Origin of the sequence: Aureimonas sp. Leaf324 (assembly GCF_001423245.1) — a bacterium.
In the GTDB taxonomy this organism is placed as follows: domain Bacteria; phylum Pseudomonadota; class Alphaproteobacteria; order Rhizobiales; family Rhizobiaceae; genus Aureimonas.
Genome location: NZ_LMOH01000009.1, coordinates 1 through 47,133 on the forward strand (window position 1 = coordinate 1; position 47,133 = coordinate 47,133).

Here is a 47,133-nt window from a genome sequence, read left to right on the forward strand (position 1 = left end):
AAGCTCGCGGTGGCCGGCGTTCTCGTCTCGGTGCTCCGGGACGAAGCTCGCGGTGGCCGGCGTTCTCGTCTCGGTGCTCCGGGACGAGCGCGATGCCAGGAGGTTCGTCTGGAAGGCGATCTCGTCGATGACCCCGATGATGTTGCCGATGCGCGCCGAGGACTGCTCGATCTCGGCCATCGCCGACACCGCSCGGCCGACGATCTCGCCGCCCCGCTCGGCCTCGCGGCAGGCGGTGGACGCCGACTGGCGGGCGGCATCGGCGCGCTGCGCCGTCTCGCCGACGCCGCGCGTCACCTGGCCGAGCGCTGCCACGGTCTCCTCCAGATTGGCCGCCTGCTGCTCGGTGCGCTGGGAGAGATCGCCCGCCGCGACCGTGATCTCCGACAGGCCCGAGCGCATCGCGCCGACCGCCGAGACCACCTGGCCGATCGTCGTCTCCAGCTGCACGACGGCGCGGTTGAACTCGGCGCGGATCGGCTCGAACTCCGGCGCCACCGCCTCACCCATGCGCACCGTCAGGTCGCCCGCCGACAGACGCGCGAAGCTCGTCTCGACGAGGCCGACAAAGGCGCGAAGGTCCTCGGCTTTGGCGTTATCCAGCGCCGACTGGCGATGGAGGCTCTCGCGCTCGTGCCGCTGCCGCGTCTCGGCTTCGGTCGCCTCGCGGCGGGCCTGGTCGCCGAGGAAGCTCTGGAAATCGCCGACGGCGCGCGCGATCTCGCCGACCTCGTCGCGGCGGTCGGCACCCTGCAGGCGCTCGTCGAGATCACCCTTGGCCAGCGCCCGCATGGTGATGGACAGGAGCCGGATCGGCCGCGAGATCGCCAGCGCCACGAAGGCCGCGAGCCCCGCCGAGAAGACGACGCCGACCCCCATCAGCGCGAGGAGGATGCGCTGGCTGAAGGACTGGACGCCGTCGGCCCGCTGGTTCTCGCGCGCCACCATCGCGTCGATCGCCGTCGACGCCGTTTCCATGCGTCCGGCGAGGACATCGAAGCGCTTGAGGAAATCGTCCAGCGCCGGCTGCGCGATCGTCTCGCCGCGGCCGATGCGCTCGACGATCGCGCTGGCGGCGGAGCTGTAGTCCTGAAGCGGCTGGACGAGGTCGCCGAGGACGGCCTGCATGTCGGGCGCCGTGGCGAGCTGGCGGTTGCGCTCGATCGCGGCGCGGAACTCGGCGGCGTGTTCGGCGGTCTCCGACCGCACCGTGGCCTGGTCGATCGCGTATTGCCCGCTCTGGCCGACGATCGCGGACAGGACGTCGGCGCGCAGCGCATCGTGGATCATGTCGGCCTGCATGTGGTTCTGCAGGATGTCGCCCGCCTGGTCCGACGCATCGAGCGCCGTGCCGAGCCGCTCCATCGACCAGACCCCCATGCCCGTGCCGCCGACGACGAGCACGAGGACGGCCGCGCTGGCGGCGAGGAGCTTCTGTCGAATGGTGTGCAGCATGACGGTCCCCGACAAGACTGGAAGCTCTTGAGAGGGTGGAGTCTGCACGACGAATTTAAAAATTTAGGTAACTGAGGGTTGTCGCCGGAGACGTTTCGGACCGTGGGCGGCTGAGATTAGGCTCCCGGCGATCTTGTCGAGCGCCTGGGGCCCCGGCGAAGGGAGCGGTCGCGCCTCGTGCGCCGAAGCGGTTTCCGACACCACGTGGGGTGACCCTCGCTCCAACCCTATGATGGACGGCTCGTTCGGCGTTTGGCCCGAAGTTCGTCAGGCGACGGGGGACCTCTCCGTCTCGTGCAGCCACTCCTGCGCGCGGACGGCGGCCCCGAGCAGTCCGGCGTCGTCGCGGAGGCGCGAGGCGGCGATGTCCGGCACCTCGTGGCCGGGCAGAAGGCGGCGGCGCATGGCGGCGCGGATGTCCCCCAGCATCAGGTCGAGGGCGTTCGAGACGCCCCCGCCCAGAACCACGCGTTCCGGCGCAAAGGCATGCTGCACGTTGACGAGACCCGCCGCGAGCCAGGCTGCCTCCTCGCCGAGAAGCGACAGCGCGACGGGGCATCCCTCGCGCGCGGCGCGCGTGACGATCTCGCCGGTCGCCGGCGCACCGGCCGCGCTTGCGGCCAGTTGCGACGCCGGGTGCCGCTCGACGGCTGTGCGCGCCGCGCGCGCCAGCGCCGTGCCGGAGGCGACAGCCTCCCAGCAACCTTCGTGGCCGCAGGAACACGTCGCACTCCGGTCGGTGATGCGGGTGTGGCCGACCTCGCCCGCCAGCCCCCGGTATCCCCGGACCAGCCGGTTGCCGACGACGAACGCGCCGCCGATTCCGGTGCTGATCGTGAGATAGGCGAAATCGGCGATGCCCCGGCCGGCCCCGAAGCGCCATTCGCCGAGCGCGGCGACCTTGGCGTCGTTCTCGAGGACGGCGGGAAGACCGGTGCGCACCTCGATCTCGGCGGCGAGCGGGATCGCGGTCCAGCCGGCCAAGGCGGGAATGTCGAGGACGAGCCCCCGCCCCGGATCGAAGGCGCCGGGAACGCCGATCCCGACGACCGCCGTATCCGGGCGGCGCACGGCGGCGATCAGCGCCTCCATCTGCCCGATCACCGCCCGAACGCCCCCGGCCCGATCGACGGGCGCCGCGCGGCGGTCGAGGATGCGGCCGGCCGCATCGATCGCCGCGACGCGAAGCTGCGTGCCGCCGAGGTCGATCCCGATCGTGCTCCCGTCCGCCACCGCCTCGCCCCCGTCCGTCAGGCCGTGACCTTGGTGGTGCGCTGGGGGGTGCCGATGCCCTCCGCGATCGTGCGCCGGGCGACGGCGATGTTGAGGTGCTGGAGCGCGAGGATCATGCTGGCGGCGGCCGCCAGCCCATCGCCGCGTCTCAGCGGCACGTGCACCGTGCCTTCGATCGGCGCGTCGCCGGACGCATCGAAGACGACGGTGGCGCATCCCGCCGCGACGCAGGCCTGCGCCAGCTGAGCGACGCCGGCGCGGTCGGGCCCGAGGCTGCGGAACAGGACCACGCCGAGCCCAGGGCGCAGCACCTCGAACGGCCCGTGGCGGAACTGGCCGCCCTCGAAGCCGATCGTCGGAACGCGGGCAAGCTCCATCATCGACAGCGCCGCGCTGTCCGCAACGCCCGCCATCGCATGGCGTCCGGCGAAGATCATGGCGTCGACCCCGGCGAGCGCGGCATCGGCGGCGTCGATCGCGGCCGGATCGGCGGCTTCGGCCAGGCTCGCCCGCAGCGCGTCCTGCGGCGCGCCCAGCGCCTCCAGCACGGCGCCGTGCATCGCGAGCGTCAGGACGATCGAGCGCGAGGCGGCAAACGCCCGCTCGGTGCCGCCGGCCGCGACGATCGAGGCGCGCGCGCTGCGCGCAAGCGTGCTGTCGCCCTCGAGCGTCAGCCCGAAGCGCTCCTCGCGTCCGGGCCCACGCTTCAGGAGGTCGCGGATCTCGCCGGACTCGCCGGACTGCGAGACGACGAGCGCGGCGCGCGCCGCGTCGGGCAGCGGCGAGAGCAGCGCTTCCGAGGCGTTCATCGCGCGCGCGTCCCAGCCGAGGTCGCGGTAGAGCGGCTCGGCGATGCGGTTGACGTGGTGGGAGCCGCCCATCGCATAGAGCACGATGCGGCCGGTACGGCGCACGGCGTCGGCAATCCCAGCGGCGACCAGCGCGCCGGTCTCGATCGTCGCCAGCGCGTCGGGCCCCTGGCGGCGCATTTCGTCATACATGAGGTCGAGGCCGGGATGCTCGGTCATCGGTGTTCCTGATTGGGTCGGGGGGAAGAACGAGACGGCCGGAGCGCGTCGTGTTGCGCGCGAGCGCCCGTCGGCGCATGGAAGAGGGCGGGCGCGAGCCCGATCCGCCGGGGCGATCCTTGACCGAACCCAGAGACGACAAGACCGGACGGCCGACGCTGGCCGACGTGGCCGCGCTGGCCAAGGTCTCGCGCGCGGTGGTCTCGCGCGCGCTGTCGTCCTCGCCGCGCCCCGTCTCGGCCGACAAGCGCGAGCGCGTGCTGCGGGCCGCCGAGGCGCTCGGCTACCGGCCGAACCCGCTGGCGCAGAGCCTGACGACGAAGCGCGTCAACCTCGTGGCCGTGGTGGTGAACCACATCCACGACCTGTCCGACCTCGATCTCTTCGACCGGCTGCTCGGCGAGATCCAGGCGATCGGCAAGCAGGTCCTGCTTCTCAAGGTCGGCTCGGTCGACCGCGTCGAGGCGTTCCTGCGCGAGGGCGTCGCGCATCATGTCGACGCGGCGCTGGTCTGGTCGGACTTCGCCGATGCCGCGACCGTGCGACGGATGTTCCGCTCCGACCTCGTGGTGATGATGAACGGGCGGCACGACGCGCTGTCGCCCGCCGTGGTGCCGGACGAGGCCGTCGGCATCCGCGAGGCGGTCGCCCATGCCCGGCGCCACGGCGTGCGCCGCGCCGCGCTGGTCACAGGCCGCGCCTCCTCGCACATCGAGGACGAGCGCATCGCCTCCTATCGCGCGGCGCTCTCGGCGGAGGGCATCGTGCTGGAGTCCGTTCTCCAGGGCGACTATTCCTATGCGAGCGGGCGCGCGGCAGCCGCCGCGTTCCAGGGCGGACCGACGCCGGATGCGGTGTTCTGCACCTCGGACGCCATGGCCATGGGCGTCCTCGACGCCTGCCGCGCGTTCTTTGCCGGCGACCACCCGAGCCGCTTCCGGCTCTTCGGTTTCGACAATCTCAGCATCACCGACCACGACGCCTATCCGATCAGCTCGATCGGCTTCGACAAGGCCCGCTTCGTCGAGCACATCGTGCGCTTCGTGGTGCATCCGGAAACCTTCGTGCCCGGCTCGCCGCCGGTCGGCGTTCCCACGCGCTTCTTCCCGCGCGCGACCGGGTGAGACCCGGCCGCGCTGGGCGAGTGGCGTGGCCTTACCAGAGCGGGTTCAGCTTCGGCGGGTTGGCGTTCTCGCCCCACCACTTCTTGTAGTTCGCCTCGTAGGCGCCCGACTGGACGTAGTCGGAGACGAACATGTCGAGCCAGCGCACGAACTCCGGATCGCCCTTGGCGACGGCGATGCCGATCGGGTCGTTGGAGTAGAGGTCGGGGAGGGTCACGAGCTGATCGTTCTGCGTGGCGAGATAGTCGACCAGCGAGGAATCCTCGACCGCGGCCTGGACGCGGCCCTGCTGCAGCTGGAGGACGCCGTCGGGGGCGAAGTTGTCGACATAGGCGATCGTGGCGCCCGGCGCCTCGCGCTTGATGAAGGCTTCGCCCGTCGTACCGCGGCCGACCACGACGCTCTTGCCGGCGAGCTCGGCCAGCGAGGCGATGCCGGCGTCCTTGCGCACGATCACCCGCAGGCCCGCGCGGTTGTAGGGGATCGAGAAATCCACCGTCTTGGCGCGCTCCAGCGTCGCCGAGGTGTTGGCGACGACGATGTCGAGCTGGCCCGAGACGAGCATGGAGATGCGCGCGTCGCCCGAGACGTCGGTCAGCTCGACCGGAACGCCGAGCTTCTCGGCGAGGCGGTTGGCGACGTCGACATCGTAGCCGACGGGGTTGCTTTGCGGGTCGCGGAAGCCGATCGGCTCGCCGCCGAGCGAGACGCCGATGCGGACCTTTCCGGCCGAGCGGATGTCGTCGATCTTGCCGGCCGCGGCGGGCAGGGCCGCGCCGGCGACGAGCGCGAGCGCGGCGATGGCAGTCAGGATGCGCTTCATGGACTTCTCCCCTTCTCGTTAAAACACCGTTGCCGGCCGAAGTTCGGGTTCGGCCATCCCGTCGGTCCAGAACCAGTAGCGGATCTCGCCCTCGCACCGGAAATTCACCACCTCGTGCCCGCCCCGCGCATCCACCGCGTGGATCACGACGCCGGCGAGGAAGCCCTCGCGAAGCTCGGCAAGGTCCTCGACGGCCAACCGCACGGCATCGTGGAGCGAGTGCCCGAGCCGCATGGCGAGCACGATCGAGCGCGCGGTGCCGCAGCGCATGGTCATCTCGCCGGTATGGGTGCACGCGGCGGCGCCATAGCGGCTGTCGGCATAGAAGCCGGCACCCGGAACGGGCGAGTCGCCGAGCCGGCCGGGATATTTCCAGGCCCAGCCGGAGGTCGAGGTCGCGGCGTGGATGCCGGCCGCCGGGTCGGCGCTGAGGAACACGGTCGTGTCGCGCACGCGCTCCGGGTCGGTGATGGTCCGGCATAGCGGCGCAAGGGGCAGATCGGGGAAGCGGGCGAGTTCGTCCGGCGAGAGTTCGCGCTCGAGACGCTCCCACCAGACGCGGCGGCTGTCCTCCAGAAGTGTCGCATCCATCGGCATGCCGATCTCAGTGGCGAAGCGCCGGGCGCCCTCGCCTGTCAGCATCACGTGCGGCAGCCGGCGCATGACCTCCAGCGCGAGCCTTGCCACGGGCACCGTGTCCGGCACGGCGCCGACCGATCCGACCTCGCGCGTCGTCCCGTCCATCACGGCCGCGTCGAACTCCATGACCCCCAGCATGTTCGGCCAGCCGCCGTAGCCGACGCTGCGCACCGTTTCCTCGCGCTCCACGAGGCCGATCCCCTCCACCATGGCGTCGAGGCTGTTCCGCCCCGCGCGCAGGCGATCGACGGTGGTGGAGAAGCCCGGCCAGGCCTCGGCATTGGCGACGAGCAGCATGTCGGCGTCAGTCCCTGTGCATCTTGGAGAGGAATTGCGCGATGCGCGGGTTGGCGAGCCCGCCGGCCGGGCTGAAGAACTCGGCCGTTGGTAGGTCGACGAGGAGGCGCCCGGCGTCGAGGAAGACGATGCGGTCCGAGATGCGCCGCGCGAACTCGATCTCGTGCGTGACGAAGAGCATCGTGGTGCCGCCGCGCGCGAGCTCCCCGAGGATCGCCAGCACCTCGGCGGTCATCTCGGGGTCGAGCGCGCTCGTCACCTCGTCGAGGAGGAGATAGCGCGGCTCCATGGCGAGCGCGCGGGCGAGCCCAACGCGCTGGCGCTGGCCGCCGGACAGCTGAGCGGGATAGGCGTCGGCGCGCGGGCTGAGGCCGACCGAGGCGAGGATCGCGCGCGCCTGCGCTTCCGCCTCGCGGCGAGGGCGTTTCAGCACCTCGACCGGCGCTAGCATGACGTTCTCGACCGCGGTCATGTGCGGGTAGAGGTTGAAGAGCTGGAACACGGTGCCGGAGCGCTTGCGCGCCTCCGCAAGCTCGCGCGGCTTGGAGACGTCGAACTCGTCCACCGTGATGCGCCCGCCGTCGAGCCGCTCCAGCCCGTTGATGCAGCGGATGAGGGTCGACTTCCCCGAGCCGGAACTGCCGAGGACGGACACCACCTCGCCCGGCCGGATCGCGAGATCCACCCCGTCGAGCACGGTGGTCGCGCCGAAGACCTTGCGAACCTTGTCCACCGTCAGCATGTCAGAGCCCCCGCCAGGCGTTGTGGGCGCGCAGGCGCCCCTCGAGGCGCGCGCCGAGATGGGCGACCAGCTTCGCCGCGACGTAGTAGAGGAGCCCGACCACGGTCCAGACCACGAAGGGCTTCAGCGTGCGCAGGTTGAGGATGTTGCCGACCTTGGTGAGATCGGTGATGCCGATCACCGAGATCAGCGAGGTGACCTGCAACTGGTTGACGAGAAGCGCCACCAGCGGCCCGATCGCGAAGGCGACCGCCTGCGGGGCGATGACGCGTCGCAGCACCTGCCAGCGCGTCAGCCCGAAGACGCGCGCCGCCTCGATCTGGTCGCGCCCCACCGCCTCGACGCCCGCCACCGCGATCACGAAGACGAAGGCCGCGGTGTTGGCCGACAGGGTGATGATCGCCGCCTCGACCGGCGTGACGTTGATCTTGAGGAAGGCGGGCAGGCCGAAGAAGACGAGGAACAGCTGGACGAGGACCGGCGAGTTCTTGAGGAGTTCGGCAAGGAGCGTCAGCGCCTGCGAGAGGACCGGCACGCGGTAGAAGCGCACCACGGCCCAGGCGACACCGAGCACCAGCCCGATCGCCGAGGTCGCGAGGAACACCGCGAGGCTGGTGCCGAGCCCCTGCGCCAGCAGCACCGCGTCATAGGGCGTGAAGCTCGTGTAGCGCATCAGGCGACGTCCTGCGCAAGGCCGCGGTTCATGCGCCGGTGCAGGAGTTCGACCGCCACCGAGACGGCCCAGGTCATCGCGGCATAGGCGACGAGCAGCACGGCATAGACCTCGAAGGGCCGGAACGTATCGGAGGCGACGATGCGCCCGGTTCCCGTCAGCTCGTTCAGGGTGATGGCCGAGAGGATCGAGGATGTCAGGATGAGATTGACCAGCACCGAGCCGAGCGGGCGGATCGCGGTGCGCAAGGCGATCGGCAGGACGATGCGGGTGAAGATCACCCGGCGTGGCAGGCCCGACACCTCGGCCGCCTCCAGGATGCCGGGCTCGATCGCGAGGATGCCGGAGCGGATCGCATCGGAAGCGAAGGCGCCGCCGGAGATCGACAGGGCGAGGACGCCGGTGGTGAAAGCGTCGATGAAGACGCCGATCTCCGGCAGGCCGTAGTAGAGGAAGAAGAGCTGGACCAGGAACGGCACGTTCCGGAACAGGTCGACATAGACGTAGGCCGCGCCGCGCAGCCAGCGCGAGGACGAGGTGCGCGCGATGGCGACGATCATGCCGAGGATCGTGCTGCCGAGGATCGCGAGCGCGCAGACCTCGGCGGACAGGATCGCCCCCTGGCCGAGCGCCCCGAGATACGGCGTCAGAACCGACAGATCCAAAGACACGTCCCGCCCGCATGAGTGAAACCGATTTCAATGTGGAAGCGGGCGCGGGATCTTGTCAAGCGGCCGGGGTTCGGACCTGAGCGCACCACCCCGCAGGCGCTTCGGCTGCGGGGTGGTCGCGCGGGGTGGTCAAAGCCGTGCGACGTTACGGGATCACCCGATCGGCGCGCAGCTGCGCGAAGAGGTCGAAGAAGGCGTCGTCGGTCGGCTGGTAGTCGAGGAAGCCGAGGCGGCGCGACTTGCCCATGTCGGTCATCACCTCGAACGGACGGCCGAGGTCGGCATCCGTGTGCCAGGGCGAGGCGAGACGATCGAGGTCCGCTTCGGCCAGCCCCTCACGCTCGGCAATGCGACGCCACACCGGCGCGTCGTCGCGCATCTGATCCTCCAGCGGGATGACCGTCCCGTCGAACGGGGCCGCCTCCAGCCCGAACCAGTCCGCGATGCGCGCCCACATCCACTTCCAGCGGAAGACGTCGCCGTTGACGATGTTGAACGCCTCGTCGGCGGCTGCCGGCGTCGTCGCCGCCCACAGGAGATGGCGCGCCAATTGGCTGGCGCTCGTCATGTCGGTCAGCCCGTTCCACTGCGCCGCCGAGCCGGGGAAGCGGAACGGGCGGCCGGTCTCGCGGCAGAGCGTGGCGTAGACCGCGAGCGTCGTGCCCATGTTCATCGCGTTGCCGACCGCCTTGCCGATCACCGTGTGCGGGCGGTGGACGCTCCAGCTGAAGCCGTCGCGCCGGGCGGCGGCGAAGACCTCGTCCTCCTGCGCGTAGTAGAAGTTGGCGACGTCGAGCCGGCCCTGGCTTTCGCGGAACGGGGTCTCGGGCAGCTCGCCCTTTCCGTAGGCCTCGAAGGGTCCGAGGTAGTGCTTGAGGCCGGTGACGAGCGCGACGTGGCGCACCCCGCCGCCTGAGGCGCGCAGGCCGTCGAGGAGGTTGCGCACCATGCCGGCGTTGACGCGGATGTTCTCGGCCTCGGTCGGCTGGCGCAACCAGGTCGTGATGAAGACGCTGTCGGGACGGACGTCCGTCAGCGCCTCTGCCGTTCCATCCGCATCCTGCAGGTCGGCGGCCACGGGCCGGACGCCCGGCTGCTCCACCGGCCGGCGGGCCAGACCGTGCACCGTCCACCCCTCCGACAGGAGACGCGAGGCCGTCGCGCTGCCCACGATCCCGCTCGCACCCACCACCAGCGCTGTCTTCTTCATCATGCAACTCCTTGATGCGAAGAGACCAAGGTGGGGCAGGACACGGCAAAAGCCCGCCGGGCGTCGCGGCTTTCGGCGCGCGCCGACGTGGTAGGGGCAGAAGAGGCGACGCCGCCGCAGACGGCAAGCCGGCCAAGGGCGGCAGCGAAGGGCGCATGCGGCCGGCTCCCGGCCGCCCGCACGCCGGTCGTCAGGCCGAGCGCTTCACGCCCCGGCACTGAGCCTCGGAGGCTGCCTGGTCGAAGCCGTCCATCCAGCAGTTCCAGGCTTCGGTGTTGATGTCGTAGGGGTTCTCGTGCCGGGCCTTCCCCTCGTCGTGAGCCTTGCGGCCTTCCGCGTGCTGCGCAGTCATGCGAACGTCTCCAATGCGTCCCCTGCGACGTTTTGGCAGACAATTGAGATCGTTTGAAGGCTAAAGACCGCGCGTCGTCTAAACGAGCGCGGGCATCGCCCGGCGTTCGGTCCCTTCGAAGCGCTCGCGCTCCTCCCCGCCCCCGGCAAAGAGCGCGCTCGCCCGCTCGATGTCCAGCGGCCTGGAATAGAGGTAGCCCTGCCCCTCGCCACAACCGAGCTCGCGCAGGATGTCGGCCTGATTCGGCGTCTCGACGCCCTCGGCGATGGTACGGATGCCGAGCCCGTCGGCCAGCACCACGACCGAACGCAGGACCGCCATCGAATGCCGACTGCCGGGAATGTCGGTCACGAAGCTGCGGTCGATCTTGATCTTGGCGATGGGAAAGCGGTGGAGGTAGCCGAGCGAGGAATAGCCGGTGCCGAAATCGTCGAGCGCGAAGGTGACGCCGAGCGCCAGAAGATCCTCGAAGATCCCCGCGAGGCGATGGTTCTCGCCGACGAAGGCGGACTCCGTGATCTCGAGTTCGAGACGCCTCGGATCGAGCCCCGACGCCGCAAGAGCCGAGCGCACGGTGCCGACGATGTCGCCGGTGAGGAACTGCAGCGGCGACACGTTGACGGCGACCTTGATCGTCTCCGGCCAGCGGAGGGCGTCCCGGCAGGCGGCGTGGAGAACCAGGGCCCCGAGCCTGTGGATCAGGCCGGTCTCCTCGGCGACCGGAATGAACTCCGCCGGCGAGACGAGGCCGCGCTCGGGATGGCGCCAGCGCACCAGCGCTTCCGCGCCGGTCCAGGCGCCGCTGCGAAGGCCGATCTGCGGCTGGTAGGCGAGTTCGAAGGCGCCGGCCTCGATGGCGTCTGTGAGATCGCGCTCCAGCGCTAGCCGTTCGAGGCGCGCGGCGTCCATCGACAGGTCGAACTCGACCACCGGCCCCGCCGCCGTCCGCTTCGCCTGGTAGAGGGCGACGTCGGCCCGGCGGCGCAGCACCGACGCGTCGCGGCAGCCGTCGACCTCGGCGGCGATGCCGACGGAGGTGCCGATCGAGATGCGATGCCCGTTCACCTCGTACGGGCGCCCGACCTCGGCGACGACGCGCTCGGCCAGACGCCGGGCGCGTTCGCGGTCGGCCGAACGCAGGAGCACCAGGAACTCGTCGCCGCCGATGCGGAACACGGTGGCCTCGGGCGGCAGCGCGGTCGCGGCGCGGCGCGCCGTCTCGGTGAGGACAGCGTCGCCCGTCGCGTGGCCGAGCGCGTCGTTGACCCCCTTGAAGCGGTCGAGGTCGAAGGCGAGAAGCGCCACGGGCGCCCCGTCCGCAGCCAGCGTGTCGAGTTGCTCCTCCAGCGCCCGGCGGTTGGGAAGACCGGTCAGGCTGTCGTGGAAGGCGGCAAAGCGCAGCCGCTCCTGCGCCCGCTCGCGGTCGGTGACGTCGTGGAGCACGAGACTGGCGTAGCGCAACCGATGACCCTCGCCCCCGGCGCGCCGGCGATCCTCCAGCCAGAACGGCGAGACCGCGTATTCGAGGATGCGTGCGTCGTCGGCATCGCCCTGCCGCGCGATGCGGCGGACCGGCGTTCCGCGCGAGCCGGTCTCCGGCGTCGAAGCCATGGCCTCGCGGACGGGTTCGACGAAGGCCGGCGGCAAGTCGGCGAGGCTTCCCGGCGCTCCGTCCGGCGGCAGATCGAGGAGGCGCCGCGCCACGTCGTTGATGCGCATGATGCGCCCCACTTCGTCGACGATGACGATCGCGTCGAACCCGTCGTCGACCACCCGCTCGAGAAGGCGCGCCGTGTTGCGCGTCTCGACCCGCGAGACCCAGAGCCGGAACTGGCGCAGATCGAACTCGCGCACGAGGCTCCAGAGCGCCACCGCCGCGACCGAGAGCTGCAGCGCGGCCGTCTCGATCATCACCGCGCGATCGAGGTAGAACCAGGCCGCCACCGCCTCGAACGCGAGGGCGGCGAGCGCTGCGGCCAGGAGGCTGCGGCGAAGGCCCTGCCGCACGGCGAACCACACGCCGAGCGCGAGCACGAGCGGCACGAGGGCGAGCGGCGGCTGCCAGGGGACCAGCGCGCGGCCCTGCTTGAGCGTCTCGGCCGCCAGGGCGATCACGGTCGACCCGGAGACGATGCCGGCGCCCGGCACGGGAAACAGGTCGTGAAGCTCGATCGCGCTCGCCCCGACGATCAGGGTCTTTCCCGCCAGCGCGCCGTGCGCGATCCGGCCGTGGAGGAGGTCGACGAAGGACACGCGCGGTATCGAGGCGGCATCGATCCCGTGGTCGATGCCGAAGTCGTCGGTTCCCGCCTCGCGGCCTGCGAGCACCGCCGGCATCGAGCCGATCGTCTCGCCGTCGACGTCGATACTCAAGGGAAAGCGCCTCACGCGCCCGTCGTCGTCCACCGGCACGTTGATCGAGACCGGCCAGGAGGCCGACAGGAGCGTTGCGATCGGCATCGACGCCAGCATCGCGCCGGAAGCCGGGTCATGCTGGACGAAGGCGGCGAGGAAGGTCTCGGGGCCGGCGGAAGCGAGCGCCTCGGCGAAGGCGGCGTCGTCCTCGGGGCCCGTGCGCGCGGAGAAGTCGACGTCGAAGGCGACGCGCGCGGCGCCCGCCTCGGCCGCCGCATGGAGGAGATCGGCGTGAAGCCGGCGCGGCCAGGGCCAGACCCCGACCTCGCCGAGGCTCCGGGCGTCGATGTCGACAAGGACGATCTCGCCGGAGGCGGCCTGCGATCCCAGCATGAACCGGGCATCGGACAGGGCTTTGTCCAGCGCCGCGGGAACGCCGGACAGGAGGGCTGCGGCGAGGCAGGCGGCGACGACGAGGAGCGTCGCCAGCGACCGGATGTCCGCCACCGTCAGACGGGCGGCGCGGCGGCGGATCGTGCGGATCGTCGGGCTCGGCATCCTCGTCACACTCCTGTCCCGCGATCCGCCGGGGTGGCGGGCGTCAGCTACTTGGTTGTGCCGCCGAAGCCGCTCGGCCCGTTGCCGTTGTTGCCCTTGCCGCTGCCATTGGCGAGGGCGCTCTTCGGACCACCGTTGCCGAGGCCGTTGCCATTGTTGCCCTTCCCGTTGCCGGGAGCGCCGTCACCGTTCGGTCCGCCGTTCCCCTTGCCGTTGCCGTTGTTGCCGCCGCCGTTGCCGTTGTTCCCCTTCGGACCATCCTTGCCGGGGTCGCCCTTGTCCTCGCCACCGACCGGGCCGGCGGCTCCGGGTCCGCCCTTGTCGGAACCGTCGTGGTCTTTGCCGTCCTTGCCCGGACCACCGGCGGCCGGTCCACCCTTCTCCGGGCCATCCTTGTCGGGTCCGCCCTTATCCGGGCCGCCCTTGCCGGATCCGTCGTGGCCGGGGCCGCCCTTGCCCGGACCCGCCTTATCGGGTCCGCCCTTGTCGTTGCCGTCGGCACCCGGCCGGCCGGCGGGGCCGCCGTTCTGCGGGCCGCCCTGGCCGGGCTTGCCCGCGCCCGCCTCGTTCCCGCCGGGGCGGCCGTCGCCGGTTCCGGTTCCCGTCGTGCCGCCGAACCCGTTGCCGCCGGTGCCCGCACCGGTACTGCCGGCCGGGCCTGCGCCGGTGCCGACGCTCTCGCTGTTGCTCGCCGCCTGGCTGCGCGCCTCGCCGCTCGGCGCATTGGTCTCGGCGACGCTGCTGCCGATCGACTGGCGGTCGCGACCGTTGGAATCGGCGCCGCCGAAGCCGCCGGAACTTGCCGCATCCGACGAACGCGAGGCGCTCGGGCCGTTCGCGGTACCATGGGTGGAGGCGGCCGCGTCGCGGCTTGCCGACGTGGCGGCGGATTGGGCCGCTTCCGGCGCCTGCGCCGCGCGGAAGCTCTGGAGCGCCTGGCCGACCGGGGCGACGCTCGGCGCGGCCGGCTGGCCCGGCGTCACGCCCGGCGCATTCACGCCCGCCGTGTGAAGGCCGGACGTCGCGGCCGACACGCTGGCGCGCTGCCCGGCGGCGATCCCGGCCGTCTCGCCCGTCTTCAGGTCGCTCACCTGCACGAGCCCGCGGTCGACGCCGATCTTGGTGTCCGTCTTGGTGACGCTGATCGTGAAGGCCGTTCCCTTGACGACCGCCGCCATGAACGGGGTCTTCACGGTGAAATGGGGGGCCGAGCGCTTCTCGATGTCGAAGGCGATGCTGCCGGTCTGCTGCAGCACCTCGGTCTTGGAGCTGAAGAAGCCCTTGGGCTGCACCATCGCGACGCTGCCGGGCCCGAGGGTCATGACGTTGTTCTCGCTCGACAGACGCACGCGGCCCGACTTCGCGGTCGCGATCGTCAGACCCTCGGGGATCATCATGCCGGCGGTCAGGACGTTGCGCTTCTCGTTGCTTTCCATCGCCCAGGCCGTGCCGCTGACGCGGTCGACCCGCCACTCGCGCGCCCATCCGACATCCGCCTGGAAAAGCACCACGAGCAGGAGGAGAAGGGCGGACAGACGTGCGGACATCGGGTTCGAACCTTGGCTTCGATCCCGATCACCCTGACGGACGAACACGAGGACGGGCCTAAGCGAATCCGTCAAATTCGCCCGATCCCCGCGGCAAATCGCGCAAACCCCCTCAAACTTGCGGTCGCGGGCACCAAACGGGCCGGGCGGCCGGGTCGTGGACGCGCGGCGTGAAGGCGACCCCGTCAGCCCTCGATCGCGTGCGGCACGAAGCGCGACAGGTTGCGGGTGATGCGCGAGCGGTCCTCGCGGATGCCGAGTCCCGCCGCCCCGTTGCCGACGATCCAGGCGCCGAGGACGGCGAACTGCCCGTCGACCTCGAAGAGCGGCGTCAGTTCCTGGACGATGCGGCGTCCCGCGCCGTAGTCGCCGCCCGTCGCCTCCGCCTCCTGCCCGCCTTCGAGGATCGCGATGTTCTCGCCCTCGCGCGAGAAGAACGGCTTGCGCACGGAGCGCTCGAGCGAGCCGGCGCGCGGGTCGTCGTCGAAGAAGGCGGGCAGGAGGTTGGGGTGGCCGGGATGGCGTTCCCAGAGGAGCGGCAGGATGCCCTTGTTCGACAGGATCGCCTTCCACGGCGGCTCGACCCACTGCGTTCCCGAGCCCTCGAGATGGCGCGCGAAGGGCTCGCGCATCATGTCCTCCCACGGATAAAGCTTGAAGCAGCGGTCGATGACGCGCTCGTTCGGATCGGTGAAGCGGCCGAGCGCGTCGACCCCGATCGAGCCCATGTCGATGAGGGCCGTGTGGTGCCCGGCCTGCACGGCGCAGTCCATGAGATAGGCGGCCGTCCCGCGGTCCTCGTCGCTCGCCGTCACCGCCGCGAAATGGAAGATGCGGTCCGCCGGAAACGCGGCGAAGGCCGCGACGAGGCTCTCCTGCAGGAGGTTAAACTGGTCGGCGTCGCCGGGCAGGCGCCCGAGCGCAATCTGGTCGGTCAGCCAGTTGTGCTGGAAGTAGGCCGCCTCGAAGATGCCGGTCGGCGTGTCGGCGTTGTATTCGAGAAGCTTGGCGGGCCCATGCCCGTCATAGGCGAGGTCGAAGCGGCCGTAGAGCGAGGGCTCCCGCTCGCGGAACGACCGGCGCACGAACTCGAACTGCTCCGGCGGGATGTCGAGGCGCGCCATCAGCGCGTCGGACGCGGCGACCTCCGCCGCAAGGTCGAGGCAGAGCGCGTGCAGCGCCTGCGTCGGGGCCTCGATCTCCGCCTCGATCTCGGCGAGGCTGAAGCGGTAGTAGGTGTCGTCCAGCCAGTAGGGCTCGCCGTACATTTCGTGGAAGCCGAAGCCGACGGCCTCGGCTTCCCGCTGCCAGCCCTCGCGCGGCGCGATGCGTCGACGCTCCACCCTCAGCCGCCGGAGGAGAAGCCGCCGCGGCTCGACGACAGGCCGCCGAAGCCGCTGCGCGAGACGGTGCGGGTGTTGACGTTGGCGGGCCGCGGCGTCGCGGTCTGCGTGCCGATCACCGGGTCGGAGCGGTAGGCCGTGCCGTTCCGGCCGGTGAAGATCGGCGTCGGTCGTGTGTAGGAGCCGCCGCCGACATAGCGGCCGTAGGAGTTGTAGTCGGTCATCCGCTGCACGGCGGAGGAGATGAGATAGCCGGTCATGAAGGGCAGGAAGAAGCTGCCGCCGCCGGTGCCGCCGGCCTGCTCGCGCGGCACCTCCATGCAGCGCCCGGCGCCGTATTCGGTCTCGCAGGCGGCCTTGCCGTCGAATTTCGGCGCGTCGCGCAGGTGCTGGCTGAGCGCCGTCTGGTACTCGGCGTTGCAGATGCCTTGGTCGAAGCCGGCTTCTATGCACTGCGCCGGCGAGGTGAAGAGCGTGTTGTCGGAGGGCTCGTCGCCGCAGCCCGACAGCGCCAGACCGCCGGCGGCGATGGTGCCGAGCGCCAGGAGCGGCGGCCGTTGGGAGAGGAAGCGTCGGGTCATGGCCGCATCCCTCAGTAGGTCATGCAGGCGGCGTTGAGCATGCCGATCGCCAGCGAGATGCCGGCCGACCACAGGCCGCCCGCCATTTCGCCATTCGTGATCCGCCGGGGAAGCCCGCGCATCGTCAGGCAGGCGACGGCAAAGGCGATCGCCTGGAACACGGCGCCGATGAACGCCCAGATCACGAAGTCGGCGAGCGAGACGGAGTTCGCCGCGGCCGAGGCGAGCGGCAGCGAGAAGCCGAGGATCGCGCCGAGAAAGGCGACGACGGCCGTCGCGTTGCCGGTGCGGATCAGCGTCAACTCGTGCTGCGGCGTCAGGGCGGAGTAGACGACCGAAAAGGCGGCGAGCGAGCCGAGCCCGGTGGCGAAGTAGGCGAGAAAGGCCGGCAGGCCTGCGACGTAGCCGAACATGCTGCGGGAGGTCCTTGTGTCAGAAGAAGGGGCGCGCGGGGATCACAGGCGGCGCACGTCGGCCGCCATCAGGCCGTAGCCGAGGATGAACTCGATCGACGCCCCTTGCGAGGCCCCGGTGCCGAGATCACGCTCGATGTTGATCAGCAGCATCTCGCGCGCCTGGCCGAGCGGGCGGGCGTAGAGCATGCAGGACTGGTGGATCTCGCGCCGGCTCTGGCCGTCGTTCACGGTCTCAACGAACTCCACGAGGTCGGCGCGCCCCGCCCCATCGCCCCAGAAGCGCTCGAAGACGATGCCGTCCGCGTCGTAGCGCGGCTGGCCGATGAGGCCCGAGGGCCCGCGCCAGCGCGCCCAGTCCGCCGCGCCCGCCGGCACCACCGAGTCCCACGGCTGGTAGAGGCTGACGTCGAGAAGTTCGTCGCCGGGCGCCGCGGACGTCGAGAGGACCTGGAGCATCGTGTTGTCGTCGGCGTAATAGCGCGAGAGGACCGTCTGCGGGTCGAGCCGCGCCTCGCCGTAGGCCGCGACCAGCATCACCCCGCCGGCCGGCAGCGGCATGGCGGGCTGCGCCCCCGCCGTCATCGCCTGGAGGCTGAGCGTGTCGATCTCGATCCCGCCACCGAGGGCGACGCCGAGCGGCCCGTGTTCCGCGGGCAGCGCCGCCGGGCTCTCGCCCGATCCCCAGCCGAAGAAGCGTCCGATCATCCGCGTCCCACCTTGTGCCGTTCGCTGCAACCCTTATGACATGCCGGCCGCCCGACGGAAGGGCGACGACGGTTCGAGACGGGAGTTTGAGAGACATGGCGAACTGGAATCTCGCATCCCTGACGGAGCTTTTCGCCTCCGATCCTCCGGCGCTGGGAGACGTCGACGTCTCGATTGAGGGCGACGTCCTGCGGGTCACCCTGAAGGAAAAGGGCCATCTCGACGTCTTCGTCGTCGCGGGCGGCGAGCAGATCCTCGCCAGCGTCATGCTGGCGCCCGCCGACAGCGTGCCCGAGCGCAGCGCCTTCGAGCGCCTCGCGCTCAAGACGCACAAGCTCGTGCCGCTTTCCACCTTCGGCATCTCGATCGTGAACGGGCAGGAGTGGTACGAACTCTTCGGCTCGCTCTCGGCCCGCTCGTCGGCCGAGGTCGTGGTCGAGGAGGTCGCGGTGCTCGCCGGCAACGCCGAGGACGCGGCCCGCCTCATCGAGGAATGGCGCAACGGGGAGATCGCGGAATGAGCGTCTGGGGCAAACTCTTCTCGGCCGTGCGCGGCGGCATCAACGAGGCGGCCGAAGGCGCCGCCGACACGCAGGCGCTGCGCATCCTCGACCAGGAGATCCGCGACGCCGACAACGCGCTGCGCAAAGCGCGCTCGGACCTCGCCGGCATCATGGCGACGGCCAAGGCGCTCGGCCGCCGGGTCGACGAGGCCCGCGCCAAGGACCAGAAGGACCTCGAATCGGCGCGCGCGGCGATGGCTGCCGGCCGCGAGGACCTTGCCCGGCAGCTCGCCGACCGCATGTCGCGCAACCGCGCCGACATGGCCCGCGACGAGGCCGAGCTGCAGCGCCTCCAGGGCGCGCAGTCGCAGATGCTGCGGGCCGTGCAGGACACCGAGACGCGCATCCAGACGATGCGCCGCGAGGTGGAGGGCGTGAAGGCGAACGAGTCGCTCCTGCAGGCGCAGTCGGCGATCGCCTCCAGCCATGCCGGCGTCAACTCGCGCCTCGGCAGCGCGATGGAATCGCTCGAGCGCGTCAAGAAGCGGCAGGAAGTCATGGCGGGGCGGCTCGAGGCCGGAGCCGAGCTCCAGGCGCTGCAGAGCGGCTCGTCGCTCGATCAGGCGCTTCTGGAAGCCGGGATCGGCGGCAACCGCTCCTCGTCCGACGACATCTTCGCCGAGATCACGCGCGGCGACCAGCCCCAGTCGATCGGCGTCGAGCGCCCCAGCGCCACGATCACCTACGATCCCAAGCGGTAAGGATTGCGGGCGGCCTCGACGGCCGCCCTGTAAACTCGACGCCGGACGAGATCGCCCGGCGTCGATCGGTCAGGCCAGAACTCGCGCCTTACTGCGCCGTCTGCCTGTTGAGCTGCATCGGCGCCTGATTGGCGGGAATGTCGATCGCGCGGCCCTGGTTCAGGATCTCGCCGTTGCGCTGGTCGGTCGGCGTCGACTGGACGTAGGCGCGCATCATCCACTGGTACTTGTCGAGGCTGCCCTCGACCTCCTGCAGGATGTTGGAGGTCTCGGGGTCGTTCTCCTCGGACGCGAGGATGCCGCCGCGCACCTCCTCGCCGACCTGCTTGTAGGCCAGCGTGAACCAGCGCACGATCTCGGCGTCGTCGACGAAGCCGCCCGGAAACTCGGGGAGCGACGAGGTCTGGACGATCGTCGTCGCGCGCCCGTCCGACGAGACGCCGATCGCGAGCAGGCGCTCGGCCACCGTGTCGGCGAGCTTGCCCCAGGCCTCGTGCTGCTCGTCGAGCTGCTCGTGCAGGGGGTAGAAGAACGGGCCGCTGACGTTCCAGTGCGCCTGCTTCGTCTGGAGCTGCAGCGTCTGGAGCTCGGTAAGCGTGTTCTGGAGCGCGCGCACCGACGCCTTCAGCCCCTCCTCGCCGCCGTTCGGCGAGACGAAGGGGGCGGAGCTCACCTGGTTGTTGGGGAACGGCGCTTGATCCTGCGGCAGCGCGAGCGAGGCCGAGGAGGAGGTCGACCCTTCAGAGCCCAGCCGGCGGAGGGCCGGGGCGAGGTCCTTGCCCTCGGCGGACGCCGCCGTGGACGACGGCGTCGCTTGCGTTCCGCCGGACGAGGCGGCCGATGACATCGGGGTGGAGGACTGGGTCTGGGCCGGGGCCTGCGTCCCGCTCTCGGCCTGCGCCAGCGCAGGCAGCGCCGTGCCGGACAGGCCGGCGAGAAGGAGGGATGCGGAGAGAAGCGTCGTGCGCATGAGGTCGCCTTGCTTTGGAGGATGCCTCCACAAGGCCGCGGGAATCCAAGCGGTTGCAGCTATACGAAAGCGTATAGAGGCGGACGCGCCCGCCCCGCCCCCGTCACCAGATCCGCATGCGGTTCAGGAGACCGTCGCGCCGGATGAACTGGTGGTTGAGCGCACCCGCGACATGCAGCGCGGTGAGCGCCAGGATCGCCCAACCGATCGTTCCGTGGAGCTCGAAGAGCTGGTCGCTCCGGTCCTCGTTCATCGCCACGAGATCCGGTAGCGCCAAGCCGAAGAACCGGATCGTGTCGCCCGACAAGGCCGAAGCGTACCAGCCGACGAGCGGCATGGCGACGAGGAGCGCGTAGAGCAACGCCTGCACCAGCGTCGCCAGACGCGTCTCCCAGCGCGGCGTGTCGCCGGGCAGCGGCTCGATCGGATGGGTCACGCGCCAGGCGATGCGCGCGGCGACGACGACGAGGATCAGGAGACCGAGGGACTGGTGCAGGGAGACGAGCGACGCGGCCGTGTCGCTCGGCCCCAGCGCATCGAAGGTCCAGGCGAGAGCGAACATGATGGCGAGCAGACCGGCCGTCAGCCAGTGCAGGGACCGCGTGGCGAGAGGGAGCGGGCGCGGGCGGCGCGTTGCCGCACCATCGGGCCGGGAGATTACGAACATGTATAGTTCTCGCCATTCGACAGAAATATTGTCTCCCTATTTATGACCGAAGGCAGGTTGCCGTCAAATATCGCAGTCCGTCATAACTGGAGAAATACAATGAACTTCTCTCGTCTTGCTCTTGCCTCCGGCCTTCTCGCGGTGCTTCTCCCCGCCTCGGCCTTCGCCGCCGAGACGGTCTCGGTCCAGCTCGTGGGCGAGCGCGGCGGGCAGATGGCGATCAAGCTCGACAAGACCGAGGTGCCCGCCGGCGAGGTGACGTTCGAGGTCGCCAACGTCGCGGCCAACACGCCGCACGAGATGGTGGTGATCAAGCTCGACAAGCCGGGCGAGACGCTGAAGGTCGATCCCGCCAAGAACCGCGTCGACGAGAAGACGCTGATGAGCATGGGCGAGGTGTCCGACCTCAAGGCGGGCCAGTCCGGCAAGCTTACCGTCAACCTCAAGCCCGGCGCCTACGAGCTGATCTGCAACATCAAGGGCCACGTCGCGGCCGGCATGGTCGCCATGTTTACCGTCAAGGGCTGACGCCCGGACCGCCGCCTCGGGGACGGGGTCGACGCTCACCGGGAGCGTGGCCCCTTCCCGTCCGCAGAAGCCACGGCGCAGCGGCGCCAGAGAGCCGGGACCCCGGCGGGTCCAGGCCACGCCCTCGTGGACGACGCCGCACCGCGATCCCGCCGGCGCCCTCCTCCGCCGAGCCCTGCCGCCATCCCGAGACACGACCGTTCGGCCGCCTTTCGGGCGCGTCGAGCCGTCGCCATCGATTGGCGCGACGGGCGGCGCGTGCTACATCCCCCTTGTTTAGAATAATTCCAGACTGGAAACTGCGATGCTCTGGTTCGCCGATGGCCGCAAGCGATTTGCCGATCTGTCGGAGCGCGAGATCCTGGCGCTCGCCATCTCCGCCGAAGAGGACGACGCCCGCATCTATGCGGGCTTCGCCGAACGGCTGGCGGGCGACTATCCCGAAACCGCCGCCGTGTTCCGCGCGATGGAAGCGGAGGAGGACGGCCACCGCCGCGCCCTCATCGACGAGCACGAGCGACGGTTCGGCGGCACCATCCCCCTGATCCGGCGCGAGCACGTCGCGGACTATGTCAGCCGCCGTCCGGTCTGGCTGGTGGCGCAGCTCGGGATCGAGCGCATGCGCGCCGAGGCCGACCGGATGGAGGACGCGGCCTGCCGGTTCTACGAGGAGGCGGTCAAGCGCGTCGGCGACCCCTCGACGCGGCGGCTCCTCGGCGATCTCGCCGAGGCCGAGCGCCGCCACAAGGGCAAGGCGAACGCGCTGGAGGAGGCGCACCTGACGCCGGACGCCCGCGCCGAGGAGGACAGGACGGCGCGCAAGCAGCTGATCCTGACGCTCGTCCAGCCGGGACTGGCGGGTCTGATGGACGGGTCGGTGTCGACGCTCGCACCGATCTTCGCCACGGCCTTCGCCACCGAGAATTCGCATACCACGCTTCTCGTCGGCTTGGCCGCCGCCGTCGGCGCCGGCATCTCCATGGGCTTCACCGAGGCCGCGCACGACGACGGCGTCCTGTCGGGGCGCGGCTCGCCGGTCAAGCGCGGGCTCGCGTCCGGCATCATGACGGCGGTCGGCGGGCTCGGCCATGCCCTGCCCTACCTGATCCCCGATTTCTGGACCGCCACCGCGATCGCCCTCGTCGTGGTCTTCGTCGAGCTCTGGGCGATCGTCTGGATCCAGCACCGCTTCATGGAAACGCCGATCCTGCGCGCCGCCGTCCAGATCCTCGTCGGCGGCGCGCTGGTGCTGGCGGCGGGCATCCTGATCGGCGGCGGCTGAGGGCGCCGGGCGGGCCTTTTTCCCCCTTCCCCCCAAGCCTTAGCCAAGGGAGACGCCGAGCCCGACGCCTCCCTGCCGAGGCTCGGGGTCCGGCGGCAGATATCGTCCGCCTATTTCATCATCGGCGCGATCGTGTCGGCCATGGCCGCGGACGCCGCGTCCGGCGTCATCGCGCCGTTGCCGACCGCCGTCATGTCGTCGAGCACGGCCTGGCTGATCCTGACGCCGTTCTGGCCGGGCCAGGCGAACCAGGGCAGCGCGCGGTCGATCTGCCGGGCGCTCGTCGCAAAGCTCGGGTTGGCCGCGTAGAAGGGCTTGAGCGTCTCGATCGCCTTCTCGTTGGAGGGCATGTAGCCGGTCTGCTCCACCACATAGGCCTGGCTTTCCGGGCTGGTGCCGAAGAGGAGGTAGTCGAAAGCCGCCGCGCGCCTGGCGGGATCGTCGGTCAGGATCACCGCCGCCATGCCGCCCGACGCAACGCCCCCGCCGGCCTTCAGGACCGGCATCTCGGCCGTGCTCCAGGCGAAGCGGTCGCCAATCTCGCGCGAGAAGGAGCGCACGGCCGCGGTCGAGTTGAAGTAGATGCCGAGCTTGCCGGCGAACATCTCCTGGCGTGCCGCCTTGTCGGCGATCGGCTGCTGGCCGCCCTCGTCGAAGAAGCGGCGATAGGTGCGCACCGCCTCGCGCCCGCCCTCGGTGGCGAAGGCGATTTCGCTGCCGTCCCCGCCGACCGGGGCAAGGCCGTTGGTGGCCAGGAGATTCTGCGTCATCCAGTCGTCGTCGCCGAGCGAATAGTACATGCCGGTCACGCCGCCGCCGAGCGCCTGAATCTTGCCCGCCAGCGCGATCGTCTCGTCCCAGGTCTTGGGCATCGCATCCGGGTTGCCACCGGCCTTCGTGACGAGGTCCTTGTTGTAGAACATCACCGGCGTCGAGCTCGTCCAGGGCAGGCCGTACTGCACGCCGTCGACCTGCGTCAGCTTCAGGATCGCGTCGGTGTAGCCGAGCGCGGCCATGTCGCGGCCGGCCGCCACGTCGTCGAGCGGCTTTACCATGCCGCGCGCGACGAGGTTCTGCAGGAGGTGCGAGCCGACCATGAAGACGTCGGGCGCCTCCCCCGCCATCTCCTGCCGGATCACCGAGACGAGGCCCTCGGCGTAGTCGGTGGACGGCGCCTGGAACGTGATCTTCACGTCCGGATGGGCCTCCATGTAGCGGCGCGCGATCTCGCCCTGCCACGTGGCGTGATGCGGCCACGCATGGAGGACGGTGAGGGTCGTGTCGGCCGCGACGGCGGGCGCGGCGGCCAGCGCCGCACCGAGTGCGAGGCCGAGGATCAGGGACTTCATGGCGGGCTCCTTCGCGAGGGCGGAGATCAGTTGCGGGCGCGCACGGACAGGCCGCGCACGAGATGGCGTTGGAAGAACAGGAAGCCGAGGACGAGCGGCGCGGTGACGATCACCCCGCCGGCCATCAGCGCCCCGACATTACCGGTGGTCTCGCCCGAGGCGCGGAAGGCGAGGAGCCCGAGCGGCGGGGTCATCATCTCGGTGCGGGTGACGACGACGAGCGGCCAGTAGAGGTCGTTCCAGTGCGCGATCACGCTGATCGTCGAGAAGGCCGCGACCGCAGGCCAGGCCGCCGGCAGCATCAGGCGCCAGACGATGCCAAGCTCGGAGAAGCCGTCGAGGCGGGCGGCATCCAGCACCTCGTCGGGATAGGACAGGAAGAACTGGCGGAACAGGAAGATCGCGAAGGCCGACACTGCGAAGGGCAGGACGAGCGCGGCATAGGTGTTGAGGAGGCCGGCTTCAGCGATCGCGAGATAGAGCGGGATCGCGGGGACCTGGATCGGGATCAGGAGGGAGACGACCACCGCGCCGAAGAGAAGCGGGCGGCCGCGGAACGGCAGCTTGGCGAGCGCGTAGCCGGCGGGCGCGGCGACAAGGATCTGGAGAACGAGGATCGCCCCGCAGACCACGACGCCGTTCAGCATGAAGCGCAGGAGCGGCTGGCTGGAGAAGGCCAGCGCGTAGTTGGCAAGCGCGCCCGACCAGCTCGGCGCCGGCAGGAGCGATCCGTCGTAGACCGTGCCGGGGGCGGCGAGGCTCACCGCCACCATCACCACGAAGGGCAGGAGCGTCAGCCCGGCGGCGAGCACGAGCACGAGGACCGACAGCGCCTGCCGGAGCCGCGAGGCGCCTTCGAGCCGCACCTCATCCATGTGCGCCTCCCCGGTCGAAGAGGCGCACCTGCAGGATCGAGAGCACGCCGACGAGAAGGAGGAAGACGACTGCGAGCGCGGCCGCCGCGCCGACGTCGAAGTAGCGGAAGGCCTGCTGGTAGAGCGTGTAGAGCAGCATCTCCGTCGCCCCGCTCGGGCCCCCTTGCGTCAGGACGGCGACGGTCTCGAACTCCGACATGCTGCGGATCAGCGTGATCACGGTGACGAACAGGGTGACGGGCGCCAGCGTCGGCAGGGTCACCAGCGTGAACCGGCTCCAGCCGCGGTTGGCACCGTCGAGCGCGGCCGCCTCGTAGAGCTGGCGGTCGATCGTCGCGAGCCCGGCGAGAAACAGGAGGATGTTGTAGCCGAGCATCTTCCAGACGCCGATCGCGGCGAGCGTGCCGAGCGCCGTCGAAGGGTCGGTCAGGAAGCGCACGCGCTCGAAGCCGAGCGACGACAGCGCCGTGTTGGCGATGCCGAAGGACGGGTGGAGCACCACCTCCCAGGCGGTCGCCATGGCGACCAGCGTCGCCGTCACCGGCAGGAAGAACACGGTCTGGAACAGGGGCCGCAGGCGGCCCTGCCCCTGGAGGAGCACCGCCAGCCACAGCGCGCCGCCGATCGAGACGGGCGCGACGATCGCCACGTAGAGCGCGGTGTTGACGAGGCTGTTGCGCAGCCCGGCGTCGCTGCCGAGCGCCGCGTACTGCCGCCAGCCGACGAAGGCGGCGCCCGGCATGCCGAACTGGTAGTCGGTGAAGGACAGGGCGAGCACGGCGATCGACGGCAGGATGAGGAGGGCAAGGAGCAACGCGGCGCCCGGCAGCGCGAGGAGCGCGCCGACCCGTCGCCGGTGGCGAAGATCCGCGCTCAAGCGACGGCCCTTGCCGGCGGCGTGGTCGGCTTGGGTTCGGCCTCCCCTTGCGGGAAGACGTGGACGGCGCCGGTCTGGAACTGCAGCACGCCCTCGCTGCCCGGCGGCCATTGCCCGATCGCCTCGGAGGGGATGCGCACCACGCAGGGCTCCCCGCCCCCCGTCGTGCGCACGAAGAGATGCGCCTCGACGCCGGCGTGTTCGGCGTGGTCCACCACAACGTGCAGGCCGGGCAGCCCCGGCTCGTGGCGGCGACGGATGCCGGCATGCTCGGGCCGGAAGGCGACGACGCCGTCGATCGCGGCCAGAGGCCGCCCGCCGAGGACGATGTCGCCGTGCGCCGTCCGCTCGCCGATCGCCGCACGCAGCGTCGCCGCGTCGATGACGTTGAGGTGCGGCTGCGACAGGAAGCGGGCGACGTCGAGGTCGGCGGGATGGCGGTAGAGTTCGTCCGGCGTGCCGATCTGGCGCACGCGCCCCTCGAACATGACGATGACGCGGTCGGAAATCGCCATCGCCTCGGACTGGTCGTGGGTGACGAACAGCGTCGTCGCGCCGATCCGGCGCTGCAGCGCGCGAAGGTCCGAGCGCGTGCGGTTGCGTAGCGCCGCGTCGAGATTGGCGAGCGGTTCGTCGAGAAGGAACAGCCGGGGCTCGCGGATCAGGGCGCGCCCAAGCGCGACGCGCTGGCGCTGGCCGCCCGACAGGGCCGACGGGCGGCGGTCGAGAAGGTGGGAGATGCCGAGCATTTCGGCGGTCGCCGCGACGCGCGCCGCGATCGACCGGTGCTTGTCCCGCACGCGCGGCGAGAGGAGCCGGGCGAGCGCCGGCCGCTCGACGGCGGAGAGCTCGCGCATGACGAGCGGGGCGGCGAGATTGTTGCGGCAGCTCATGTGCGGATAGAGCGCATAGGACTGGAAGACGAAGGCGACCTCGCGGTCCTTCGGCGCCAGCCCTTCGACCGAGCGGTCGCCGATCCGGATCTCGCCCCCGGCGACCGGCTCGAGGCCCGCGATGGCGCGCAGGAGGGTCGACTTGCCGCAGCCGGACGGGCCGAGGATCGAGACGAACTCGCCCGGCTCGACGTCGAAGCCCACGCCGTCGAGCGCGACCGTCGCGCCGTAGCGGCAGGTGAGATCGGTGAGGGCCAGCCGGCTGGCCGCCGCGCTCATCCGATCGCCCGCTTGCGATGTCCCGGCGCAGGGCGAAGAGGCATCGGCGGACGATCCCGGACCTTGTGCATCGTTTACGTCCCTCACGCCGTTACGCCCCGTTGTCGTCCGTTCCGACGACATCCCCGCACTGAAACTAGCGTCTGCGGGGCCGATCCCTACGGCTTGCGACGGTTGGCCACGCCGAGAGGCCGCGGCGCGGCGGCATGGACAGGCCCGGCGCTTTCGTCCACGAGGACGGGGCCGCCGATCCCGATCATGTCAGAGCCCCGCATGCAGCCTCCCGCCAGCTATCCCATCGCCATGCTGCCGGCCCTCACCGGCCGATCCCTGGCGCGCTGCCTCGCGATCGTCGAAGCGGGGCTGGTCCGCCGCATGGAGGTGCCGTTCGGCGACAAGGCGAAGGACGATGGCGGGCGCCGCAAGGCGATCCTCGTTCCGGCCGGCCGCGTCCGGTCGATCACGCACGTTCCCGACGCGGAAATCCCGCGCGAGGGCGAGGAGGACGAGGCCGATCGCATCGCGCGCCTTGCAACCGTCGAGGCCGGCGAGGTCGTGCGCGCCCGGCGCACGACCGACAGCGCGTTTGCCGCCTTCGAGGTCGAGGTACCCGTCTTCGCGGCGATCTTCCCCGTGGAGCGCGAGACGCTCCTCATGGCGTTCGCCCGCGTGCGCGCGCCGGGCGGCATCGGCCGGCGCCTCGCCGACGACGAGATCATCGGCGAGGACGAGATCGAGGCGGCGGCCGAGGCTGTCGCCGCGGAGGCGCGCGCGACGGCCGCGCGAATGCGCGAAACGCTGGAGGCGGTCGGCGCGGACTATGCGCGCCGCTTCACGGACGAGACCCGCGATCTCGGCGACCCGGCCGCGTTCCTGAAGGCGGCGACGCAGGCCGATCTCGAGCGCTTCGTCTTCGCGGCGCAGACGACCGGCGAGGACGAGGTGCGCGCGACCTGCGACCGGTGGTTCGACAAGATCGCCGCCTCGGTGCGCTCGTACCGCCGCCAGAGCCGTCGCCGCGCGAGCTTTGCCGAGGCGTCCGGCTACGACCGCTATCCCAGCCTCTTCCCGCTCGCGCGCGCGATCGGCCGCCGGCTCCTGTTCCTCGCCGGCCCGACGAACTCCGGCAAGACCTATGAGGCGATGCGGCTGGCGATCGAGGCGCCGACGGCCGAGGTCCTGTCGCCGCTGCGCCTTCTGGCCCACGAGCACCGCGAGACCTTGAGCGCCGGGGGCGTGCGCGCCGGCCTCGTCACCGGCGAGGAACGCGACACGGGCGAGGACGTCACGCACTACGCCCGCACCATCGAGACGATCGACGTCGGCCGCCGCGTCGACGTCGCGGTGATCGACGAGATCCAGATGCTGGCCGACGAGCAGCGCGGCTGGGCGTGGACGCAGGCGCTGTTCGGCGTGCCGGCCGATCTCGTGGTGATGACCGGCTCGCCCGACGCGGTGCCGATGGTGGAGCGCCTCGCCAAGGTGCTGGGGGAGCCGCTCGAGGTGCGCGTGCTCGCGCGCAAGAACGAGCTCGCGGCCTGGCCGCAGCCGATCGGTCTCCATGATCTCAGGCGCGGCGATGCGGTCGTCGCCTTCTCGCGCGCGGCGGTGCACGAGCTGCGCGAGGCGATCGTGCCGCTCGGCCTGTCGGTCGCCACCGTCTACGGCGCGCTGAGCCCGGAGGTGCGCCGCGCCGAGGCCGCGCGCTTCCGCCGCGGCGAGGCCGACGTGGTGGTCGCGACCGACGCGATCGGCATGGGCCTCAACCTTCCCGTCTCGCGCGTCTTCTTCTCGGCGCTCGACAAGTTCGACGGCACCAGGCGCCGTGCGCTCCTCCACTCCGAGATCCGCCAGATCGGCGGGCGGGCCGGCCGCTTCGGCATGTTCGAGGAGGGCTTCGTCGGCGTGATCGGCGGCGGCGCCTACGGCGTCGAGAAGATCCGCGCCGCCCTGTCGTCGCCGCCGAAGGAACTGACCGGGCGCGCCTTCGTGCGCCCCAACCGCGAGAGCGTCGCGCTGGCCGCCGAGTTCCTCGAAACCGACGCGCTCGACCAGATCCTCGCCTACCTGCGCTCGCGTCTCGTGCTCGACCATCCCGACCTCAAGATCGGCGACATGGACGAGGAGATCGAAAAGGCGCGGCGGCTGTCCGGCGTCGGCCTGCCGCTTCTCGACCGCCTCGCCTATGCCGTGGTGCCGGTGTCGCTGCGCCATCCCTGGTTCATGGACACGGTGCTCACCTGGGCCCGCGCGCATGCGGCGGGCAAGCCGGCGCCGCTGCCGCCGCTGCGCTCGGGCGATCTCCAGCGCCTCGAGGACGGCGTCAATCTCGCCACCGCCTGGCTCTGGCTCTCGCAGCGATTTCCCGAGGTCTATCGGGGCGAGGACGTGGTGCGCGAGGGTGTTGCCGGCCTCAACGCGCAGATCGAGCGCAACCTGACCAAGCTCTCCACCGGCCTCGCCGCCAAGTCGCACCCGGCCAGGGACAAGGCCCGTCGAGGCCGGAAGCCGCGCCGGGCGGATGGGGCCGGGCGCTGACGGTCGGTCGGTCGCCTCGCTAAGCGTCGAGGCCGGCAAAGCGCCCGGCCGCGACCGCCTCCACCAGAGCCTGGTGGTCGCGCGCGTTCTGGTCGGCGTAGCTCTCCGCCCATTCGTCGAGCGCCTGGTCGAAGCCGTGGTTCTCCGCCCCGCCGCAGTAGCCGGCGATGGCAGCGGCATCGCCGGTGCGCGCGTGCGCCCGCGCCAGAAGCGCGCCGTAGCCGAAGGCGAAGAACTCGAGCGAGCGCCCGCCGAGCAGCGAATGCGGGATCTCGCCCTTCATGTTCTTCATCTGGCGGACGTAGAACGGCCGATCGCCGATCGTCGTCCAGCCGAGCAGCGGGTCGCCCACCGCCTGCAGGAGGCGCTGGCCATAGACGACGCGCGCGCCGTCATGCGAGCCGTAGGGCTCGGGCAACGGCGGCACGTAAGGGGCGTGCGACGGCGTGATCGCTTCCTTGACCTGCAGGAACAGGGCGTCCTGATCGGAATTGCCGAACAGGAGGGCGAGATAGGCCCGCGTGCCGACGCTGCCGACGCCGACCACGCGGTGGACGACGTCCACGACATGGTAGCGGCTCAGCATGAAGCGGCGCTCGCGCGGCAGGGACTCGGCGTAGTGCTCGAGCCCCGAGATCACCGCCTCGCGCGTCGCCTCGCCGACGGCGGTCAGGATCGGCGGGTCGAGCCGGAAGCGCCAGCCGCCGTCGACCTGACGCTCGCCGACCTTTTCCAGGAGCGAGGCGTTGTCGCGGCGGCGCGCCTTCTCCACCGCCTTGCGCAGCGCGGCCTGCGAATCCGCGTCGATCTCGATGCCGTTGAAGTCGAGCCGGTCGGCGCGCGCGGCGCGGTGCCAGACGTCGATCGGCCCGCGCGGCGCGAGATCCAGCATCGAGCGGCGGTAGCCCTCGACGCAGCTCGTGACGATCCGCTGGCGCTCGCCGCGCCCGATGTCCTGCTGGCGCGCGACGACGTTGAGGCTCGCGACCAGCCGCTTGAGGTCCCATTCCCACGGCCCGATCGTCACCTCGTCGAAGTCGTTGAGGTCGAGAACGACGTCGCGCTGAGGCGTGCCGAAGAGGCCGAAGTTCGAGATGTGGGCGTCGCCGTTCATCACCACGTCGATGCCGCTGCGGGGCGTGCGCGAGAGGTCGAAGGCCATCACGCTGGCGGCTCCACGCAGGAAGGCGAAGGGCGATTCCGCCATGCGCGCGATGCGCAGCGGCACGAGGCGGGCCTGCCGGCCGGCGTTCGAGCGCTCCACGAGATCGACGGGATCGGGCCGCCCGTCGGCGGCGATCGCCTCGGCATGGACGGCGTGCGGCACCTCGCGGCGGAGCTGCTTGCCGGCGGCGCGGCGCCGCTCCCACGGCTCGCCCGCGGCGCGCAGGTCGATGCGGGGAAAGGCCTCCGCCGGCGCCAGCACGACGTCGGACGGGCTGTCGTCCTCCGGCACAGGGTCAAAGTCGGACGCATCCGGGCCCGGCGTCATTTGCGGCGCGCTCACGTCCATGGCTCGGCTTCCTGAGGAGACTGCACTGTTGCCGTCGAAGAGAGCGTCGTTCACGGAAATGTCAAGAAAGGGTCGCGGCCACCGATTTGAAGGCCGCGACGCCTGTCCGATCCGGTCTCAGGCGACCCGGGCGAGCGATACCTTGCGCCGGGCGATCTGGCCGGGCTCGCGGTCGAAGGCAGCCCGGTCATGGCATTGCTCGGACAGGGCGGTGCCAACGCGGCCGCCGACCTCCCAGAGCGCCTGTTCGGTACATCGCGCGGCGACCGTCAACGCGATCCGGCGAAGATGCGTGCGCGCGACGCAGTGAATGGCGAGTTGCGCCCGTTCGCGCAGCGGCATCGCGTCCGCGATCTCCGCCACGCGCTCGTCGGGCGAGCGGATCAGCAAGGCGAGGAGTTCCAGGGAAATCGGGCAGGTCGGCTCGTTCGGTCGATAGCGTCCGCTCATGGTTCGGCCTCCGCGTCATTGGGGTTCGAGAGAGGACGTAGCGCCGACGGTGCGCGAAGAACTCCTCAAATTTGGGGATCGCCGGCAAGGTTCGCTTAACCCTTGCCGGCGCGCATCTGCGATTCGCACGCCGGAGGGCGGACGCCGCGGGCTTTCGCGCAGCGACGACGGATCGGAGGCCGCCGGCCCTTTCTCTTCGCCGGCAAAGGAAAGGGAGTACGGCCCACGCGGTCGCCACCGGCCTTCGAGCGGGCGGCCAAGCCGTATCGCCGGAAGGGCTGGCCGATCCGGCCGGTGCGTCGTAACCAGCAAGGGTGGGTCTCGCCCATCGCCGGATCCCGCCCCCCGCAAGCAGGCCGGCGCGGGCGACGACGGCCGGTCCGCCAGAGGAGATACGGATGCCCGAGAAGACGTTGTTCCTCGTCCAGCAGTTCGAACGCATCGGCAAGCGGCTGGTGGCCGGGCGACAGATGGAGTTCAAGACGGCGGGGGAAGCGGCGGGACGGGCCGAACGGGACGCGACCCGCACCGTGGGGGTCGTCGCCCTGCAACAGACGATCGACACCGATACCGGCGAGGTCGTCGAGGATCCCCTGGTGCTGGCGCGCTACGGCGAGTTGCCGGCGGATTTCGGAGACGGGTGACCGCCGCGGACCAGACGCGGGGTGTCGTCACTAATGATCGAGCCCGGCGCCGAGCGCCTGCGATCCCGAGGTCGACCCGACCACGCGTGGCGATCCATCATCCTGACGGATGCGCGCATTCCATCGGGCGCTTCAGTGCCTGCGGCCGTCCTTCTCGCGCATTTGGACCACGCGATCGAGTTCGTCGAGTTTGCGCTGCAGTTCGTCGGGCAGGCGCTCCGACGGCTTGAACGGTTCGGCATGCTGCATGCTCTGGCGCACGCGCTTTTGCAGCGAGTGATCGGCCAGCAGTTTCGCCAGATCTCGCATGGGAATGCCTCTATCCGTCCGCCAAGGATATCGAGCATAGAACGCAACTCTGACCTCAACGTTGCGTCGGGCCGCTTTTAGTTTTCAACCCTGGAGTGACGGGCACCAACCCCGACGTGCGACGGCACGAGGGGGCGAAGGATCCGGACGGATGGGAAGAGACGCGCGCAGCGGCGGGAGGCGCGGCCGGACAAGAAAAAACGCCTGCCGGGGGAGGACCGGCAGGCGTCGGAGAGTACCCTTCGGCTGGGAGGAGGATGCCGTCGGGCGGATCCGCAGGAGCCCGATTGGGAGGAGAAGGCTCGTGCGAAACTCGTGAGAAGAAACTAGTCGATCGGTGTGCAGTGCGGTAGTGCATCGGCTGCATGGCTGGCCTGCGCGCCCGGCAAGGCTCGGCGCGCAAGTGAGCAGCGAGGCCATGGATGGCAGGCAGTTCGCGTGCTGATTGGGCATTTGTCGTCGGCGTGGGCAAACTGTCGTGAAGCTTGCCGATTGTCTCCCGGCCGTAATCTGCTACACCGCAACCCGTGGCTGCGTCGCGCTGGCTAGCTGCACCAGCTCGAAGCCCGTCAGCTCTGGGAGGCGCTGGCGGGCTTCCTCGTTTCCGGGGGGCCGCTGCGCCCCCTTCTCAGGGGTCCGAGACGGTGAGCGCGGCTGCGACCCCATCCGTCTTGCCGCTGAGACCCGGCACCTCGTCGAGTTGCCGCAGCGAGGTGAAGCGCCCGCGCTCCTCGCGGTATCGCACGATCTCGAAACCGTGCCCCTTGAGCGCATCGATCCCGTCGAGGTCCGCGGCCGTCGCCGTGTTGAGGTCGAGCATCGTACACCCCTTCCCGTATTGCCGGCCTGCCGGCTTGGAATGAACCGGCCGAGGCCGCCCGTCGCTGGGCAGCCCCGGCCTCGCCCTCAGCGCAGGAACGCGATCAGGTCTTCGTTGAGGCGATCGGGCACGGTGGCGAACAGGCCGTGCGGCTCGTCCTCGTATTCGATGAGGCGCGCGCCCGAGATCGCCTTGGCGGCCGCGCGGCCGGTCGGGTCGATCGGTACCGTGGCGTCGCCCGTGCCGTGGATCACGAGGGTCGGCACCGTGAAGCTCTTGAAGTCGGGGCGGAAGTCCGTCTTGCCGAAGGCGTCGACACAGCGGATCGTCGCCAGGGGGCTTGCCATCACGCCGAGCACGAAGCTCCAGTCGAGAATGCCCTGGCTGACCGGCTTCGACAGAAGGCCGACGCCGTAGAAGGTCTTGGCGAAGCTCTGGAGAAAGGCGAAGCGGTCCTTGCGGATCTGGGCCTTCATGTCCTCGAACACGTCGCCGTCGACCCCTTGCGGATTGCTGTCGTCCTTGAGGAGGTAGCCCGCGACCGAGGCGACGAGGACGGTCTTGGCGATGCGCGAGGCGCCGTGGCGCGTCAGGTAGCGCGCGATCTCGCCGCCGCCCATCGAGAAGCCGACGAGCGACACGCCGTTGAGGTCGAGCCCCTCGAGCACGGCGGCGAGATCGTCGGCGAACGTGTCGTAGTCGTAGCCGGTCGCCGGGTGGCCCGACTGGCCGAACCCACGTCGGTCGTAGGTGATGACCCGGAAGCCCGCCTCGAGGAGGGCCACGGTCTGATACTCGAACATGTCGCCGGTGAGCGGCCAGCCGTGGATCAGGACCACCGGGCGGCCCTGCCCCATGTCCTTGACGTGAATCTGGGTGCCGTCCTTCGCTTCGATATAGGCCATGCGGGATTTCCTTGAGCTGAGATGGCCGACAAACCCTCGAGCCGCCCCGCATGTTCCCGCCGCCATCCGCCGCAGCGTCGGCCGCGCGGGGGTCAGTCGGGTTTTGCAGGCCGAACGCCCTCGCCGCCGAACCAAAGTCGGTGCCCGTCGGGGTCGGCGATGACGCCCGCCTCTCGCCCGGGCGCCTCGCAGACGAGGACCGTGGCGTAGGGTGAGCCGTCGCGTGCGGGACGGGCCACCGGCGCGGGCCGCTGGTAGCAGAGGAGTTCGAGATGGGGCCGCGATCCGCCCCGGCAGGCGAGCGTGACGACCTCCACCACCGTATCGGGTCCCAGCCCGTCGAGGCGCCCCTGTTCGGCGCCCCGATTGATCTGGCGGGACGCGAGGCGAAAGCCGAGCCGCCGGTAGAAGTCGATCGACCGCTCGGCCTCCGCGACCGCGATCGCGCTGTGGTCGATCCCGAGACACGGACCTCCGCGCGCACCGGCCCAGGCATCCGGCACGCGATCGGCCGGGAACTCCAGGAACTCCAGCGGGTGCCCCTCCGGATCGCGGAACTTGAAGGCCGTCACGCCGCCCGAGGCCTCCGGCAGGCGCTCGGGGCCGGCCTTCGAGATCGGCGACCAGCCCGTCATGGCGGCAAGGCGGGCCATCGCCTCGCCCATGTCCGAGACCACGATCGCGCAGTGCTGGAAGCCGGTCTCGTTCGACAGCGGCGGCGCGCCGCCGGCCTCTGTCGCCGCGACGAGGTCCAGCCGCTGTGGACCAAGATGCAGCCCCTCGCCGTCCGCGACCGCTCCGAACGCCGTCACCCAGAATGTCCGGACCGCCGCGACGTCGCGGCAGGCAAGGCGCACCGCCAGGATCGCGGCGCCCGTCACGGCCAGCGCGCCCCGCGTCGGTTGAGGAACACCGCGTAGAGCGAGTGGCTGACGCCGATGAACAGGCGATTGAGATGCGGCGAGCCGCCGAAGCAGAGGTTCGACACGGTCGCCGGCAGGCGGATGCGCCCGAGAAGCTGGCCGTCCGGCGACAGGCAGTGCACCCCGTCGCCGGCACTCGACCATATGTTGCCGTCCTCGTCGATCGCCATGCCGTCGGTGTAGCCCGGCGAAACCTCCGCGAAGTCGCTGATGCCCTGGAGCGTCCGCCCGTCGGGCGCCACGTCGAAGACACGCAGAACCTGCGTTGGGTCGGGCTTCGTCTGGTCGCCCGTCTCGGCGACATAGAGCCGCCGCTCGTCCGGCGAGAAGGCGATGCCGTTCGGCCCGTCGAAGGCATCCGACACGAGGTCGAGCGCGCCCGTGTCCGGATCGAGACGGTAGACGCCGGGCCGGGTTTCCGACGCCTGACGCTCTCCCTCGTAGTCGTTGGAGATGCCGTAGAGGGGATCGGTGAACCAGATCGAGCCGTCGCTTTTGACGACGAGGTCGTTCGGCGAGTTGAGACGCCGCCCCTCGAACCGGTTGGCGAGCACCGAAATGCGGCCGTCGTGCTCGACGCGGCACACCGCCCGCTCGCGGTTGGAGCAGAACACGACGCGGCCTTTGCGGTCGCGCGTCTGCCCGTTGGCCTGCCCGCTCGGAAAGCGCCAGACCGACAGGCCCGCCGTCTCGCTCCACATCATCGTGCGGTCGCGCGGCAGGTCCTGGAACAGGAGGCAGTTCCAGTCGCCCATCCAGACGAGGCCCTCGATCCAGCGCAGGCCCGTCGCCAGAAGCTCGATCGGCGCGTTGCCGAGGACGTAGCGATCGAACCGCGGATCGCAGCTTTCGAACCCGATCTCGCTCATGCCGCAGCCCTCACCGGAAACGACATGGGCTCGTCTCGTCGCGCTGAGTGTCGAACTGCACCACCATCAGGACGGCGGGCTCGTCGCCCACCGTGCCCGACATGTGGCCCTTTCGCCCGTCGCGCTCGCGCGTGCCCTGGTCCTCGCCGAACGAGATCTCGCCCGGCCCCATCTCGACGCGCATCCCGTCCATCGATTCGACATACCAGCGGCCGGACAGGGGGATGATCCACTGCGGCGCGGGGTTCTCGTGCCACGCTCCCTCCCAGCCGGCGGGCTGCACGGTGACCATCACCGTCATCCCGTCGTGATGCTTCCGGCCCTGCCATTGCGGGGCGGCCGGCGGTTGCATGCTTTTGAGCTCGAACTCGGTCATCCGGCATTGCCGCTGCCGGCTGACGCCGTCCTCGTCGGTGTAGAGATGCCAGTAGGGAACGGTCGGCTTGTCCTGGCTCAAGGCTCGGCTCCGGTTGAATAGGGATGGGTGGAGGACAGGGGATCGGCGAAGAAGGCCCGGACATCGCCGGCCGTGGTGCCGAACGCGATGAGGAGGAAGCCGCCGGCGACCGCGAAGTTCTTGAGGAAGTCCCACATCGTCTCGCGGCCCTTGGAGGGACCGCGCAGGCGAAAGTCGGACGCGCGCCAGAACCGCTTGAAGAGGATCGCGGTGACGGCGCAGTAGCCCGCCAGGACGAAGGCCGCCAGGCGATCGGCGATGCCGGTGAGGACCCCGAGCGACATCACGACCTCGACCGCGAGGCCGACGAGGATGAGAGCCTTCGCCAGCGAGCGGTTGCTCGTCGCCTCGCCCGCCTGCCCGGTCGCCGCCTCGAAGTTCAGCACCTTGTCGAGCGCGCTGAACGGCAGGAACAGGAGCACCAGCGACAGGCGCGTGAGGAAGGCGACGAGGATCTCGAACGTCATGGCGGCGGTTGGCCCGGGCAGCGTCTGTCGGGAGGGGCAAGCGCGAAGACGCGCCAAGCGTTCCCGCGCCTTGCCGCGAATTCATGCGGCCGGGCGCGAAACGAGGGGAACGATCGGCCGCGAGACCCGTCTTGTGACGCGACATCACAGGGCTTTCGGAGGCGCAGCATGATCGAGGACCGCTACGACGTCGTGATCGTCGGCTCGGGGCCGGGCGGCGGCACGATGGCCTGGAAGCTCGCCCAGACCGGCAAGCGCATCCTCCTGATCGAGCGCGGCGACTACCTGAAGCGCGAGCGAGAGAACTGGGACACGCGCGAGGTCTTCGCCCGGGGGCGCTACCAGGCCGAGGAGACCTGGACCTCGTCGTCCGGCGACACGTTCCGGCCGGGCCTGCATTATTTCGTCGGCGGCAATTCCAAGGTCTATGGCGGCGTCCTCCTGCGCCTGCGCCTCGAGGACTTCGACGCCGTGCGCCATCCCGACGGCACGGCGCCGGAATGGCCGGTGAAGTACGACACGTTCGAGCCCTACTACCAGGCCGCCGAAGAGCTCTTCGAGGTGCGCGGGCAGCGGGGCGAGGACCCGACCGAGCCGCCCTCGCACAAGCCCTACAAGCACCCTGCGATCCGCCACGAGCAGCGCATCGAGGCGCTGGCGGAGGCGTGGACGCGCGAGGGCCTCAACCCCTTCCACCTACCGATGGGCGCGCTTCTCGAACAGGACGAGACCGGGGCGGCGACGCCCCGCTCGCCGCTCCTGCGCTGCGATCCGTTCGACGGCTATCCGAGCCTTACCAACGGCAAGGCCGACGCGCAGGTGATCTGCGTCGACCCGGCGCTGGAGGCGCATCCGAACCTGACGCTTCTGAAGAACGCCTGTGTGGAACGCCTGCTGACCGATGCCGGCGGCGGCACGGTCACGGGCGTCGAGTCCATCGTCGAGGGGCGCTCCCACACGATCCGCGGCGACATCGTGGTGGTCGCCTGCGGCGCCCTGTCGTCGGCGCTCCTGTTCCTGCGCTCGGGCAACGACCGCCACCCGGACGGGCTCGCCAACGGGTCGGGGCAGGTCGGGCGCAACTACATGCGCCACAACAACGCGACGGTGCTCGCGATCTCGAAGGTGCCCAACCCGACCGAGTTCCAGAAGACGCTCGGTCTCAACGACTTCTACCACGCCCACGCCAAGTCGCCGATGAACCCACACGAGTTCCCGCTCGGCCACATCCAGATGGTGGGCAAGTCGGACGGCATGCAGATCGAGGCGGAAGGGCTGCCCGGCTTCCTGCACTGGCTGCCCGAGAAGCCGTTCGACTGGATCGCCCGGCACTCGATCGACTTCTGGCTGACCTCCGAGGATCTCCCGCGACCGGAAAACCGCATCTTCTACCGCAACGGGCAGGTGCATCTCGATCTCACCGAAACCAACATGGACGGACACCGAGCGCTGCGCGAAATGCTGCGCCGGATCTGCGACAAGGCCGAGATCCACCCGCACCTCGTCGACCGCACGCTGTATCTCGGCAAGGACACCCCGATCGGCGGCACGGCGCATCAGGCGGGCACGCTGCGCTTCGGCGAGGACCCGGCATCGAGCGTCCTCGATCTCGACTGTCGCGCGCACGGGATCGACAATCTCTATGTCACGGACGCGAGCTTCTTTCCCTCGATCGGCGCGGTGAACCCGACGCTGACGATCATCGCCAACGCGCTGCGCGTCGCCGACACGATCGCCGGGCGCCTCGGCGCACCGGCGGGCTGAGCGAACGGGCGCCCGCCGTCAGCGCAGGAAGCCTTCGGCGTCGAACGCGTCCCACTCGCGAAGGCGCGGCTTCGGGTCGCGGCTGCGCGAAGCCTTCGCCGCCTTCGCCGGCTTCGGCTCGACCTTCCCGCCGCGCGTGAGCGCCGCCTTGCCGGCGGCGCGCGAGCGCTTCTCCCGCAGGGCTTCCGCGTCCTCGATCCGCCAGACGGCCGGGAGATCGCGGTCGAGCACATCCTCGATCTGGCGGGGGTCGAAGACGTGGAAGGTCACGGCCTTGGCGCGGCCGCGCAGCTTCACGGTGCGCGTGCCCGCGCTCTGCAGCCGTCCGTCCTTCAGCCATTTCAGCCGCTCGCGCGGCAGGATGGTAAGGATGTCGTCGACCTCGCGCGGCAGGACGGCAAGCGCGTCGACGCCGGCGAGAACCGTCTCGACGACCCGCGACGCCGCCTCCAGCCGCTCCTCCTGACCCGCCTCGAAGCGCAGGACGATCCGTCCGTCCTCGACGGCGAGATGCTTGCGATCGGTAAACGCGAGGCGGGCGCGCAGCTCGCGCTCGATCCCTTGCGCGCGCACCCGCGAGCCGAGCGCGGCCGCCACAGGAAACGGCCACTCGGCCGTGAGATCCTTCGAGGTTTCGCTGTCGCGCGTCGCTGTCATCCGCCCGCAACGCGGCAGGACGCGGTTTCTTTCCCGCGCGCGCGAGTTCCGAGATCATGGAGCCGGCCGGCCCTCTTGACCAATCGCCGCCGCGGCCAAGCTCCTGTCCGACCTGACGGGGGCGAACCCATGCCTCCCGCAGCCGACCACCATGGCGGGGAGTGACACCATGATCGACGCGACCGACCGCGCGCATCTCGAACGCTGCGTCGCGCTCGCGGCCGAAGCGCTGGAGGCGGGCCACGAGCCCTTCGGCTCGATCCTCGTCGGCGCGGACGGCACGACGCGTCTGGAAGCGAAGAACGAGGTCGGCGGTGGCGACGCCACGCAGCACCCCGAGTTCGCCATCGCGCGCTGGGCGGCCGCGAACCTCTCACCGGCCGAGCGCCGGGCGGCCACGGTCTACACGTCTGGCGAGCACTGCCCGATGTGCTCGGCCGCCCATGCCTGGGTCGGGCTCGGGCGGATCGTCTACGCCTCCTCGGCCGCGCAGCTGACGGCGTGGCAGGGCGATCTCGGGCTGGCCCCCTCCCCGGTGCGCCCGCTCGCCATCAACGAGGTCGCCCCCGGCGTGCCCGTCGACGGACCGGACGCGGACCTCGCCGAGGCCGTGCGCGCGCTTCACGCGCGCACGGCCCGGCGCTGAGGCGCCGACGCTACTTGCGCTTGAACGCCGCCGACAGGGCCGCACCGAACGCGCCCTGCGAGGCCGCGGGCGCCTTGGCGGCGGCAGGCTTTTCCGGCGCGCGCGCGGCCGGGCGCTCGCCGCCCTTGCGCTCCGCCGCATCGGGCATCTCGCGGCGCATCGTCAGCGAGATCCGCTTGCGCTTCACGTCGACCTCGACGACGCGCACCTGCACCACCTGCCCCGCCTTCACGACCTCAGCCGGGTCCTTCACGAAGCGGTCGGCGAGCTGCGAGACGTGGACGAGCCCGTCCTGGTGGACGCCGATGTCGACAAAGGCGCCGAAGGCCGCGACGTTGGTGACGGTGCCTTCGAGGCTCATGCCGGGTTGCAAGTCGGTGATGGCGTTGACGCCCTCCGCGAAGGCCGCCGTGCGGAAGGCCGGGCGCGGGTCGCGGCCGGGCTTTTCCAGTTCCGCGATGATGTCCTTCACCGTCGGCAGGCCGAAGCCGTCGCCGACGAATTTTTGAGGGTCGAGTGACTTCAAGGCCGCCGGATCGCGCATCACGGCCGGCACGTCCTTGCCCACCGCCGCCACGATCCGGCGTGCCACCGGATAGGCCTCCGGGTGGACGGCCGAGGCGTCGAGCGGCTCGGTGCCGCCCGAGATGCGCAGGAAGCCGGCGCACTGCTCGAAGGCCTTCGGCCCGAGGCGCGGCACGTCGAGGAGCTTGCGGCGCGTCTTGAACGGCCCCTCGGCATCGCGATGGGCGACGATCGCCTCGGCGAGCGATGGCCCGAGGCCGGCGACGCGCGACAGGAGCGCGGCGGAGGCCATGTTGAGATCGACGCCGACCGCGTTCACGGCGTCCTCGACGACGGCATCCAGCGCCCTGGACAGGCGGCCCTGGTCGACGTCGTGCTGATACTGGCCGACGCCGATCGCCTTGGGGTCCACCTTGATGAGTTCGGACAGGGGGTCCTGCAGCCGCCGCGCGATCGACACCGCGCCGCGGATCGAGACGTCGACGCCCGGCATCTCCTTCGACGCGAGCTCGGAGGCCGAGTAAACCGACGCCCCGGCCTCGCTCACCACCGCCTTCACCGGCTTTCGGCCCGGCAGCGCCTTGATCACCTCGGCGGCGAGCGCCTCGGTCTCGCGGCTCGCCGTGCCGTTGCCGATGGCGACGAGTTCGACATCGTGGCGCCCGATCAGTTGCGCGAGCTTGGCCATCGCGCCGGCCACGTCGTTCTTCGGCTGGAACGGATAGACCGTCGCCTGGTCGACGAGGCGTCCCGTCGCGTCCACCACCGCGACCTTGACGCCCGTGCGCACGCCGGGGTCGAGCCCCATCGTCGCCTTCGCCCCGGCGGGCGCGGCAAGCAGCAGGTCCTTGAGGTTGCGCGAGAAGACGCGGATCGCCTCGCCGTCCGCCCCTTCCTTGAGGGTGCCCATCATCTCGGTGGTGAGGCCGGGCTTCAGCTTCTGCCGCCAGGCCCAGCGCGCGACGCCCATCAGCCAGGCGTCGGCGGGCGAGCTGGCTCCGGGCTTCACGTTGGAATGCCGCGCGACCATGGCCTCGACCGGCTTCACGCTCGCCGGATCGTCGGCATCCACCTCGACGTCGAGCGTGACGACGCCCTCCTTCTCGGCCCGCAGGAGCGCCAGCACGCGGTGGCTCGGCGCCGTCGCCCACTTCTCGGCGTGGTCGAAGTAGTCGGAGAACTTGGCGCCCGCCTCCTCCTTGCCCGGCACCACACGGGCGCGAAGCTCAGCCTTCGCCACGAGGTGGCGGCGGATCTCGCCGACAAGGGCGGGATTTTCCGCCATGCCTTCGGCGACGATGTCGCGCGCGCCCTCGAGCGCCGCCTTCGCGTCCGGCACGTCGGCGTTGAGAAAACCGGCGGCGAGCGCTGCCGGATCGACGCTCCGGTCCGCGAGGATGCGCTCGGCCAGTGGTCCGAGACCGCGCTCGCGGGCGGCATCGGCGCGGTTGCGGCGCTTCGGGCGGAAGGGGAGATAGAGATCCTCGAGCGCGACGCGCGTCGCCGCGCCCCGGATCGCCCGCTCGATCTCGCCCGTCAGCTTGCCCTGCTCGCGCACCGATTTCAGGACTGCCGCGCGTCGCGCCTCGAGCTCCCTCAGGTAGGCGAGCCGCGTTTCCAGGGTGCGCAACTGCACGTCGTCGAGCCCGCCCGTCGCCTCCTTGCGGTAGCGCGCGATGAAGGGCACCGTCGCGCCGCCGTCGAGAAGCGCGACCGCCGCGGCGACCTGGGGGCCGCGCGCCTCGATCTCCCCGGCGATCACGGTCTCGATGGTGCTCTGCGTGTTGCTCATGTCGGTCGTCCTCGCGCGGGGCCTGTTCCGGGGCGCTGATAGCATCCCCGCCTTCGCATCTCACCTGCCCGACGATGGCGGCGCCTTCGCGGCGTGAACGCTGCGTCCTGTCCGGGGGCGGCTGCGTCGGGCACGCGTTCATGGCATGAGGGGAGGCGTTTCCCGCTGGAGGTTTTGGAACCGATGAAGCTCTTCTACAAGGCCGGCGCCTGCTCGCTCGCCCCCCACATCGTCGCCCGCGAGGCGGACCTGCCGGTCGAGCTGGTGCCGGTCGATCTCGCGAAGAAGACGATGGAGGACGGCGCGGACTTTCTGTCCGTCAACCCCAACGGCTACGTGCCGGCGCTCGACATCGGCGACGGACCGGTCCTGACCGAGGCCTCCGTGGTGGTCCAGTATCTCGCCGACCGGAAGCCCGAAAGCGGCCTGATGCCGGCGGCCGGCTCGACGGCGCGCTACCGCGTGCAGCAGTGGCTGGCCTTCGTCTCGACCGAGCTGCACAAGCAGTTCAGCCCGCTGTTCAAGCCGAACACCCCGGACGCCACCAAGGCGATCCAGCGCGACCTCCTCGCCAAACGCTTCGCCTTCGTCGACAAGGCGCTGGCGAACGGGACGTACCTGACCGGCGAGACCTTCACGGCAGCCGACGCCTATCTCTTCACGGTCCTGCGCTGGGCGGGCGCCATGAAGCTCGACCTGTCGGCCTTCCCCAACATCGCCCGCTTCATGGACGCGGTGAAGGCCCGTCCGGCGGTGCAGACCGCGCTTCGCGAAGAGGGCCTCGCCTGATCACACCACGACGAAGCCGTGGGCGAAGGGGTCGCGGTCGTCGATGAAGATCGTGTTGATGCCGGTCTGGCGCGCCCAGCCGGCGATCGACGGGACGATCGCGGGGCGGCCGCCGACGCTGGCTGCCGCCTCCACCCGGCCCCGGAACAGGGAGCCGATGATGCTCTCGTGGATGAAGTCGTCGCCCACCTTGAGCTTGCCCTTGGCGGCGAGCTGCGCCATGCGCGCCGAGGTGCCGGTGCCGCAGGGGGAGCGGTCGATCGCCTTGTCGCCGTAGAACACGGCGTTGCGCGCGTGCGCCTCCTCGTGGCGCGGCGCGCCGGTCCACAGGATGTGGCTGAGACCGCGGATCGCCGGGTGCTCGGGATGGACGAACTCGTACTTCTCGTTGAGAGCCTTGCGCAGCTTCGGCGAGAAGCCGACGAGCTCGCCGGCGGTGAAGTCCGCCATGTCGCGGAACACCGTCTGCGGCTCGACGATGGCGTAGAAGTTACCGCCGTAGGCAACGTCCACCACCACCTCGCCGAGGCCCTCGACCTCGGCCGTGAGGCCCTCCGAATGGAGGAAGCCCGGCACGTTGCGCAGGCGCACCTCCTCGACGAAGCGTCCCTCCTGCCGGTAGGTGACGTCCACCCGGCCGGCCGGCGTGTCGACCGAAAGCCGGCCCGCCTCGCGCGGGGTCACCAACCCGTTCTCGATTGCCATGGTTACGGTGCCGATGAGGCCATGGCCGCACATCGGAAGGCACCCGCTTGTCTCGATGAAGAGGACGCCGACGTCGCAGTCCTCACGGGTCGGCGGATAGAGGATCGAGCCCGACATCATGTCGTGGCCGCGCGGCTCGAACATCAGGCCGGTGCGGATCCAGTCGTACTCGGCCAGAAAATGCGCGCGCCTCTCCAGCATGGTCGCGCCCTGCAACAACGGCCCGCCGCCGGAAACGAGGCGGACCGGATTGCCGCAGGTGTGCCCGTCGAGGCAGGAGAAGGTGCGCGATGCCATGGAACGCCTCAAGCGAAACGCTGGGGGGAGAAGGGTGCGAGATCGACCGGCGGGGCCCGGCCGGTCAGGAGGTCGGCGACGATCCGGGCGGTGCCGGCCGACTGGGTGAGGCCGAGATGACCGTGGCCGAAGGCGTGGACGATGCGCCGGCTGCCGCGCGAGAAGCCGATGGCGGGAAGCGAGTCGGGCAGCGACGGGCGAAAGCCCATCCACTGCCGGCCGCCGTCGGTCTTCAGCCCCGGCAGGAAGCTCTTCGCCTTGGCCAGCATGGCGTCCGACCGCTTGAAGTTCGGCTTCAGATGCAGGCCGCCGAGTTCCACCGCGCCGCCGACGCGGATGCCGGTGGAGAGCCGCGTCACCACGAAGCCATGGCCGCCGAAGGTAACCTGCGTGCGCAGGTCGAACGCGTCGCCCGGCAGCGTCGTGTTGTAGCCGCGCTCGGTCTCGAGCGGCACGCGCTCGCCGACCGTGGCGGCGATCTTGTGCGAGAAGGCGCCGGCCGCCACGACGACATCGGCGGCGCGCCGGGGCCCGCCGCTCGTGTCGAGCGTCACCCCGGCGGCGTCCGGCAGGAGGGCGCGGACATCAGCCGTCTCGATCGTCCCGCCGTTCTCGCGGAAGCGTTCGGCGAGCGCCAGGACGTAGAGCTTCGGGTCGGCGATCGAGAACCAGCCGGGCGTGAAGGTGCCGCGCACGAAGCGATTTGCCAGACCCGGCTGCACCTCGGCCATCTCGGCCGCGCTCATGTGGCGGAACTCGATGCCGTGGCGCTCGCGCGCGTCCCAGCCGGGCAAGGAGGCCCGCCACTCCTCTTCGCTCTCGAAGACCTCGAGATTGCCCTCCCGGCGCAGCATCGGCAGCGTGCCGGTGGCCTTGAGGAAGGGCTCGAGCTCGGCCTTGGAGAGGTCCATGAGGGCGGTCTGCGCGGCGGTCGCCGCCTCGACGCGGCCCGGCGAGCAGGCCTGCGCGACGCGCAGCATCCAGGGTGCGATGCGAAGCGCGTAGGGGAGCGGCACGGAGAGCGGCCCGAGCGGGTCGAGCAGCCAGCGCGGCGCCTTTCGCATCAGGCCGGGCGAGGCGAGCGGCAGGATGTCGGTGAAGGCGAAGGCGCCGGCATTGCCGGCGGACGCCCCCGCCGCCGGCCCCTCGCGGTCGACGACCGCGACCCGACGGCCCCGCGCCTGAAGCGCTAGCGCCGCCGAGAGGCCGACGACGCCGGCCCCGATCACGATGATATCCGGCTGCACTGCCTCGTTCATGGCCGAGCTATGCCCTCGCAGCCGTCAGGCCGCAAGGCGCGGCGCGTGGGACGCGGTCTTCGACCAGCTCGCATACCAGGCGTCGAAGAGCGTCAGCTGCGCCTCCGCGAAGCCGCGCTGCGAATCCGACAGGACGTCGGTCTCGTTGAACTGCAGCGCGAACTCGCCATGCCCCTTCAGCACCATCAGGTGCTTGAAGTAGAGGACGAGGTCCGGCCCCTCGTCGAACGAGGAGAGGACGGCGAGCGCGCCTTCGAGTTCGAGCGCCTGCCGGCGCGCGTCGGCGTCGCCCTTGGCGGCGGCCTGGGCGAGCGCGCACAGATGCAGCACCTCGCGCGGCAGCACGTTGCCGATGCCGGTGATGGCGCCCGTCGCGCCGCAGCTGACGAAACCGTGGACCACCGCGGTGTCGACGCCGACCATCAGCGTCACGCCGTCGTCGCGGCTGGTGATGTGCTCGGCGGCGTAGCGCAGATCGTCCGGTCCACCGAACTCCTTGAAGCCGACGAGGTTCGGGTGCTCGGCGCGCAGGGCGAAGAAGAGGTCGGCCTTGGTGGCGTAGCCGTAGTACGGGCTGTTGTAGATGACCGCCGGCAGCTCGGGCGCAGCCGAGAGAACGGCCTTGAAATGCGCCTTCTGGGCGGCGGGCACCGTGCCGCGCGACAGGACACGCGGGATCACCATCAGGCCCTTGGCGCCGACCTTCGCGGCATGGGCGGCATGCGCGACGGCCGAGGCCGTGTTGACGGCGCCGGTGCCGACGATCACCGGCACGCCGGCCTTCACCAAGCGCTCGACGCCTTCCATGCGCTGCGCGTCGGTGAGGAGCGGCCAGTCGCCCATGGAGCCGCAGTAGACGACCGCCGACATGCCCGCGGCGATCATGCGCTGGCCCGAGGCTACCAGCGCGTCGAAGTCTGGCGTGCGGTCGGGCTTGCACGGCGTCATGAGAGCGGGGATCACGCCGGAGAAGACGGACGAAGACATCGCAGGGCTCCTGAAGGTTCGGGCCGGCGCGACGGCTCGATCGCGCCTCATGCCCCCCTCGTAGCATCTTGTATTTTATTTGTCGACAGGTTTCCGGCGAGATCGGGGAAGGTCGTCGAACTCGTGCCTCCCGTCATCTTCGCCGGCGAGGATGGCGGCGATACGGCGCCCGATGCCCTTGGGCGATCGACGCGTGCGGCAGCGCGCCAGCCGCCTCAATCCCGCGTCCACAGCGTTTCAAGTTCGTCGCCGCCCCGCATCCGCACCACGCGCCGCGTGTGGGCGGCCATGTCCGGCACGCCGGGCGTGACGGCGAGTTCCACGACGCGCTCGCCGCGCGCCCGTTTCCGGCGCCAGGCGGCATAGGGATAGTCTGCGATCGGAGAAAAGGTCGAGCGCCCGCGCGGCACGGCGTGGCGCTGGGCAAAGCCCGAATTGATCGCCGAGAGCCGGATGCGCCCGCGATGGGCGGCGACGAGCGAGGCCGTGTCCGCCTCGATCACGTCGTGCGCCGCCTCGCGATAGGAACCGGCGTTCAGCATCCGCAGGAGGCGGCTCCGGGTCAGCGAGAAGAAGGCGTGCGCGTTGAGGATCGCGTACCAGTCCGCCGGTGACAGCCCGTCCTCGAGGCAGGCGAGGAGGCTCCGGTCGCTCATCGGCTTCTGGTCGCGGATCACGGCCCGCCCGAGCCGGGCATGGCGGATCTCGACCGAGGCCGGCCGCCGCGCCTCCAGCGCCCGGCGCGCGTCGCCCGTGACCTCGAAGAGGTCGAGCAGCGCCGTGGTGCCCCAGAGCCCGTGCTGCCGGATCGAGGGCCAGGAACCGGCGGCTGCCATGTGGTAGAGGACCGGGCAGTCCCGGATCAGTTCGGACAGTTCGTCCTCGCTCAATCGCCCCTCCCCTCGCTCGCACGGGCGGAAGATGGGCGGCAGCGGCGCGGCCCGGCAGGCGGCGCGATGTCGCGCCGCCCCCGTCTTCAGGCGAAGAGCTGCCAGCGCTTGGGGATCACGGTGATCGGCGTGCCGGCCTCGCTCGGGGCGTGGGCGGGCAGTTCGACCTCGATCCGGCGCGCGTGCTGGTC

47 protein-coding genes are annotated in these 47,133 nt (G+C 70.7%); 10 read left to right on the forward strand and 37 right to left on the reverse strand.

Features of this window, described 5'->3' with window-relative positions:
* The 3 genes from ASF65_RS07065 to ASF65_RS21650 form a co-directional block, all read right to left on the reverse strand.
* On the reverse strand, positions 1-1,455 hold a 1,455-nt coding region (locus tag ASF65_RS07065; RefSeq protein ID WP_055887194.1), incomplete at its 3' end, for a methyl-accepting chemotaxis protein.
* A gap of 267 nt (positions 1,456-1,722) precedes the next feature.
* Positions 1,723-2,688 carry an ROK family protein gene (locus ASF65_RS07070; RefSeq protein WP_055887196.1) on the reverse strand — a complete coding sequence of 322 codons (966 nt, stop codon included), beginning with the start codon at positions 2,686-2,688 and terminating at the stop codon, positions 1,723-1,725.
* A gap of 17 nt (positions 2,689-2,705) precedes the next feature.
* The gene (locus tag ASF65_RS21650) at positions 2,706-3,716 is read right to left on the reverse strand and encodes a hypothetical protein (protein ID WP_055887198.1); all 1,011 of its coding nucleotides are present in this window, start codon (positions 3,714-3,716) and stop codon (positions 2,706-2,708) included.
* Between the two features lie 119 nt (positions 3,717-3,835).
* Here ASF65_RS21650 and ASF65_RS07080 point away from each other — a divergent pair, with 119 nt between their 5' ends.
* On the forward strand, positions 3,836-4,840 hold the full coding sequence (locus ASF65_RS07080) for a LacI family DNA-binding transcriptional regulator (protein ID WP_055887305.1): 1,005 nt from the start codon (positions 3,836-3,838) through the stop codon (positions 4,838-4,840).
* 31 nt (positions 4,841-4,871) lie between these two features.
* Here ASF65_RS07080 and ASF65_RS07085 read toward each other — a convergent pair whose 3' ends face one another.
* The 13 genes from ASF65_RS07085 to ASF65_RS07140 all read right to left on the reverse strand — a co-directional run bounded on the left by ASF65_RS07085 (position 4,872) and on the right by ASF65_RS07140 (position 17,752).
* Complete coding sequence (locus ASF65_RS07085; protein ID WP_055887201.1) at positions 4,872-5,663, reverse strand: transporter substrate-binding domain-containing protein; 792 nt, start codon at positions 5,661-5,663, stop codon at positions 4,872-4,874.
* Between the two features lie 18 nt (positions 5,664-5,681).
* On the reverse strand, positions 5,682-6,599 hold the full coding sequence (locus ASF65_RS07090) for an isoaspartyl peptidase/L-asparaginase (RefSeq protein ID WP_055887203.1): 918 nt from the start codon (positions 6,597-6,599) through the stop codon (positions 5,682-5,684).
* Positions 6,600-6,606: 7 nt separating this feature from the next.
* Positions 6,607-7,341 carry an amino acid ABC transporter ATP-binding protein gene (locus ASF65_RS07095; protein ID WP_055887206.1) on the reverse strand — a complete coding sequence of 245 codons (735 nt, stop codon included), beginning with the start codon at positions 7,339-7,341 and terminating at the stop codon, positions 6,607-6,609.
* Between the two features lies 1 nt (position 7,342).
* Complete coding sequence (locus ASF65_RS07100) at positions 7,343-8,014, reverse strand: amino acid ABC transporter permease (RefSeq protein ID WP_055887209.1); 672 nt, start codon at positions 8,012-8,014, stop codon at positions 7,343-7,345.
* Positions 8,014-8,685 (reverse strand): amino acid ABC transporter permease, encoded by a 672-nt coding sequence (locus ASF65_RS07105; RefSeq protein WP_055887211.1) that lies wholly within the window; start codon positions 8,683-8,685, stop codon positions 8,014-8,016. Before ASF65_RS07105 ends, ASF65_RS07100 begins: the two co-directional genes overlap by 1 nt.
* 145 nt (positions 8,686-8,830) lie before the next feature.
* Positions 8,831-9,895 (reverse strand): SDR family oxidoreductase, encoded by a 1,065-nt coding sequence (locus tag ASF65_RS07110; protein ID WP_055887308.1) that lies wholly within the window; start codon positions 9,893-9,895, stop codon positions 8,831-8,833.
* Positions 9,896-10,085: 190 nt separating this feature from the next.
* The gene (locus ASF65_RS21295) at positions 10,086-10,247 is read right to left on the reverse strand and encodes a hypothetical protein (RefSeq protein ID WP_156369202.1); all 162 of its coding nucleotides are present in this window, start codon (positions 10,245-10,247) and stop codon (positions 10,086-10,088) included.
* Between the two features lie 78 nt (positions 10,248-10,325).
* Positions 10,326-13,160 (reverse strand): EAL domain-containing protein, encoded by a 2,835-nt coding sequence (locus tag ASF65_RS07115; RefSeq protein ID WP_055887214.1) that lies wholly within the window; start codon positions 13,158-13,160, stop codon positions 10,326-10,328.
* A 47-nt stretch (positions 13,161-13,207) separates the two neighbouring features.
* Positions 13,208-14,707 (reverse strand): FecR family protein, encoded by a 1,500-nt coding sequence (locus ASF65_RS22265; protein WP_055887217.1) that lies wholly within the window; start codon positions 14,705-14,707, stop codon positions 13,208-13,210.
* A 185-nt stretch (positions 14,708-14,892) separates the two neighbouring features.
* Positions 14,893-16,050, reverse strand: a complete 1,158-nt coding sequence (locus ASF65_RS07125) for a glutathionylspermidine synthase family protein (protein WP_055887220.1) — start codon at positions 16,048-16,050, stop codon at positions 14,893-14,895.
* A gap of 2 nt (positions 16,051-16,052) precedes the next feature.
* Positions 16,053-16,631, reverse strand: a complete 579-nt coding sequence (locus ASF65_RS07130; protein WP_055887222.1) for a DUF1190 domain-containing protein — start codon at positions 16,629-16,631, stop codon at positions 16,053-16,055.
* An 11-nt stretch (positions 16,632-16,642) separates the two neighbouring features.
* Complete coding sequence (locus ASF65_RS07135) at positions 16,643-17,044, reverse strand: DUF350 domain-containing protein (protein ID WP_055887224.1); 402 nt, start codon at positions 17,042-17,044, stop codon at positions 16,643-16,645.
* A gap of 42 nt (positions 17,045-17,086) precedes the next feature.
* Positions 17,087-17,752, reverse strand: coding sequence for a DUF2491 family protein (locus tag ASF65_RS07140; RefSeq protein WP_055887226.1), 666 nt, complete (start codon positions 17,750-17,752; stop codon positions 17,087-17,089).
* Between the two features lie 95 nt (positions 17,753-17,847).
* Here ASF65_RS07140 and ASF65_RS07145 point away from each other — a divergent pair, with 95 nt between their 5' ends.
* The gene (locus tag ASF65_RS07145) at positions 17,848-18,273 is read left to right on the forward strand and encodes a DUF2170 family protein (RefSeq protein ID WP_055887227.1); all 426 of its coding nucleotides are present in this window, start codon (positions 17,848-17,850) and stop codon (positions 18,271-18,273) included.
* A complete protein-coding gene (locus tag ASF65_RS07150) occupies positions 18,270-19,016 on the forward strand; it encodes a PspA/IM30 family protein (protein ID WP_055887229.1) in 747 nt (248 codons plus the stop codon). Before ASF65_RS07145 ends, ASF65_RS07150 begins: the two co-directional genes overlap by 4 nt.
* 88 nt (positions 19,017-19,104) lie before the next feature.
* Here ASF65_RS07150 and ASF65_RS07155 read toward each other — a convergent pair whose 3' ends face one another.
* Positions 19,105-19,986 carry a DNA starvation/stationary phase protection protein gene (locus ASF65_RS07155; RefSeq protein WP_055887232.1) on the reverse strand — a complete coding sequence of 294 codons (882 nt, stop codon included), beginning with the start codon at positions 19,984-19,986 and terminating at the stop codon, positions 19,105-19,107.
* 103 nt (positions 19,987-20,089) lie between these two features.
* Entirely contained in the window at positions 20,090-20,653 is a 564-nt protein-coding gene (locus ASF65_RS07160; RefSeq protein ID WP_055887235.1) for a cytochrome b, read from the reverse strand.
* A gap of 99 nt (positions 20,654-20,752) precedes the next feature.
* Here ASF65_RS07160 and ASF65_RS07165 point away from each other — a divergent pair, with 99 nt between their 5' ends.
* Both ASF65_RS07165 and mbfA read left to right on the forward strand, forming a co-directional pair.
* A complete protein-coding gene (locus tag ASF65_RS07165) occupies positions 20,753-21,181 on the forward strand; it encodes a plastocyanin/azurin family copper-binding protein (RefSeq protein WP_055887239.1) in 429 nt (142 codons plus the stop codon).
* Between the two features lie 304 nt (positions 21,182-21,485).
* Positions 21,486-22,463, forward strand: a complete 978-nt coding sequence (mbfA, locus tag ASF65_RS07170) for an iron exporter MbfA (protein ID WP_055887240.1) — start codon at positions 21,486-21,488, stop codon at positions 22,461-22,463.
* A gap of 110 nt (positions 22,464-22,573) precedes the next feature.
* On the opposite strand, the gene ASF65_RS07175 is transcribed toward mbfA, so the two are convergent.
* Genes ASF65_RS07175 through ASF65_RS07190 form a run of 4 tightly spaced genes read right to left on the reverse strand, consistent with a single transcriptional unit; the run spans position 22,574 to position 26,736 of the window.
* Positions 22,574-23,812 carry an ABC transporter substrate-binding protein gene (locus ASF65_RS07175; protein ID WP_055887243.1) on the reverse strand — a complete coding sequence of 413 codons (1,239 nt, stop codon included), beginning with the start codon at positions 23,810-23,812 and terminating at the stop codon, positions 22,574-22,576.
* A gap of 26 nt (positions 23,813-23,838) precedes the next feature.
* Complete coding sequence (locus ASF65_RS07180) at positions 23,839-24,687, reverse strand: carbohydrate ABC transporter permease (RefSeq protein WP_055887246.1); 849 nt, start codon at positions 24,685-24,687, stop codon at positions 23,839-23,841.
* The gene (locus ASF65_RS07185; RefSeq protein WP_055887249.1) at positions 24,680-25,564 is read right to left on the reverse strand and encodes a sugar ABC transporter permease; all 885 of its coding nucleotides are present in this window, start codon (positions 25,562-25,564) and stop codon (positions 24,680-24,682) included. The genes ASF65_RS07180 and ASF65_RS07185 overlap by 8 nt, the downstream gene beginning before the upstream one ends.
* Entirely contained in the window at positions 25,561-26,736 is a 1,176-nt protein-coding gene (locus ASF65_RS07190; protein ID WP_055887252.1) for an ABC transporter ATP-binding protein, read from the reverse strand. Before ASF65_RS07190 ends, ASF65_RS07185 begins: the two co-directional genes overlap by 4 nt.
* 273 nt (positions 26,737-27,009) lie before the next feature.
* On the opposite strand from ASF65_RS07190, the gene ASF65_RS07195 reads away from it, so the two are divergent.
* A complete protein-coding gene (locus ASF65_RS07195; RefSeq protein WP_055887255.1) occupies positions 27,010-29,274 on the forward strand; it encodes a helicase-related protein in 2,265 nt (754 codons plus the stop codon).
* Between the two features lie 19 nt (positions 29,275-29,293).
* Here ASF65_RS07195 and ASF65_RS07200 read toward each other — a convergent pair whose 3' ends face one another.
* Both ASF65_RS07200 and ASF65_RS07205 read right to left on the reverse strand, forming a co-directional pair.
* Positions 29,294-30,781, reverse strand: coding sequence for a DUF2252 domain-containing protein (locus ASF65_RS07200; RefSeq protein ID WP_244486585.1), 1,488 nt, complete (start codon positions 30,779-30,781; stop codon positions 29,294-29,296).
* Between the two features lie 123 nt (positions 30,782-30,904).
* Positions 30,905-31,237: a hypothetical protein gene (locus ASF65_RS07205; RefSeq protein WP_055887258.1), complete on the reverse strand. Its 333-nt coding sequence runs from the start codon at positions 31,235-31,237 to the stop codon at positions 30,905-30,907.
* 398 nt (positions 31,238-31,635) lie between these two features.
* Between ASF65_RS07205 and ASF65_RS07210 the strand changes: the two genes are divergently transcribed.
* Positions 31,636-31,881 carry a hypothetical protein gene (locus ASF65_RS07210; RefSeq protein ID WP_055887261.1) on the forward strand — a complete coding sequence of 82 codons (246 nt, stop codon included), beginning with the start codon at positions 31,636-31,638 and terminating at the stop codon, positions 31,879-31,881.
* A gap of 132 nt (positions 31,882-32,013) precedes the next feature.
* On the opposite strand, the gene ASF65_RS21300 is transcribed toward ASF65_RS07210, so the two are convergent.
* The 7 genes from ASF65_RS21300 to ASF65_RS07240 form a co-directional block, all read right to left on the reverse strand.
* Positions 32,014-32,190 (reverse strand): hypothetical protein, encoded by a 177-nt coding sequence (locus tag ASF65_RS21300; RefSeq protein WP_156369203.1) that lies wholly within the window; start codon positions 32,188-32,190, stop codon positions 32,014-32,016.
* A 628-nt stretch (positions 32,191-32,818) separates the two neighbouring features.
* The gene (locus ASF65_RS07215; protein ID WP_055887264.1) at positions 32,819-33,010 is read right to left on the reverse strand and encodes a helix-hairpin-helix domain-containing protein; all 192 of its coding nucleotides are present in this window, start codon (positions 33,008-33,010) and stop codon (positions 32,819-32,821) included.
* A gap of 86 nt (positions 33,011-33,096) precedes the next feature.
* A complete protein-coding gene (locus ASF65_RS07220; RefSeq protein WP_055887267.1) occupies positions 33,097-33,915 on the reverse strand; it encodes an alpha/beta hydrolase in 819 nt (272 codons plus the stop codon).
* Positions 33,916-34,007: 92 nt separating this feature from the next.
* A complete protein-coding gene (locus tag ASF65_RS07225; protein ID WP_055887270.1) occupies positions 34,008-34,796 on the reverse strand; it encodes a VOC family protein in 789 nt (262 codons plus the stop codon).
* On the reverse strand, positions 34,793-35,707 hold the full coding sequence (locus ASF65_RS07230; RefSeq protein WP_055887273.1) for an SMP-30/gluconolactonase/LRE family protein: 915 nt from the start codon (positions 35,705-35,707) through the stop codon (positions 34,793-34,795). The genes ASF65_RS07225 and ASF65_RS07230 overlap by 4 nt, the downstream gene beginning before the upstream one ends.
* Before the next feature lie 10 nt (positions 35,708-35,717).
* Positions 35,718-36,164, reverse strand: coding sequence for a cupin domain-containing protein (locus ASF65_RS07235; RefSeq protein WP_055887277.1), 447 nt, complete (start codon positions 36,162-36,164; stop codon positions 35,718-35,720).
* Positions 36,161-36,631 (reverse strand): DoxX family protein, encoded by a 471-nt coding sequence (locus ASF65_RS07240; RefSeq protein ID WP_055887280.1) that lies wholly within the window; start codon positions 36,629-36,631, stop codon positions 36,161-36,163. Before ASF65_RS07240 ends, ASF65_RS07235 begins: the two co-directional genes overlap by 4 nt.
* Before the next feature lie 168 nt (positions 36,632-36,799).
* On the opposite strand from ASF65_RS07240, the gene ASF65_RS07245 reads away from it, so the two are divergent.
* A complete protein-coding gene (locus ASF65_RS07245; protein ID WP_055887282.1) occupies positions 36,800-38,395 on the forward strand; it encodes a GMC family oxidoreductase in 1,596 nt (531 codons plus the stop codon).
* Between the two features lie 18 nt (positions 38,396-38,413).
* On the opposite strand, the gene ASF65_RS07250 is transcribed toward ASF65_RS07245, so the two are convergent.
* On the reverse strand, positions 38,414-39,052 hold the full coding sequence (locus ASF65_RS07250) for a hypothetical protein (protein WP_055887285.1): 639 nt from the start codon (positions 39,050-39,052) through the stop codon (positions 38,414-38,416).
* Between the two features lie 169 nt (positions 39,053-39,221).
* On the opposite strand from ASF65_RS07250, the gene ASF65_RS07255 reads away from it, so the two are divergent.
* Positions 39,222-39,698 carry a nucleoside deaminase gene (locus ASF65_RS07255; protein WP_082505240.1) on the forward strand — a complete coding sequence of 159 codons (477 nt, stop codon included), beginning with the start codon at positions 39,222-39,224 and terminating at the stop codon, positions 39,696-39,698.
* Between the two features lie 10 nt (positions 39,699-39,708).
* Here ASF65_RS07255 and ASF65_RS07260 read toward each other — a convergent pair whose 3' ends face one another.
* Positions 39,709-42,015, reverse strand: a complete 2,307-nt coding sequence (locus ASF65_RS07260; RefSeq protein WP_055887288.1) for a Tex family protein — start codon at positions 42,013-42,015, stop codon at positions 39,709-39,711.
* 183 nt (positions 42,016-42,198) lie between these two features.
* Between ASF65_RS07260 and gstA the strand changes: the two genes are divergently transcribed.
* Positions 42,199-42,804 (forward strand): glutathione transferase GstA, encoded by a 606-nt coding sequence (gene gstA, locus ASF65_RS07265; protein ID WP_055887291.1) that lies wholly within the window; start codon positions 42,199-42,201, stop codon positions 42,802-42,804.
* Here gstA and ASF65_RS07270 read toward each other — a convergent pair whose 3' ends face one another.
* The 4 genes from ASF65_RS07270 to ASF65_RS07285 form a co-directional block, all read right to left on the reverse strand.
* Positions 42,805-43,806, reverse strand: a complete 1,002-nt coding sequence (locus ASF65_RS07270) for a 4-hydroxyproline epimerase (protein ID WP_055887294.1) — start codon at positions 43,804-43,806, stop codon at positions 42,805-42,807.
* A gap of 8 nt (positions 43,807-43,814) precedes the next feature.
* A complete protein-coding gene (locus tag ASF65_RS07275) occupies positions 43,815-45,065 on the reverse strand; it encodes an FAD-binding oxidoreductase (protein ID WP_055887297.1) in 1,251 nt (416 codons plus the stop codon).
* Between the two features lie 24 nt (positions 45,066-45,089).
* A complete protein-coding gene (locus ASF65_RS07280) occupies positions 45,090-46,052 on the reverse strand; it encodes a dihydrodipicolinate synthase family protein (RefSeq protein WP_055887299.1) in 963 nt (320 codons plus the stop codon).
* A 215-nt stretch (positions 46,053-46,267) separates the two neighbouring features.
* Entirely contained in the window at positions 46,268-46,942 is a 675-nt protein-coding gene (locus tag ASF65_RS07285; RefSeq protein ID WP_082505241.1) for a hypothetical protein, read from the reverse strand.
* Positions 46,943-47,133 lie beyond the last annotated feature (191 nt).

Coding starts and splice junctions, on each gene's coding strand:
- ASF65_RS07215 (WP_055887264.1), bottom strand. CDS start 33,010: ATGCTCGACCTCAACACGGCGACGGCCGCGGACCTCGACGGGATCGAT.
- ASF65_RS07165 (WP_055887239.1), top strand. CDS start 20,753: ATGAACTTCTCTCGTCTTGCTCTTGCCTCCGGCCTTCTCGCGGTGCTT.
- ASF65_RS07160 (WP_055887235.1), bottom strand. CDS start 20,653: ATGTTCGTAATCTCCCGGCCCGATGGTGCGGCAACGCGCCGCCCGCGC.
- ASF65_RS07280 (WP_055887299.1), bottom strand. CDS start 46,052: ATGTCTTCGTCCGTCTTCTCCGGCGTGATCCCCGCTCTCATGACGCCG.
- ASF65_RS07260 (WP_055887288.1), bottom strand. CDS start 42,015: ATGAGCAACACGCAGAGCACCATCGAGACCGTGATCGCCGGGGAGATC.
- ASF65_RS07090 (WP_055887203.1), bottom strand. CDS start 6,599: ATGCTGCTCGTCGCCAATGCCGAGGCCTGGCCGGGCTTCTCCACCACC.
- ASF65_RS07100 (WP_055887209.1), bottom strand. CDS start 8,014: ATGCGCTACACGAGCTTCACGCCCTATGACGCGGTGCTGCTGGCGCAG.
- mbfA (WP_055887240.1), top strand. CDS start 21,486: ATGCTCTGGTTCGCCGATGGCCGCAAGCGATTTGCCGATCTGTCGGAG.
- ASF65_RS07245 (WP_055887282.1), top strand. CDS start 36,800: ATGATCGAGGACCGCTACGACGTCGTGATCGTCGGCTCGGGGCCGGGC.
- ASF65_RS22265 (WP_055887217.1), bottom strand. CDS start 14,707: ATGTCCGCACGTCTGTCCGCCCTTCTCCTCCTGCTCGTGGTGCTTTTC.
- ASF65_RS07210 (WP_055887261.1), top strand. CDS start 31,636: ATGCCCGAGAAGACGTTGTTCCTCGTCCAGCAGTTCGAACGCATCGGC.
- ASF65_RS07085 (WP_055887201.1), bottom strand. CDS start 5,663: ATGAAGCGCATCCTGACTGCCATCGCCGCGCTCGCGCTCGTCGCCGGC.
- ASF65_RS07240 (WP_055887280.1), bottom strand. CDS start 36,631: ATGACGTTCGAGATCCTCGTCGCCTTCCTCACGCGCCTGTCGCTGGTG.
- ASF65_RS07230 (WP_055887273.1), bottom strand. CDS start 35,707: ATGAGCGAGATCGGGTTCGAAAGCTGCGATCCGCGGTTCGATCGCTAC.
- ASF65_RS07110 (WP_055887308.1), bottom strand. CDS start 9,895: ATGAAGAAGACAGCGCTGGTGGTGGGTGCGAGCGGGATCGTGGGCAGC.
- ASF65_RS07155 (WP_055887232.1), bottom strand. CDS start 19,986: ATGCGCACGACGCTTCTCTCCGCATCCCTCCTTCTCGCCGGCCTGTCC.
- ASF65_RS21295 (WP_156369202.1), bottom strand. CDS start 10,247: ATGACTGCGCAGCACGCGGAAGGCCGCAAGGCTCACGACGAGGGGAAG.
- ASF65_RS07250 (WP_055887285.1), bottom strand. CDS start 39,052: ATGACAGCGACGCGCGACAGCGAAACCTCGAAGGATCTCACGGCCGAG.
- ASF65_RS07095 (WP_055887206.1), bottom strand. CDS start 7,341: ATGCTGACGGTGGACAAGGTTCGCAAGGTCTTCGGCGCGACCACCGTG.
- ASF65_RS07115 (WP_055887214.1), bottom strand. CDS start 13,160: ATGCCGAGCCCGACGATCCGCACGATCCGCCGCCGCGCCGCCCGTCTG.
- ASF65_RS07150 (WP_055887229.1), top strand. CDS start 18,270: ATGAGCGTCTGGGGCAAACTCTTCTCGGCCGTGCGCGGCGGCATCAAC.
- ASF65_RS07130 (WP_055887222.1), bottom strand. CDS start 16,631: ATGACCCGACGCTTCCTCTCCCAACGGCCGCCGCTCCTGGCGCTCGGC.
- ASF65_RS07145 (WP_055887227.1), top strand. CDS start 17,848: ATGGCGAACTGGAATCTCGCATCCCTGACGGAGCTTTTCGCCTCCGAT.
- ASF65_RS07220 (WP_055887267.1), bottom strand. CDS start 33,915: ATGGCCTATATCGAAGCGAAGGACGGCACCCAGATTCACGTCAAGGAC.
- ASF65_RS07205 (WP_055887258.1), bottom strand. CDS start 31,237: ATGAGCGGACGCTATCGACCGAACGAGCCGACCTGCCCGATTTCCCTG.
- ASF65_RS07255 (WP_082505240.1), top strand. CDS start 39,222: ATGATCGACGCGACCGACCGCGCGCATCTCGAACGCTGCGTCGCGCTC.
- ASF65_RS07175 (WP_055887243.1), bottom strand. CDS start 23,812: ATGAAGTCCCTGATCCTCGGCCTCGCACTCGGTGCGGCGCTGGCCGCC.
- ASF65_RS07180 (WP_055887246.1), bottom strand. CDS start 24,687: ATGGATGAGGTGCGGCTCGAAGGCGCCTCGCGGCTCCGGCAGGCGCTG.
- ASF65_RS21650 (WP_055887198.1), bottom strand. CDS start 3,716: ATGACCGAGCATCCCGGCCTCGACCTCATGTATGACGAAATGCGCCGC.
- ASF65_RS07195 (WP_055887255.1), top strand. CDS start 27,010: ATGCAGCCTCCCGCCAGCTATCCCATCGCCATGCTGCCGGCCCTCACC.
- ASF65_RS07140 (WP_055887226.1), bottom strand. CDS start 17,752: ATGATCGGACGCTTCTTCGGCTGGGGATCGGGCGAGAGCCCGGCGGCG.
- ASF65_RS07270 (WP_055887294.1), bottom strand. CDS start 43,806: ATGGCATCGCGCACCTTCTCCTGCCTCGACGGGCACACCTGCGGCAAT.
- ASF65_RS07190 (WP_055887252.1), bottom strand. CDS start 26,736: ATGAGCGCGGCGGCCAGCCGGCTGGCCCTCACCGATCTCACCTGCCGC.
- ASF65_RS07275 (WP_055887297.1), bottom strand. CDS start 45,065: ATGAACGAGGCAGTGCAGCCGGATATCATCGTGATCGGGGCCGGCGTC.
- ASF65_RS21300 (WP_156369203.1), bottom strand. CDS start 32,190: ATGCGAGATCTGGCGAAACTGCTGGCCGATCACTCGCTGCAAAAGCGC.
- ASF65_RS07135 (WP_055887224.1), bottom strand. CDS start 17,044: ATGTTCGGCTACGTCGCAGGCCTGCCGGCCTTTCTCGCCTACTTCGCC.
- gstA (WP_055887291.1), top strand. CDS start 42,199: ATGAAGCTCTTCTACAAGGCCGGCGCCTGCTCGCTCGCCCCCCACATC.